This window comes from Halomarinibacterium sedimenti (genome assembly GCF_019312585.1).
Taxonomy (GTDB): domain Bacteria; phylum Bacteroidota; class Bacteroidia; order Flavobacteriales; family Flavobacteriaceae; genus Halomarinibacterium; species Halomarinibacterium sedimenti.
Genome location: NZ_JAHWDP010000003.1, coordinates 1 through 57671, shown reverse-complemented (window position 1 = coordinate 57671; position 57671 = coordinate 1). Strand labels below are relative to the sequence as shown.

General features: G+C 36.7%; 43 protein-coding genes, 3 tRNA genes and 1 pseudogene (1 of these 47 running past the window's edge). 25 read left to right on the top strand and 22 right to left on the bottom strand.

Annotation, left to right across the window (positions count from 1 at the left end; genetic code table 11):
• Nucleotides 1-340 carry the start of a DUF3822 family protein gene (locus KXJ69_RS07375; RefSeq protein WP_219052363.1) on the bottom strand. 425 nt of this gene lie to the left of the window's left edge, so only the first 340 of its 765 coding nucleotides appear in the window; its start codon is at nt 338-340; its stop codon lies beyond the left edge, outside the window.
• A 25-nt stretch (nt 341-365) separates the two neighbouring features.
• Complete coding sequence (locus tag KXJ69_RS07370; protein ID WP_255571286.1) at nt 366-1109, bottom strand: hypothetical protein; 744 nt, start codon at nt 1107-1109, stop codon at nt 366-368.
• A gap of 124 nt (nt 1110-1233) precedes the next feature.
• On the opposite strand from KXJ69_RS07370, the gene KXJ69_RS07365 reads away from it, so the two are divergent.
• The 6 genes and pseudogenes from KXJ69_RS07365 to KXJ69_RS13690 all read left to right on the top strand — a co-directional run bounded on the left by KXJ69_RS07365 (nt 1234) and on the right by KXJ69_RS13690 (nt 7190).
• Nucleotides 1234-2658 (top strand): ATP-dependent DNA helicase, encoded by a 1425-nt coding sequence (locus KXJ69_RS07365; protein WP_219052362.1) that lies wholly within the window; start codon nt 1234-1236, stop codon nt 2656-2658.
• Between the two features lies 1 nt (nt 2659).
• Nucleotides 2660-3241 (top strand): DUF4126 domain-containing protein, encoded by a 582-nt coding sequence (locus KXJ69_RS07360; protein ID WP_373422838.1) that lies wholly within the window; start codon nt 2660-2662, stop codon nt 3239-3241.
• Nucleotides 3242-3344: 103 nt separating this feature from the next.
• Complete coding sequence (kdsB, locus tag KXJ69_RS13800) at nt 3345-5174, top strand: 3-deoxy-manno-octulosonate cytidylyltransferase (RefSeq protein WP_373422837.1); 1830 nt, start codon at nt 3345-3347, stop codon at nt 5172-5174.
• 12 nt (nt 5175-5186) lie between these two features.
• Nucleotides 5187-5723, top strand: coding sequence for a 1-acyl-sn-glycerol-3-phosphate acyltransferase (locus KXJ69_RS07350; protein ID WP_219052361.1), 537 nt, complete (start codon nt 5187-5189; stop codon nt 5721-5723).
• Nucleotides 5724-5774: 51 nt separating this feature from the next.
• Nucleotides 5775-6917: pseudogene (locus KXJ69_RS07345) on the top strand (choice-of-anchor B family protein); the annotation flags it as partial.
• Nucleotides 6918-6923: 6 nt separating this feature from the next.
• Nucleotides 6924-7190, top strand: a complete 267-nt coding sequence (locus KXJ69_RS13690; RefSeq protein ID WP_308701038.1) for a T9SS type A sorting domain-containing protein — start codon at nt 6924-6926, stop codon at nt 7188-7190.
• A 47-nt stretch (nt 7191-7237) separates the two neighbouring features.
• On the opposite strand, the gene KXJ69_RS07340 is transcribed toward KXJ69_RS13690, so the two are convergent.
• The 5 genes from KXJ69_RS07340 to gcvT are packed head-to-tail and all read right to left on the bottom strand — an operon-like array spanning nt 7238 to nt 11162.
• The gene (locus KXJ69_RS07340; protein ID WP_219052360.1) at nt 7238-7954 is read right to left on the bottom strand and encodes a YebC/PmpR family DNA-binding transcriptional regulator; all 717 of its coding nucleotides are present in this window, start codon (nt 7952-7954) and stop codon (nt 7238-7240) included.
• A 51-nt stretch (nt 7955-8005) separates the two neighbouring features.
• Nucleotides 8006-8287: a 4a-hydroxytetrahydrobiopterin dehydratase gene (locus KXJ69_RS07335; RefSeq protein ID WP_219052359.1), complete on the bottom strand. Its 282-nt coding sequence runs from the start codon at nt 8285-8287 to the stop codon at nt 8006-8008.
• 2 nt (nt 8288-8289) lie between these two features.
• Entirely contained in the window at nt 8290-9150 is an 861-nt protein-coding gene (locus KXJ69_RS07330; protein WP_219052358.1) for a sugar nucleotide-binding protein, read from the bottom strand.
• Between the two features lie 2 nt (nt 9151-9152).
• A complete protein-coding gene (locus KXJ69_RS07325) occupies nt 9153-10070 on the bottom strand; it encodes a glutaminase (RefSeq protein ID WP_219052357.1) in 918 nt (305 codons plus the stop codon).
• 9 nt (nt 10071-10079) lie between these two features.
• Nucleotides 10080-11162: a glycine cleavage system aminomethyltransferase GcvT gene (gcvT, locus tag KXJ69_RS07320; RefSeq protein ID WP_219052356.1), complete on the bottom strand. Its 1083-nt coding sequence runs from the start codon at nt 11160-11162 to the stop codon at nt 10080-10082.
• A gap of 103 nt (nt 11163-11265) precedes the next feature.
• Between gcvT and KXJ69_RS07315 the strand changes: the two genes are divergently transcribed.
• Nucleotides 11266-12816, top strand: a complete 1551-nt coding sequence (locus tag KXJ69_RS07315) for an NAD(P)H-hydrate dehydratase (protein WP_219052355.1) — start codon at nt 11266-11268, stop codon at nt 12814-12816.
• A gap of 29 nt (nt 12817-12845) precedes the next feature.
• Here the strand turns inward: KXJ69_RS07315 and KXJ69_RS07310 are convergent, their stop codons facing one another.
• Nucleotides 12846-13850: a TlpA family protein disulfide reductase gene (locus KXJ69_RS07310; RefSeq protein ID WP_219052354.1), complete on the bottom strand. Its 1005-nt coding sequence runs from the start codon at nt 13848-13850 to the stop codon at nt 12846-12848.
• A gap of 104 nt (nt 13851-13954) precedes the next feature.
• Between KXJ69_RS07310 and hutH the strand changes: the two genes are divergently transcribed.
• On the top strand, nt 13955-15466 hold the full coding sequence (gene hutH, locus KXJ69_RS07305) for a histidine ammonia-lyase (RefSeq protein ID WP_219052353.1): 1512 nt from the start codon (nt 13955-13957) through the stop codon (nt 15464-15466).
• 14 nt (nt 15467-15480) lie between these two features.
• Here the strand turns inward: hutH and KXJ69_RS07300 are convergent, their stop codons facing one another.
• Nucleotides 15481-15849: a hypothetical protein gene (locus tag KXJ69_RS07300; RefSeq protein WP_219052352.1), complete on the bottom strand. Its 369-nt coding sequence runs from the start codon at nt 15847-15849 to the stop codon at nt 15481-15483.
• A 46-nt stretch (nt 15850-15895) separates the two neighbouring features.
• Nucleotides 15896-18451 (bottom strand): ATP-dependent Clp protease ATP-binding subunit, encoded by a 2556-nt coding sequence (locus tag KXJ69_RS07295; RefSeq protein ID WP_219052351.1) that lies wholly within the window; start codon nt 18449-18451, stop codon nt 15896-15898.
• A 260-nt stretch (nt 18452-18711) separates the two neighbouring features.
• Between KXJ69_RS07295 and gyrA the strand changes: the two genes are divergently transcribed.
• Nucleotides 18712-21264: a DNA gyrase subunit A gene (gene gyrA, locus KXJ69_RS07290; protein ID WP_219052350.1), complete on the top strand. Its 2553-nt coding sequence runs from the start codon at nt 18712-18714 to the stop codon at nt 21262-21264.
• A 16-nt stretch (nt 21265-21280) separates the two neighbouring features.
• Nucleotides 21281-22549, top strand: coding sequence for a tetratricopeptide repeat protein (locus KXJ69_RS07285; RefSeq protein WP_219052349.1), 1269 nt, complete (start codon nt 21281-21283; stop codon nt 22547-22549).
• 46 nt (nt 22550-22595) lie between these two features.
• On the opposite strand, the gene KXJ69_RS07280 is transcribed toward KXJ69_RS07285, so the two are convergent.
• Both KXJ69_RS07280 and KXJ69_RS07275 read right to left on the bottom strand, forming a co-directional pair.
• Nucleotides 22596-23345: a C40 family peptidase gene (locus KXJ69_RS07280; RefSeq protein WP_219052348.1), complete on the bottom strand. Its 750-nt coding sequence runs from the start codon at nt 23343-23345 to the stop codon at nt 22596-22598.
• 19 nt (nt 23346-23364) lie between these two features.
• A complete protein-coding gene (locus KXJ69_RS07275) occupies nt 23365-24543 on the bottom strand; it encodes an acetyl-CoA C-acyltransferase (protein WP_219052347.1) in 1179 nt (392 codons plus the stop codon).
• Between the two features lie 129 nt (nt 24544-24672).
• Here KXJ69_RS07275 and KXJ69_RS07270 point away from each other — a divergent pair, with 129 nt between their 5' ends.
• The 4 genes from KXJ69_RS07270 (at nt 24673) to KXJ69_RS07255 (ending at nt 27129) form a co-directional block, all read left to right on the top strand.
• Nucleotides 24673-26712: an HD family phosphohydrolase gene (locus tag KXJ69_RS07270; protein ID WP_219052346.1), complete on the top strand. Its 2040-nt coding sequence runs from the start codon at nt 24673-24675 to the stop codon at nt 26710-26712.
• Nucleotides 26713-26817: 105 nt separating this feature from the next.
• Nucleotides 26818-26901 (top strand) — tRNA-Ser (locus KXJ69_RS07265).
• 37 nt (nt 26902-26938) lie between these two features.
• Nucleotides 26939-27013, top strand: a tRNA-Pro gene (locus KXJ69_RS07260).
• Between the two features lie 42 nt (nt 27014-27055).
• A tRNA-Arg gene (locus tag KXJ69_RS07255) sits at nt 27056-27129 on the top strand.
• Nucleotides 27130-27390: 261 nt separating this feature from the next.
• On the opposite strand, the gene KXJ69_RS07250 is transcribed toward KXJ69_RS07255, so the two are convergent.
• The 6 genes from KXJ69_RS07250 to tsaD form a co-directional block, all read right to left on the bottom strand.
• Nucleotides 27391-28212 (bottom strand): hypothetical protein, encoded by an 822-nt coding sequence (locus tag KXJ69_RS07250; protein ID WP_255571284.1) that lies wholly within the window; start codon nt 28210-28212, stop codon nt 27391-27393.
• A gap of 70 nt (nt 28213-28282) precedes the next feature.
• Nucleotides 28283-29446 carry a THUMP-like domain-containing protein gene (locus KXJ69_RS07245; RefSeq protein WP_219052345.1) on the bottom strand — a complete coding sequence of 388 codons (1164 nt, stop codon included), beginning with the start codon at nt 29444-29446 and terminating at the stop codon, nt 28283-28285.
• A 10-nt stretch (nt 29447-29456) separates the two neighbouring features.
• Nucleotides 29457-30098: a DUF4159 domain-containing protein gene (locus KXJ69_RS07240; protein ID WP_219052344.1), complete on the bottom strand. Its 642-nt coding sequence runs from the start codon at nt 30096-30098 to the stop codon at nt 29457-29459.
• 333 nt (nt 30099-30431) lie between these two features.
• Entirely contained in the window at nt 30432-31142 is a 711-nt protein-coding gene (locus KXJ69_RS07235; protein ID WP_219052343.1) for a 16S rRNA (uracil(1498)-N(3))-methyltransferase, read from the bottom strand.
• Nucleotides 31142-31474, bottom strand: coding sequence for a TfoX/Sxy family protein (locus KXJ69_RS07230; RefSeq protein WP_219052342.1), 333 nt, complete (start codon nt 31472-31474; stop codon nt 31142-31144). Before KXJ69_RS07230 ends, KXJ69_RS07235 begins: the two co-directional genes overlap by 1 nt.
• Nucleotide 31475: 1 nt before the next feature.
• Nucleotides 31476-32495 carry a tRNA (adenosine(37)-N6)-threonylcarbamoyltransferase complex transferase subunit TsaD gene (tsaD, locus tag KXJ69_RS07225; RefSeq protein ID WP_219052341.1) on the bottom strand — a complete coding sequence of 340 codons (1020 nt, stop codon included), beginning with the start codon at nt 32493-32495 and terminating at the stop codon, nt 31476-31478.
• 87 nt (nt 32496-32582) lie between these two features.
• On the opposite strand from tsaD, the gene KXJ69_RS07220 reads away from it, so the two are divergent.
• Nucleotides 32583-36992: a translocation/assembly module TamB domain-containing protein gene (locus tag KXJ69_RS07220; RefSeq protein WP_308701033.1), complete on the top strand. Its 4410-nt coding sequence runs from the start codon at nt 32583-32585 to the stop codon at nt 36990-36992.
• Here the strand turns inward: KXJ69_RS07220 and KXJ69_RS07215 are convergent.
• Both KXJ69_RS07215 and KXJ69_RS07210 read right to left on the bottom strand, forming a co-directional pair.
• Nucleotides 36989-37369, bottom strand: a complete 381-nt coding sequence (locus KXJ69_RS07215; protein ID WP_219052340.1) for a RidA family protein — start codon at nt 37367-37369, stop codon at nt 36989-36991. The two genes, KXJ69_RS07220 and KXJ69_RS07215, sit on opposite strands and share 4 nt — an antisense overlap.
• A 12-nt stretch (nt 37370-37381) precedes the next feature.
• Nucleotides 37382-40039 carry a putative LPS assembly protein LptD gene (locus KXJ69_RS07210; protein WP_255571283.1) on the bottom strand — a complete coding sequence of 886 codons (2658 nt, stop codon included), beginning with the start codon at nt 40037-40039 and terminating at the stop codon, nt 37382-37384.
• A gap of 248 nt (nt 40040-40287) precedes the next feature.
• Here KXJ69_RS07210 and KXJ69_RS07205 point away from each other — a divergent pair, with 248 nt between their 5' ends.
• The 8 genes from KXJ69_RS07205 to bshA all read left to right on the top strand — a co-directional run bounded on the left by KXJ69_RS07205 (nt 40288) and on the right by bshA (nt 49572).
• Nucleotides 40288-41409, top strand: a complete 1122-nt coding sequence (locus tag KXJ69_RS07205) for an N-acetylmuramoyl-L-alanine amidase family protein (protein WP_219052338.1) — start codon at nt 40288-40290, stop codon at nt 41407-41409.
• 82 nt (nt 41410-41491) lie between these two features.
• A complete protein-coding gene (locus KXJ69_RS07200; protein WP_219052337.1) occupies nt 41492-42445 on the top strand; it encodes an MlaD family protein in 954 nt (317 codons plus the stop codon).
• Nucleotides 42445-43746 (top strand): 4Fe-4S dicluster domain-containing protein, encoded by a 1302-nt coding sequence (locus KXJ69_RS07195; protein WP_219052336.1) that lies wholly within the window; start codon nt 42445-42447, stop codon nt 43744-43746. The genes KXJ69_RS07200 and KXJ69_RS07195 overlap by 1 nt, the downstream gene beginning before the upstream one ends.
• Nucleotides 43747-43767: 21 nt before the next feature.
• Nucleotides 43768-44202 carry an LNS2 domain-containing protein gene (locus KXJ69_RS07190; RefSeq protein WP_219052335.1) on the top strand — a complete coding sequence of 145 codons (435 nt, stop codon included), beginning with the start codon at nt 43768-43770 and terminating at the stop codon, nt 44200-44202.
• A gap of 3 nt (nt 44203-44205) precedes the next feature.
• On the top strand, nt 44206-44997 hold the full coding sequence (locus KXJ69_RS07185) for a (Fe-S)-binding protein (protein ID WP_219052334.1): 792 nt from the start codon (nt 44206-44208) through the stop codon (nt 44995-44997).
• Between the two features lie 2 nt (nt 44998-44999).
• Nucleotides 45000-45485: an ABC transporter ATPase gene (locus tag KXJ69_RS07180; RefSeq protein WP_219052333.1), complete on the top strand. Its 486-nt coding sequence runs from the start codon at nt 45000-45002 to the stop codon at nt 45483-45485.
• Between the two features lie 20 nt (nt 45486-45505).
• Nucleotides 45506-48427, top strand: coding sequence for a serine hydrolase domain-containing protein (locus tag KXJ69_RS07175; protein ID WP_219052332.1), 2922 nt, complete (start codon nt 45506-45508; stop codon nt 48425-48427).
• A gap of 8 nt (nt 48428-48435) precedes the next feature.
• The gene (gene bshA / locus KXJ69_RS07170) at nt 48436-49572 is read left to right on the top strand and encodes an N-acetyl-alpha-D-glucosaminyl L-malate synthase BshA (protein WP_219052331.1); all 1137 of its coding nucleotides are present in this window, start codon (nt 48436-48438) and stop codon (nt 49570-49572) included.
• 52 nt (nt 49573-49624) lie between these two features.
• Here bshA and KXJ69_RS07165 read toward each other — a convergent pair whose 3' ends face one another.
• Nucleotides 49625-50113: a hypothetical protein gene (locus KXJ69_RS07165; RefSeq protein WP_219052330.1), complete on the bottom strand. Its 489-nt coding sequence runs from the start codon at nt 50111-50113 to the stop codon at nt 49625-49627.
• A gap of 141 nt (nt 50114-50254) precedes the next feature.
• On the opposite strand from KXJ69_RS07165, the gene KXJ69_RS07160 reads away from it, so the two are divergent.
• On the top strand, nt 50255-53206 hold the full coding sequence (locus KXJ69_RS07160) for an FAD-binding and (Fe-S)-binding domain-containing protein (RefSeq protein ID WP_219052329.1): 2952 nt from the start codon (nt 50255-50257) through the stop codon (nt 53204-53206).
• A gap of 109 nt (nt 53207-53315) precedes the next feature.
• On the opposite strand, the gene KXJ69_RS07155 is transcribed toward KXJ69_RS07160, so the two are convergent.
• Nucleotides 53316-54383 carry a sensor histidine kinase gene (locus tag KXJ69_RS07155; RefSeq protein WP_219052328.1) on the bottom strand — a complete coding sequence of 356 codons (1068 nt, stop codon included), beginning with the start codon at nt 54381-54383 and terminating at the stop codon, nt 53316-53318.
• Nucleotides 54384-54749: 366 nt separating this feature from the next.
• Here KXJ69_RS07155 and KXJ69_RS07150 point away from each other — a divergent pair.
• Nucleotides 54750-57671, top strand: a 2922-nt coding sequence (locus tag KXJ69_RS07150) for a proprotein convertase P-domain-containing protein (protein WP_255571282.1), incomplete at its 3' end; no start/stop codon positions are given.

Genomic DNA, 57671 nt, shown 5'->3' with positions numbered 1-57671 from the left:
AGGGAACATAAACCACTTGAATATCGTGACTTTCAACCAAATCATGACTAACAAAATCATTTGTAAGAATCTTAGTGTTAAATTTTAAATACTCGCTTGCTTTAGATTCGTCAAAAAGAGAGGAAGGGACTAGGGTATAAAAGTGCGAGCCAAAAATGACACTTACTTTCGAAAAAGTTTGGGAAAGTCTTTCCTCTTCTGTAAAAGCTTTTTTCAATTCCTCCAATAATTCCTCTGGTGTTCTTGCAGATTCAAAGGTTCTTTCAATAAGCAAAGCTTTCCTAGATTCTGAGGATAGAATTAAAAAAGAAAGTCCGTACAAAGTTACTTGAACGGACAATCGATTTACTTGGTTGGTATTTATATTATTTGTCTTTAACAGAATCGTATAGTTTAGGCCAGTTACCACTTGTATTTACTTCATTTAGGGAGCCAACTTTTATATAAGGGCCATTCACTCCGTCGACCGAGTTAACTTGCTTCTCTTGTGTTATCAAGTCTTTGTTAAGTCCTTCAAGAATAATATCCTTAGACACTTTTGCTTCAAAAACAGAATATACCCCGTCATTCTTTTTAAGTTTTTTCGCCGCTAATTCAAAATTCTTGTCGGTACCAGGAACTTTCATCATTGTTTTATAACGATCACTTTTTTGGTAGATAGAATCTTTAATACTTGTAAATCGAAGGGTGTCTATAATAATATCCTCAATGTAATATCCTCCTTTATATGGATCAAGTCCAAACGCTTTGTTTTTTTCAACATCTGCGTAACTTGTATCTCTTCTTGAAGTAATAGCAAATTTGGCGGTGTCTAGGAATTGCACTAAGCTATCAAAATCGCCAGTAAATTTTCCATTCAATTCTTGGTAGGCAAGCTGTCCCGCTTTAATATCCTTAAGTTTGGCAATAACCTTTTTATATCTTTCTTCCTTTTCCTGATTAAAATGTACAGGACCAATGATAGATTGGTATAGTTGATATCCCAAATAGGCACAAAGTACTAGTAACACTATTGAAATTAAAGTATTGAATTTTGGGTTCACAAATTTTGCCACTAGAATTGCAAAACCTATCATTACAACGATGCTAAGAACAATGATTAAAATCATATTGAATAGTTGAAGAGTTATTTATTATTTACAAGCTAAGCAAATCTACAATTTTTTTTTAATCGTAAAAGTATATTCCGAAAAAAACCTAAGTATCTTTACCTCTTAATTCTTCAATTTTATAATGGACGTTACACAATTTTATGGTTTACTGAAAAGCGATTTTCCGCACACCGTAACGCCCAAGCAAGATATAGCCTTGCAATTACTAGCAAAATTCAGCCTTGAGGAATCCAAAAATTCTCTTTTTTTATTAAAGGGATATGCAGGAACAGGTAAAACAACACTTACAAGTACATTGGTAAAAAACCTTTGGAAAGCTAAAAAATCACCCGTTTTATTGGCTCCTACGGGTAGAGCTGCAAAAGTTATTAGCAATTATAGCCAAAAGGAGGCTTTTACCATCCATAAAAAAATATACTATCCAAAGGCCGAAAAAGGGGGAGGAGTTTCATTTACACTACAACCGAATAAGCACAGGAACACTATTTTTATTGTAGATGAAGCTTCCATGATACCCGATATTGCAGCCGACTCCAAGCTTTTTGAAAATGGTTCGTTACTTGATGATTTAATGCAATATGTCTATAGCGGATTTAATTGTAAATTATTGCTCATTGGTGATACCGCACAGCTTCCGCCAGTAAAATTGGATATCAGTCCAGCCTTGGATAAAGAAACACTCCATAATCATTACAATAAAGAAGTTGTTGCTATTGAGCTTGATGAAGTGGTGAGACAGCAAAAAGAAAGTGGCATTTTAATAAATGCCACCAAGATGCGGGAAGCTATTGATTCTGGTTTTTTTGAATCATTTAAATTTGAAAATAAGAATTTCCCAGAAGTTATTCGACCTGTAGATGGTCAAGAAGTGATGGATGCTATAAATGATAGTTATTCGCAAAACGGAAATGAAGAAACAGTTATCATTGTTCGCTCGAACAAACGTGCTAATTTATACAATCAAAATATTAGAAATCGTATTCTCTTTCAAGAGGAAGAGCTTTCCACAGGGGATTATTTAATGGTGGTCAAGAATAATTATTTTTGGGTAAAACCACATTCTGAAGCGGGTTTTATTGCCAATGGCGATATCATTGAAGTACTTAGAATAAATGCTTTTAAAGAAATTTATGGATTCAAATTTGCTGAAGTAGAAGTGAAAATGGTCGATTATCCAAAAATGAAACCTTTTGAAACGGTTTTGCTTCTAGACACTCTTACATCAGAAACACCATCACTCTCCTATGAAGATTCAAATAAATTATACGAGGAAGTAAAAAAGGATTTTGCCGATGTAAAATCGAATTACAAAAAGTTCCTCTCCATTAAAAACAATAAATATTTTAATGCATTGCAGGTAAAGTTTTCATACGCCATCACGTGTCATAAATCGCAAGGGGGACAGTGGAATACAGTATTTGTTGAGCAACCCTATTTACCAAACGGAGTAGATAAAGAATATCTTAGATGGTTATACACAGCGGTAACTCGTGCAAAAGAGAAGCTTTACTTATTAGGCTTTAAAGATGATTTTTTTGTAGATTAGAATGATGGATTCAGTTGATATTTTATTCAGTGTATTTTTAGGAATAGGGTTAGCTGCAGCCGTTGGGTTTCGTGTTTTTCTACCACTTTTGGTACTTAGCCTAGCAGGCTATTTCGACTACATTCCTTTAAATGAAAATTGGATGTGGGCAGGAAGTTTAACCGCGGTTATTACGTTATCTGTCGCAACTCTTGTTGAAATTTTTGGTTATTATATTCCGTGGGTAGATAATGTACTTGACACTATTGCTGTGCCTCTTGCCGCTGTGGCTGGAACAGCCGTTATGATGGCTACTGTGAGTGATTTAAGTCCGCTGGTAACGTGGTCATTGGCCATCATTGCTGGAGGCGGAACAGCTGCTGCTATTAAAGGAAATACCTCTGCAATTCGTTTAACATCTTCTGCAACCACAGGAGGCTTGGCAAACCCAGTTGTCGCCACAGCAGAAACTGGAACTTCTGTGCTAATGTCTTTAGTATCAATAATTTTGGCGCCGTTAGCCTTTATGTTGGTCTTGTTTATTTTCTACTTGATGTATAAATTTTATAAAAAGCTTCGGAAAAAAAACACTCCAAGAGTTTAATCTTATTATTTTTGATGGCGAAAAAGGTGCTTTTATTTCATTTTAAATTGAAGCAACCTTTTTAACTAGAATACATCTTAACAATAATACTCTAACCTCAAGAATGAAGATAATTGCAATGATTCCAGCGCGGTATGGCGCCTCAAGATTTCCCGGAAAATTAATGCAAGACTTAGGTGGAAAACCTGTCATTGTAAGAACCTATGAAGCAGCAAAAGAGACAGAACTTTTTGATGAAGTATATGTAGTTACAGACAGCGATATTATTTTCAAAGTTATTGAAGAATCTGGTGGTAAGGCAATTATGAGTAAAAAGGAACATGATTGTGGGTCTGATAGGATTGCAGAGGCTGTTGAGAATATGGATGTGGATATTGTGGTTAACGTTCAAGGTGATGAGCCCTTTACTAGTAAGTCTGGATTGGAGCAAGTACTTTCAGTATTTAATGGAGCAGATGCGGAGAAGATTGATTTAGCGTCTTTAATGACCGAGATTAATGACTGGAAAGAGATTAGTGACCCCAATGCGGTAAAGGTAATTGTCGATAAAGATAATTTTGCGTTATACTTTTCACGATCTCCAATACCATACCCTCGAGATAAAAATGTAGCAGTTCAGTATTATAAGCATAAAGGTATTTATGCATTTAGAAAAAATGCGTTGATGGACTTCTATCGACTCCCCATGCGTAGTACCGAAGCTGCAGAAAAGATAGAATGTATTCGTTATTTAGAATATGGAAAAAATATAAAGATGGCCATTTCAAATACTCAAGGAATAGAAATTGATACTCCGGAAGATCTAGTTAGAGCAAATAAAGTATTAAAGGAAACCAAAAATGTTTCAGTTAATAATAAGTACCGAAACTTCCCAATGGTGCCTAAAGTGGTTTTTGGAAGTGGTAGTTTTGATCAATTAACATCCATCATTTCTCCAGAACGGAAAGATAAAGCTCCGTTTATATTTATTGTAGATGATGTTTTTAAAAACAATCAGGAATTCATCAATAGGATGAATCTAAGATTTAACGATAAATTGCTATTTGTCTCTACGGCACAAGAGCCAAAGACAGAGCAGGTAGATAGTATTGTTAAAAATATAAAAGCAGAGTTTACATATGCTCCGTCAGGAATTATTGGGATTGGAGGAGGAAGTATTTTAGATCTAGCAAAGGCTGTTTCATTAATGCTAACCAATAAAGGAAGTGCTGCAGATTATCAAGGATGGGATTTAATTAAAAATAAAGGAATCTATCACGTAGGAATACCTACAATTTCTGGAACAGGAGCTGAAGTTTCAAGAACTGCTATACTTACGGGTCCCGAAAAGAAACTAGGTTTAAATAGTGATTTTACACCCTACGACCAAGTAATTTTGGATCCAGAACTTACTGTTGGAGTACCCAAAAATCAGTGGTTTTATACAGGAATGGATTGTTATATCCACTGTGTAGAATCATTAAATGGTACCTTTTTAAATGAATTTAGTAAGAGTTACGGAGAGAAAGCCTACGACTTATGTATGCAAATTTTCTTAGAAGACAATCTTACAGAACAAGAATCCCGCGAAAAATTGATGATGGCCTCTTGGCATGGAGGGATGAGTATTGCTTACTCTCAAGTAGGAGTAGCTCACGCCATGAGCTATGGACTTTCCTATGTTTTAGGAACAAAACACGGAATTGGAAACTGTATTGTTTTTGATTACTTAGATGAATTTTACCCGGAAGATGTTAAGATTTTCAAGAAAATGAAAAAAATCCATAACATTGAAATTCCACAAGGTATTTGTAGCAATCTTACGGAGTCACAAATGGAAAGTATGATTGACATTGCTCTTAGCTTAGTCCCGTTATGGGAAAATGCTCTTGGGGATGATTGGGAAGCTATCGCAACTCGTGACAAACTTCGCAACTTATATCTTAAAATGTAGTAAATTGCCCATATGGGGTTACCAAGCTATATTTTTAAGAATATTCTAGGGTGGAAAATTGAGGGAAGTTTTGATCAAAACATCAAGAAAGCTGTTGTAATAGTAGTCCCTCACACTAGCTGGCACGATTTCTTTGTTGGCCTATATGCCCGAAGGGCATTAAAAACACAAATCAATTATGTAGCTAAAAAAGAACTTTTCACTTGGCCATTCTCTTACTATTTTAAATGGACAGGAGGCGCTTCCCTTGATCGCACTCCTGGACAAAACAAAGTTGAGGCAATTGCTCAAATATTTCATAAAAAAGATGAATTTCGGTTAGCGATGGCTCCGGAAGGCACCCGAAAAAAGGTAGACAAGTGGAAAACGGGCTTTTACTATATTGCCAAAGAAGCCAATGTGCCAATTATTCCAGTAGCGTTTGATTACGGAACTAAAACCGTGAAAGTAGGGAAGCAATATTACACCACTAATGATATGGAAAAAGACATGAAGGCACTTCGCAGTTTTTATGACGGTGTAGTGGGAAAGATCCCGGCATATACCTGATAACTTTCATTATGAATATTTATTTGTAGTTTTAAGGAAATTTGATTTCCCATGAAAACTTTCTTTTCAATTATTGCCTTTATTATATTTTTTAATGGTTCAGCTCAAATTCCATGTGAGAATGGATTTGCAGGTTCGTTTCCTTGCAATAATTATGATTTAATTTCCCAAGTACCATTATCGGTGATGAATTCAGTTAAAGCCAATGACTCTTGGGGTTGGACAGATCCACTTGATGGAAAGGAATATGCCATCATTTGCCTTAATGAAGCTACGGCATTCATTGATATTTCTGATCCCTTGAATCCATTATACTTAGGACAATTGCCCGGTAATAGTCCAGATCATATGACTTGGAGAGACGCTAAAACCTATGATAATTATGTTTTTATTGTAAGTGAAGATAGTAATCATGGTATGCAAGTGTTTGATCTCACACGACTTAGAAATGTTTCCAATCCTCCAGAAATTTTCAGCGCAGATGCATTGTATACAGGATTTGGTAATTCTCATAATATTGCAATAAATGAGGAAACGGGTTTTGCTTATGTGATTGGTTCATCCACCTTTCAAGGTGGAGCACATTTTATAGATATTTCAGACCCAATTAATCCAATAGGAGTAGGAGGCTATGAAAATGATGGATACACACACGATGCACAAATTGTTATATACAATGGCCCAGATTCAGATTATCAAGGACAGTAAATCATGTTTGCCAGCAACGAAACGGAAGTAGCCATAGTTGATGTGACCAATAAGTCCAATCCAGTTACTATTTCTACGATTGATTACAATAATGTTTCCTATACACATCAGGGGTGGCTAACAGAAAATCAGCGTTATTTTCTTTTGGGGGACGAAACAGACGAAATAGATTTTGGAAACAACTCTAGAACCATCATTTTTGATTTTGAAGATTTAGATAACCCTCAATTTCATTTCGAATATTTTTGGCTTACACCAGCAACAGACCATAATGGTTATATAAAAGGGGATAAATTCTATTTGGCTAATAATGCTGCTGGTTTGCGAGTGCTAGATATTTCAGATATCGCAAATGAAAATGTAGTGCTTGATGGTTTTTTTGACAGCTACCCCACAAATGATGCCGCTGGATTTAATGGTTCGTGGAATGTTTATCCTTATTTTGAAAGTGGACATATTGTAATAAGTGATAGGGCAGAGGGATTTCTTTTGGTGAAACCTTCGGAAGTACTTTCGTTAGCAGAAAATGACAAAAATACCTTTTCAATATATCCCAATCCTGTAGAAAATTATTTAACCATCAATAGCTCAAATGAAAAAATTGAAACTGTTCAAATTGTTGACTTAGCTGGAAAGATAGTATTCAACCAAAGTTTTAAAGAAAGTTCAGTCGAGGCTATTTCCACCACCTTCCTTGATAGTGGACTTTATATGGTTGTTCTGAACAATGCCCAAAGATTTAAAATTATTAAAGAATAAAAAAAGCGGCTTGAGAAAGCCGCTTTTAATTTATTTAAATTGTTTTGTTATTCCCCTTCATCCATGGTATGGTAGACGTTTTGCACGTCATCATCTTCTTCAATTTTTTCTAAAAGTTTTTCTACATCAGCAACTTGCTCTTCAGTTAGGGATTTTGTAACCTGAGGAATACGTTCAAATCCCGAAGACAGGATTTCAATAGTATTTTCTTCAAGATAATTTTGAATCGCTCCAAAACTTTCAAAAGGAGCATAGATTAATACACCGTCTTCGTCTTCAAAAATTTCTTCTACACCAAAATCAATTAACTCTAACTCGAGCTCTTCCATATCCATTCCTTCGGCTTGAATTCTAAAATTGCAAACGTGATCAAACATAAATGATACCGAACCAGAAGTGCCTAAGCTTCCGTCGCATTTATTGAAGTAGGAGCGAATGTTTGCTACGGTACGAGTATTATTATCGGTTGCAGTTTCAACTAAAATAGCAATTCCATGAGGAGCATAGCCTTCAAAAAGGACTTCTTTAAAATCACCCTGACTTTTATCTGTGGCACGCTTTATAGCACGCTCGACATTGTCTTTGGGCATATTAACTGCCTTTGCATTTTGAATCACTGCTCGTAGTCTGGAATTTGCATCTGGATCTGGACCGCCTTCTTTAACAGCCATCACGATGTCCTTTCCAATTCTAGTGAATGCTTTGGACATCGCAGACCAACGTTTCATTTTTCTTGCTTTTCTAAATTCAAAAGCTCTTCCCATAGAGTATAATTTTAACTACAAATTTAAAAAATTGGCTTTTATGACCAAGTGTTACCCTGCTAACTCATCAATTATTTTTGCTAGCTTAAAATCCTTTTCGGTTACCCCATCGGCATCGTGAGTGGAGAGGTTGATTTCTAGATAATTATAAACATTTGTCCAGTTTGGGTGATGGTTTAGTTTTTCTGCTTCAAATGCTATGCGGGTCATTAAACTAAAGGCATCTTTAAAACTATTAAACTCAAATGAGGTTTGAAGCGCATTGTTTGCATATTCCCATTCATTGAGTTCTTTTAGTTTGGTTCGTATTTGTAATTCGGTAAGTGGTTTCATGACTATTTTGCTTTTAACGTAATAATTTCATCTTTAAGGGTACTGTCTGCAATCACTTCTTCTAATGTAATCCTATAATTTTTTGGTAATAAATTTACTTTTGGTAAAATGGCTAAAAAGTGATCGTCATTTCTACTGAAAACATTCTTAAAGATAGGTTTTTTGTGACTTATTTTTTCTGAGATATCCCTAAAAAGTTCATCGTGATGCATCACATCTTCACTTGAAAGATGAAAAATTCCGTTTAAATCCTTATTTATAATGTAGTGAATTTGCTGAGCCACTTTACTTTGTGTTGTAGCACTTACAATAAGGCTTGGAAACACCTCAAAAGCAGCTTGATGTTTAATAGCTTGCTTTAACTGAATTATAATGGGTGAGGTAACTCCCAGAACAAATGGAAGTCTGGCAATTACAAATTTCTCTTTAGGTAGTTGTCGAATGAGTTTCTCAACGGAAAGCTTCAACTTACCATCCAAACTTTCAGCTAGGGGAGCATCATTTTCATACGAAGGAAAATCTCCTTTGGCATCAAAAACGTGAGCGCACGAAATGTAAATTAACCTACAATCTACATTCGTTACATAATTACATAAAAGTTCATGTGTTTTTAATACCGTTTTAGTATCGCCTTTTATTGCTGAAATAATTATGGAAGGTCGAACTTCGTTAAGAATTTCGATTATAGAATTTTCTTCAGCGATAAACTCAAAAAACACCTGGTTTTCAGAAAATAATCCCTCTTGTGAAGCGTAGGTTCCGTAGACATCGTAATAGGGAAGCAGTTCTTTATATAAAGTATTGCCTATAAAGCCACTCGCTCCTATAATAAGAATTCTATTATGTATGACGGGTTTGATCAAAATTAAAAAATGGAAAGGTTTGATTGTGTTGTAAAGGATTCTAAAGCTAACATACCAAGCTTCGAGTTTCCTTTTGGGTTTAACCCAGGAGACCAACACGTGATTATAAATGTTCCAGGGAGAAGTGCTACAATTCCACCGCCCACACCACTTTTTCCAGGTAGGCCTACTTCAAAAGCAAATTCTCCTGCCTCATCATAAAATCCGCAAGTAAGCATAATGGCATTAATTCGCTTTACTTGGCTAGAAGTTAAATAGGTTTTATTATTTAAGCACTTTCCTTTATTGGCAAATAAGTAAAAGGCATTTGATAGTTGCTTGCAGTTCATTTCTATAGAGCATTGATGAAAATAGAAATCTAATACTTCATCAACGTCATTTTCAAGATTATTAAAAGATTTTAAAAGGTTGGCTGCGGCAAAATTTGTATAGCCTGTCTTGGCTTCAGAAGCAGCTACTTCATAATTAAAATCAATAGTTTGGTCATTGGCCAAATCTCTTACAAATTGTAAAAATTCTTCTTTTGGGTTTTTTAATTCAGAAATTAAAATGTCGGCAATGACAATAGCACCGCTATTAATAAAGGGGTTTCTAGGAATTCCTTCTTCTAACTCTAATAACGATAAATAGTTGAATGGATTTCCAGAAGGCTCAACATCCATTCGTTTTAGTATTTTATTGGCTCCAAGGCAATTAAAGGCCATAGCCAAGGATAACACTTTAGAAATACTTTGTATGGAAAATTTTATATCCCAGTCACCCACGCAATAATCATTACCTTCTAGCATATTGAGGTAAATGCCAAAATGATTTTTATCGACTTTCGCTAATTCTGGAATATACGTTGGTACTTTTCCTTTTTCAGAAGTTTTTTCAGCCTTTTCTTTAATTGATTCTAAAATTTTTTGAAAATCACACATAGAATCTAATTAGCCTTTATAAAATGGCAGTTTTACAACGGTAGCTGGAACAGCATTTTTTCTAATTTGTATATGAATTTGGGTGCCTGGATCTTTAAAAATAGTAGGCACGTATCCCATTCCAATTCCTTTATTTAGTGAAGGAGACATTGTGCCACTCGTAACATTTCCAATTACTTTACCGTTTCCATCTACAATATCATAACCTTGCCGAGGAATTCCGCGCTCGTTTAACTCAAAAGCAACGAGTCTTCGCTCTGGGCCCTTTTCTTTTTCTTTCTGAAGATTTTCAGCATTGATAAAATCTTTGGTGAATTTGGTAATCCATCCTAAACCGGCTTCAATAGGTGAGGTGGTGTCGTCTATATCATTTCCATAGAGGCAGTATCCCATCTCCAATCGAAGCGTATCGCGCGCGGCTAAACCAATGGGTTTAATTCCATAGGCTGCACCCGCTTCAAAAACTTTATTCCAAACTTGTTCAACTTCGCTATTCTTACAATAAATTTCGAATCCACCACTACCTGTATAGCCAGTTGCACTTATCATTACATTTTCAATGCCAGCAAAGTCGGCAACTTTAAAATGATAAAACTTTATGGCATTTAAATCTTCACTTGTTAAGGATTGCATCGCCTCAACAGCCTTTGGACCCTGAATAGCAAGCAACGAAAAATCTTCAGATAAATTACGAAGCTCTGCACCCATAGAATTGTGTTTGCTTATCCAATTCCAATCCTTTTCAATGTTGGAGGCATTTACCACCAACACCCATTTTTCGGCATTAATTCTATAAATGATTAAATCATCAACAATACCGCCTGTATCATTTGGTAAACAGCTATACTGTGCTTGGTAATCTACCAATTTTGAGGCATCATTACTGGTAACTTTCTGAATTAGTTCAAGCGAATGGGGTCCAGAAACTAAGAATTCGCCCATGTGTGACACGTCAAAAACCCCAACACCGGTACGAACGGTTTCGTGTTCGGCGGTAACTCCTTCATAAGAAACAGGCATATTATAACCTGCAAAAGGCACCATTTTGGCTCCCAATTTTTCGTGAACGTGAGTAAGTGCAGTATTCTTCATCTCTTTAAAAATTTTGGCAAATGTAACTATTCTTCAAAAAGGGAACGTGTAAATTGTTTGATTGTTTTCAACAAGGGTAGTAACTTGCATAAAAAATGAGCGAATGAAAATATTTTCTTCAAAACAGCTTTATAATGCCGACGAGATTACTTGTGAAAAGCAAGGAATTTCCTCTGTGGATTTAATGGAGCGAGCAGCAACCCAAATATTTAATTGGCTACATCAGCGTATGCAAGGAGCTCAAGTTCCCATTCATATATTTTGTGGCATTGGAAACAACGGTGGAGATGGATTGGCATTGGGAAGATTGCTTATTGAGAGCGGTTATAACGTTAATATCTATGTCGCAAATTTTACAGACAAGCGATCGAAATGTTTTCTAATTAATTATGACAGGGTAAAAAGTGTCACAAAAAAGTGGCCGGTTTTAATGAGATCTGAAGAAGATTTCCCAGAAATCCATCCAGATGATATTATCGTGGATTGTTTGTTTGGAATAGGTTTAAATCGTGCGCCTGAAGGGTGGGTAAAAGCATTAATTCAGTATTTAAATGCTCAAAAAGCCTTTCGATTATCTGTAGATATCCCCAGTGGTATTTCGGCTAATGAACCCTTATTAGATGCAGATGCCGTAGTAAAAGCTAACCATACGCTAACCTTTCAAGCACCTAAGTTGTCGTTTTTTTTACCCGAAACTGGGGTGTTTGTACCCTATTTTGAAATACTTGATATTGGGTTGGATTCGGAACATCTTTATAATGAAAAACCATTAGCACAACTTATTTACAAACCTCAAGCGCAACAATTCTATAAACAACGAGAAAAATTTGCCCATAAGGGGGTCTACGGTCATACATTGGTTGTGGGTGGAAGCAAAGGAAAAATGGGTGCAGTATCATTTACTTCAAAAGCGGCTTTGAGAGTAGGAGCAGGTTTAGTTACTGCGTATGTTCCTAAATGTGGGAATGATATACTGCAAATTTCGGTTCCGGAAGTTATGACTGTGACCGATTCTTCGGAATTTCATATTTCAAAAGTTATTCTTGATTTTAAGCCAACTACTATTGTAGCAGGAATGGGAATGGGGCAGCATACTGAAAGTTGTAAAGCTTTAAAGGATTTGTTTACTGAAATACTCGAAACATATTTTGTTATTGATGCGGATGCGATTAACTGCATTGCAAATGATAGAACATTATTGAAAGTGCTCCCGAAACAAAGTATCCTAACACCTCACGAAGGAGAACTGAAAAGACTTTTGGGCGAATGGAAAAATGATTTCGATAAACTCGAAAAAGCCAAAGAATTTTCAAAAAAGTTTGAGGTGGTTATCGTGTTAAAAGGAGCTCACACGATTGTGGTAAATGGCGACAATCTTTATATAAATAACACTGGAAATCCTGGAATGGCAACGGCTGGTAGTGGCGATGTTTTAAGTGGAATGATTGCAGGGTTATTGTCTCAAGGCTATGACCCGTTACTTGCAGCTGTCTTTGGTGTGTATTTACATGGAAGTGCTGGAAATTTAGTTTCTCAAGAAAAAGGCTTTGAAGCATTAATTGCTAGCGACATCATAGAACATATAGGAAGTGCTTTTTTAATGTTATTTCAAAAAGAGGAAATGCCTCAAACAGAATCAGAGGAAGAGGCATAAAAAAAGCTCCATATTTGGAGCTTTTAAATCTATAATAATCCGTTAAGCATTTCTTTAAGCTTGGGATTTGAAGGTCTCGGAGCATCTGGTGTTACAATGTTTCCGCTAGGATCTATAAGTATAAATCGTGGAATACCATTTATGTAATAGTCTTTTACAAATTTGGAATTCCAATCATTGTCTGCAAATAATTGTACTCCACTTAATTCTTTTTCACTTACCATAGCAACCCATTTCTCATGGTCTTTTGCTTTGTCTATAGAGATACTTACAAAAGCAATATTTTTGTTGTGAAATTCTTTTTCAACTTCTTTTAGATATGGAATTTCAACTTTACAAGGTCCACACCAAGTAGCCCACACATCTACATATACATATTTGCCTTTTAAGTCTACTAGACTTGAAGTGCCTCCAGCGTGGTTTTCATAACCTTCAAAGGTAGGAGAGGGGGTCCCCGCGGGTAGGTTTTCTCTTAGTGCAATTAACTCGCTTAAATAACCTTTGTATGCCTTAATATTACCTTGAATGCTTTTTTTGGAACTATTCACAACCATAGTATCTAAGTTCTGTTTTGTATCTACAAATTGAGATAATTCACTTTCAATAGATGAAAGTTTCATATCTAATGTTTCTTGGTTGTAGTCGTCTACATCAATGTCGAAAAGTTTCTCTTCCAATAGGGATTTTTCAGCTAGAAAGTTATTGTTTTCGGCTCCAATTCCTTCATATTTTATGGTTTCATCAAACATTTCGGTGTCAAGTGTCATTGTAATTTCGTAACCGTTTTTCAGAAAAACACGAGTACCTTCTACACCGTCATTAAAAGAATAAAGCCCTGGTTTTAGTTTTAATGTATCACTAAAGGTACCGTCTTCATTTACTAGAATGGTTTTTGAATACTCCTTGCTTCGAATTTTAATAGTATCACTATTTTTATTCTTTATTTTTCCTGAGAAACTTACGTAATCCTTTTCTACGGGTTGATTGCAGGATATGAATAAAATTGAAACAAATGCAAAGATTGAATATTTCATAATTATTTGATTTACACTGCGAAAATAGTTTTTTGTTTAATGCAAAGGCAAATTTTATAAAAACCTTCACATTAAATTGTACTTTTGCGAAACAACCCCTTTTTATGGAAACAATCCATTATATAAGTTCAGACTTACTTACCCTTGCTACTATTAAGGATATTTTAGATACCAATAAAAAGCTTGATTTATCTGAAGAAGCTGTTTTAAATATTAAAAAATCGCACGAGTATCTTCAAAAAAAGATTAAACAAAACGACACCCCAATTTATGGAATAAATACAGGGTTTGGTTCTCTTTGTGATGTAAAAATATCTTCTGAAAACCTTTCAAAGTTACAGGAAAACCTTGTGATGTCACATGCATGCGGTACAGGAAATTTGGTGCCTAAGGAAATAGTAAAGCTTATGCTTTTACTTAAAATACAATCGTTAAGTTATGGTTATAGCGGAATACAATTGGAAACCGTAACCCGCTTAGTAGATTTTTATAATCATGACGTAGTGCCAGTAATTTATGAACAAGGAAGTCTTGGTGCGTCTGGAGACCTAGCTCCATTGGCACATCTTTCGTTGCCACTTTTAGGTAAAGGAGATGTTTATGACGGAGATAACATTATTGCGTCAGACAAAGTTCTTAAAAAGTACAATTGGGAGCCCATTGTGTTGCAAGCAAAAGAAGGATTGGCATTATTGAATGGTACTCAGTTTATGAGTGCCTATGGAGTATATTGCCTTTTGAAAGGATATAAATTATCTTATTTAACCGATTTAATCGCTTCTATCTCTATTGATGCTTTTAATTGCAACATGAGTCCCTATAATGCCTTGGTTCATATGGTGCGACCCCATCGCGGACAAGTAAAAACTGCAGAACAAATTTTAGAATTTTTAAATGGAAGCGAAATAGCAGCTTCAGAAGATAAAAAAGTACAAGATCCATATTCGTTTCGCTGTGTACCTCAAGTCCACGGGGCAAGTAAAGACACCCTGCATTTTGTACATAGGACCTTTAAAACTGAAATGAATTCGGTTACAGATAACCCAAATATTTTCATAAAAGAAGATACAATAATTTCTGGCGGAAATTTTCATGGACAACCGTTAGCATTGGCTTTAGACTATTTGGCAATCGCCTTGGCGGAATTGGGTAGTATTTCTGAAAGGAGAACCTACCAATTAATTTCAGGTCTAAGAAATTTGCCAGCTTTTTTAGTGGATAACCCAGGTCTCAATAGTGGGTTTATGATTCCACAATATACAGCAGCTAGTATTGTAAGTCAGAATAAGCAATTAGCTACTCCAGCTTCGGTGGATTCTATTGTTTCTTCTAATGGGCAAGAGGACCATGTAAGTATGGGAGCTAACGCAGCTACGAAATGTTATAAAGTATTAGAGAATTTAGAAACCATACTTTCTATAGAATTAATGAATGCTTCTCAGGCATTAGAATTTCGAAGACCAAAAAAATCTTCCTCATTTATTGAAACATTTCTAGAAAGTTATAGGAAAGAAGTTTCTTTTGTTTCTGAAGATCGATTGTTAGCTCTTGATATAAAAAAGACACAATCTTTTTTAAAAAGTTTTATTATTGAAAATGAGTTGCTTTTTGAATAATTGTAAACCGATAATTAATTTTCTATAAGCTCTTTTACCCAGCGTATCGCCTCATCCAATTCTTTAAAAGCTTTTGATGGTTTTTTAATAAAGAATTGTTCAAAATCTGAATTTTTTAATCCCTTGCTATTACCTGTAACGATTGCAAATCCAACAAGATTCTTAATTTCAGCTACATCTTTATAAACAGTGGGATCAACAGAATAAGAATGGATTCTATGAGTTATATAGCCAAAAGAATCATTAGGAAAATGCTTTACGGCAAGTTCGATGATGGTATCACTATTTTTTTTATCAATAATAACCCCTTCAGCAATTATTGCCATTACATAGAAGTCATGTATATGAACTTCTCCAAACTTTAGCTTATATAACTTTTTCAAAATTATAACTGTATTCTACTAAAGATATGAAAAAGTAAAAAAAAAGCTACGATTCCGTAGCTTTTTTCTGTTTCTTAATTTTAATGGTCAATTCATCCTTTTTCTCATCGAGATCCATGGTAATGGTATCTCCTTCTTTTAAGGTTGCATTGATAATCTCTTCGGCAAGTGCATCTTCAATGTATTTTTGTATGGCTCTTTTTAAAGGCCTTGCACCATAGTCTTTGTCAAAACCTTTATTAGCAATATAATCTTTTGCTTTATCCGTAAGATTTAAAGTGTAACCAAGATCTAGAATTCTATTGAATAATTGATTTAGTTCAATATCAATTATCTTATGAATATGTTCTCTTTCTAGCGGATTAAATACCATTACATCATCAACACGATTTAAAAATTCAGGGGCAAAGGTTTTCTTTAACGCATTTTCAATAACACTTTTTGCATTAGAATCTACCTGACTTGCTTTAGCGGCAGTGCCAAATCCAACCCCTTGACCAAAATCTTGAAGTTTTCGTGCACCAATATTAGAAGTCATGATAATGATCGTGTTTCTAAAATCAATTTTTCGACCCAAACTATCAGTAAGGTATCCATCATCAAGCACCTGTAATAACATATTGAAAACGTCAGGATGTGCTTTTTCTATCTCATCCAAAAGCACAACTGCATAAGGTTTTCTTCTAATCTTTTCGGTTAATTGTCCACCTTCTTCATACCCAACATAACCTGGAGGCGCACCAACAAGTCTAGATACCGCGAATTTTTCCATATATTCACTCATATCTATTCTCACTAGCGCATTATCGCTATCAAATAGTTCTCTGGCCAATACTTTGGCAAGTTGGGTTTTACCAACACCCGTTTGACCTAAAAATATAAAAGAACCAATTGGCTTGTTAGGATCTTTTAATCCAGCTCTGTTACGCTGAATGGCTTTTACCACTTTAGAGACAGCTTCATCTTGACCAATTACCTTTCCTTTAATACGGTCGGGTAGGGCAGCAAGCTTTGTGCTTTCCGTTTGAGCAATTCTATTTACGGGAATACCGGTCATCATGGAAACGACTTCGGCAACATTTTCTTCGTCCACTTTTTCACGGTGTAGCTTTGATTCAGTTTCCCAAGCTTCTTGAGCATTCAATAATTCTTTTTCAAGATTTTTTTCATCATCCCTTAGCTTGGCAGCCTCTTCATATTTTTGTTTTTTGACTACAGAATTTTTCTGTTCTCTAACTTCCTCAAGTTTTCCTTCAATTTCCAAAATCTTTTCTGGAACGTGGATATTTGTTATATGCACGCGAGAACCCGCTTCATCTAAAGCATCTATAGCTTTGTCCGGAAGAAAACGCTCGGTCATATATCTATTAGTTAACTTAACACAAGCAATTAAGGCATCATCTGTATAGGTTACGTTGTGATGTGATTCGTATTTGTCTTTTATATTCTGAAGAATCTCAATAGTTTCCTCTACCGAAGTAGGCTCAACTAAAACCTTTTGAAAACGTCTTTCTAAGGCACCATCTTTTTCAATATATTGTCGGTACTCATCTAGAGTCGTGGCTCCAATACATTGAATTTCCCCTCTTGCCAAAGCAGGTTTAAACATATTAGATGCATCCAGAGAACCCGTAGCTCCTCCAGCACCCACAATGGTATGAATTTCATCAATAAATAGAATGATATCATCATTTTTCTCTAGCTCGTTCATAACCGCCTTCATTCGTTCTTCAAACTGTCCACGATACTTCGTTCCTGCTACTAAACTTGCAAGATCAAGAGTTACGACACGCTTATCGTATAAAATTCTTGATACTTTTCTCTGAATGATTCTAAGCGCTAATCCTTCGGCAATAGCCGATTTACCAACACCAGGTTCACCTATAAGCAATGGGTTGTTTTTCTTTCGTCGGCTTAAAATCTGCGACACACGTTGTATTTCATTTTCTCTTCCCACGACAGGGTCAAGTTTGCCATCTTCTGCAAGTGAGGTTAAATCTCTCCCAAAATTGTCTAGAACAGGTGTTTTTGATTTCTTTGTTCCTTTGGCACCCGAAGCACTGGCAAATAAGTTTTCCTTATCACTATCTGCAGCAGAATTGTCATCATCTTCGTTTGAGAATTCTGAAGAAGTAGGTTCTATATAATCTTTATCTTCTGTAATCATAGATTTAAATTGATCTTTTACCCCATCGTAATCTACTTTCATTTTATGAAGCAATTTTGTAGTAGGGTCATTTTCATTTCTTAAAATACACAATAGCAAATGGGCTGTATTAATAGAATTACTTTGAAATAGCTTTGCTTCTAAAAAAGTAGTCTTTAAAGCACGTTCTGCTTGTCGTGTTAGGTGTAAATTTTTTTTATCATTTGCAGTATTGGCTGCATTTGGGTTTGCTGGACTAAGAATTTCTACTTTTCTGCGTAAATGATTTAAATCCACATCAAGTGCATTTAATATAGTCACCGCTTTTCCATTACCGTCTCTTAATAGTCCAAGCATTAAGTGTTCTGTGCCAATAAAATCATGACCTAAACGCAAGGCTTCTTCCTTGCTATAAGCAATCACGTCTTTTACTCTTGGCGAAAAATTATCATCCATAAACTGGGGTCCTTCGGTATAAATTTATTAAAAATAAAGTATGATAACGGCAAAATTTGTGCCTTATTGATAAAGCATAAGTAAAAGGAAACAAAATTGCGTAAATATCAAAGGCTAAAGTACGATAGTTATTAACGGTTTGCAAGCCAAAATTTGTTAATAAAAATGTGAATTTTACCCTTCAAAAGACCTTATTAAACCTACAAAATGCTGTATATTGCTCACTTAGTTTAATCCTCTAAAAATATAGTTAAATACTTATGGCTGAAGGCGAAAAATTAATCCCGATTAATATAGAAGATGAAATGAAATCGGCGTACATCGATTATTCGATGTCGGTCATTGTGTCACGTGCTCTTCCAGATGTTAGAGACGGTATGAAACCCGTTCACCGAAGAGTGCTCTTTGGCATGCATGAATTAGGAGTTAGGGCAAATACCGCACATAAAAAATCCGCAAGAATTGTAGGAGAAGTTTTGGGTAAATACCACCCGCATGGAGATACCTCGGTGTATGATGCCATGGTGCGTATGGCCCAAGAATGGAGTTTGCGTTATATGTTGGTCGATGGACAGGGGAACTTTGGATCTATTGATGGTGATAGCCCTGCGGCCATGCGTTATACCGAGGCACGAATGCAAAAGATTTCGGAAGAAATGCTTGCCGATATCGATAAAGAGACGGTAGACCACCAACTCAATTTCGATGATACGTTGCAGGAACCTACGGTTTTACCTACAAAAGTTCCTGGGTTACTAATTAATGGTGCATCAGGGATTGCAGTAGGGATGGCAACCAATATGCCTCCTCACAACCTTTCGGAAGTTATAGACGGAACTATTGCTTACATAGATGATAATGATATTGATATTGATGGGTTAATGCAACATGTGAAAGCACCAGACTTTCCAACAGGTGGTGTCATTTATGGTTACGAAGGGGTTCGAGAAGCTTTTCATACAGGTCGTGGAAGAGTTGTTTTACGTGGTAAAGCAGGATTTGAGGAAGTGGATGGGAGAGAAGCCATTATTGTTACAGAAATTCCTTATCAGGTGAATAAGGCAGATATGATTAAGAAAACTGCCGATTTAGTTAACGATAAAAAAATTGAAGGGATATCGAATATACGCGATGAGTCCGATAGAAACGGAATGCGCATTGTGTATATATTAAAGAGAGACGCAATTCCTAATATTGTTCTTAATATGCTGTATAAGTATACAGCGCTTCAGTCTAGTTTTAGTGTTAATAATATTGCTCTTGTAAACGGACGTCCACAAATGTTGAATCTAAAACAATTGATTCACTATTTTGTAGAGCATCGTCATGAAGTTGTCACAAGAAGAACTGAATATTTACTCCGTAAGGCTGAAGAAAGAGCACATATTCTTGAAGGGTTAATCATTGCTTCAGATAATATAGACGAAGTAATTAGATTGATTCGTGCTTCTGCTAATGCCGATGAAGCCAGAGAGGCATTGATAAATGCTTTTGAACTTTCAGAAATACAAGCAAAGGCAATAGTAGAAATGCGTTTACGCCAATTAACTGGCCTAGAGCAGGATAAGCTTCGTAGTGAGTATGAAGAATTAATGAAAACTATTGAAGATTATAAAGACATTCTTGCCAAAAAAGAGCGTAGAATGGAAATTATAAAAGAAGAACTTGCCGAAATAAAGGAAAAATTTGGTGATGAGCGGCGTTCAGTAATCGAATATGCTGGTGGTGATGTAAGTATTACAGATTTAATTGCAGATGAAAAAGTAGTGATAACTATTTCACACGCGGGTTATATTAAACGTACTTCTCTTACCGAATATAAAACACAAAATAGAGGAGGGGTTGGACAAAAGGCTTCAGCAACACGAAATGAAGATTTCCTAGAACATCTATTTGTGGGGACAAACCACCAATACATGTTGTTCTTTACCCAAAAAGGAAAATGTTTCTGGATGCGTGTATTTGAAATCCCTGAAGGAAGTAAAACTTCAAAAGGAAGAGCAATACAAAACCTCATCAATATTGAGCAAGACGATAAAGTAAAAGCCTTTATATGTACCCAGGATCTTAAAGATGAAGATTATATTAATAGCCATTATGTAATTATGGCGACTAAGAAAGGACAAGTAAAGAAAACACCACTTGAGCAATATTCTAGGCCTCGAACCAATGGAATTAATGCCATTACCATTCGTGAGGATGATGAACTTTTGGAAGCAAAACTAACTACCGGTGACAGCCAAGTAATGTTGGCACTGCGTTCAGGAAAAGCCATTCGTTTTGAAGAGGCTAAAACAAGACCTATGGGTAGAAATGCCTCAGGAGTTCGTGGAATTACACTAGCCCATGATAAAGATGAAGTTATTGGAATGGTTACTATTGAAAATCCTCAGGAGGAAACGGTGTTGGTAGTTTCAGAAAATGGTTATGGAAAGCGTACCTATATTGATGACCCAGAGGATGGTGAAGCAGTATATAGAATTACAAATCGCGGTGGAAAAGGTGTAAAAACTATTTCCATTACCGAAAAAACAGGTAATTTAGTAGCTATTAAAAGTGTAACAGATACCGATGATTTAATGATTATAAATAAATCTGGAATCGCAATTAGAATGGAAGTGGAAGATTTACGAGTTATGGGACGTGCTACTCAAGGGGTGCGTTTAATAAAAGTAAAAGGAGATGATTCTATCGCAGCTGTGGCCAAGGTAATGCAAGATGATGATGACGATGCCATTGAGGATGAAACCTTAGATATTGAAAATGGCACATCTATTGATACTACCGATGAACAAACCGAAAACAACGAATAAATTAAATTTCTTAATAATGAAAAAACAATTAATCTTGGCAGGGCTAATGTTGGTTTCTGCAATAACTTTTGCCCAAAAAAAGGAAATAAAAAAAGCAGATAAAGCTGTTTCTTCCTTAAAATACTCTGAAGCTCTTACTTATTTAAGTGAAGCAGAACCAATGCTTGGAGCTGCAGATAATGATTTAAAGGCGCAGTATTATACTATTTTAGGTGAGGCTACCCTAGCCATGGCTGGTACAGCTAATTTTGCTAAAATGAAGGAAGCTGGTGAAGCGTTTAAGAAGGCAAATGAACTTAATGGTAGTGGTGATATGAGCGATAGACTTACATTAGGGATGGATAATCTAAGGGTAGCTCTAGTGAATAGTGCCATTGAAGATCAAAATAAGAAAAGCTATTTAACGGCTTCCGAAAAATTACGCCAAGCGTATCTAGTGAGTCCTAAAGACACTTCTTATTTATATTATGCAGCCGGAAACTCAGTAAACGGAAGTGACTTCGATACAGCTTTAAATTACTACGAAGAATTACTGGCTAAAGGGTTTACGAATGTTCATATGGAATACTCTGCAACCGATCCTAAAACCGGAAAGCCAGTAATTTTTGGTAGTAAAGAAGAAAGAGATAATATGGTAAAATTTGCAGATTTTACGAATCCAACTGAAAGCAAGACAAGTTCTGTGGAAGGAGATATTCTTCAAAAGGTGACCTTAATTTATATGAATAAAGGAGAAAATGAAAAGGCTTTAGCGATCATGAAAAAAGCTCGAGAAGCCAATCCTAATGATACAAACTTAATGCGTTCTGAAGCGGATCTAGCTTATAAAATGGGAGACATGCAAAAGTATAATAACATAATGGCGGAGGTCATTAAAACAGATCCTAACAATCCAGAATTATATTATAACTTAGGGGTTAGCTCTGCATCCATTGGCCAATTAGATAAAGCCAGAGAGTATTATTTAAAAGCCCTTGAGCTGAAGCCAGATTATTCTTATGCTCAAATAAATATGGCAGCATTAATTCTTCAAAATGAAGGTAAGCTTGTTGAAGAAATGAATGGCTTAGGAACCTCGAGAGCAGATAATTTAAAATATGATGAGCTCAAAGAGCAGCGTAAAAAAATGTATCAAGAGGCTCTACCTTATTTAGAAGCAGCGGTAAAATCATCACCAGATAATTTGGAAGTATTTCGAACTTTAATGAATCTATACAGTCAGTTAGGGATGGATGATAAATACAAAGCAGCAAAAGCAAAGCTTGCTGAAATGGAAGGAAATTAATATCACATAACTCAATAAAAAAGGCTTCAAATTTTGAAGCCTTTTTTTATATAACCTTTTTAATGACACGAAGTTTGTGAGAATATTTTTTCTCATCAACATTATAAATACCGCTATGATCGAGCCTATCAATTCTAACTTTTCCGTGAGAATGAATAACGTAGTTATCTTTCATAATAATTCCAACGTGAATGATATCCCCTTCGTTATTATCGAAAAAGGCTAAATCGCCTGGTTCACTTTCTTCAATAAAACTAAGGGCTTCACCTTGTGTGGCCTGTTGACTCGCATCTCGAAGTAAGCTATATCCATTTATTTTATATACCATTTGGGTAAATCCACTACAATCAATTCCAAAAGGGGTTTTACCACCCCATAAATAGGGACTGTTTAAAAATAATATTGCAGTTTCTGTTAAATAGGATTTAGGTTGTTGTTCTGAAATAAATCTACCATCAAACGTATGCTCTAGAAAGGGTGCGTTATGGATACTGCTTCCAATGGGAGTAGTAAGCAATTGCTTTTCTTTGGTGGCAACAAAGTCCACTAAATCTGAAGAATATCTTGGAGAAACCTCATTTAGCGTTTCATAATCTTCTTTCGAAATGAATTGGTATTGTTTGTTATCTATCCACCCTTCATATTTATCAAAATTCAATCTAATCTTACTCCACTTTTTTTGAACCTCCAATACTTTAAAAATCTCACCATAAAGCACTTGACTAACCAATTCACTTTTGTCGGAAGATTCTAATCGTAACGGAATAATACTAAGAGGACAAATGCCAAATTTCATTCAGAAGGGCTAGAAATTTTTAAATTCTTTCAATTACCATTGCCGAAGCACCACCTCCGCCATTACATATTGCTGCTGCACCAATTTTTGCATTGTTTTGTTCTAAAACACTTAAGAGTGTAATTAGAATTCTAACACCACTACAGCCTAATGGGTGGCCTAATGAAACAGCTCCACCATTAACATTTACGTTAGAATCATTTAGTCCTAATAATTTCATATTGGCTAGGCCAACAACAGAAAAAGCTTCGTTGAACTCAAAATAATCAACATCATCAAGAGTAATTTTGGCTTTTGCCAATGCTTTTGGAAGGGCTTTAGCAGGAGCTGTAGTAAACCATTTTGGCTCTTGAGCGGCATCGGCATAACTTTTAATATATGCCAAAGGTTGTAACCCTAACTCTTTTGCCTTTTCCTCACTCATCAAAATCATAGCGCCAGCCCCATCGTTTATGGTTGAAGCATTTGCTGCGGTTACAGTGCCATCTTTTGTAAATGCAGGTCGTAGCGCGGGTATTTTTTCAATAAATACATTTTTAAATTCTTCATCCTCTGAAACGATAACAGGATCTCCTTTACGCTGTGGAACGGCTACTGGGACAACTTCATTTGCGAATTTTCCTTCTTCCCAAGCCTTTGCTGAACGTTTGTATGACTGTATTGCGAACGCATCTTGATCTTCGCGAGAAAAATGATATTCAGTAGCACATGCATCGGCGCATACACCCATTGCATTATGATCGTAGGCGTCTACCAATCCATCTTTTTGCATACCATCAATCATCGTGGTTGGGCCAAATTTGGTGGCTGTTCGCAAGTGTACATAATGGGGAATATTACTCATGCTTTCCATTCCGCCAACAACTACCACTTCGGCATCACCCAAAGAAACAGCCTGTGCTCCTTGCATGACCGCCTTCATACCAGAGGCACATACTTTGTTTATGGTAGTACAAGGAACAGAATCTGGAATTCCAGCTCCAAGGGCAGCTTGTCTCGCAGGCGCTTGTCCAACTCCTGCTTGTACCACATTACCCATATATACTTCAGAAACTAAAGAAGGGTCAAGTTTTATCTTCTCCAAAGCTCCTTTTATTGCAACACTTCCTAATTGTGCTGCAGTTAAAGAAGAAAGGCTTCCCATAAAGCTACCAATGGGGGTTCGGGCAGAGGATACGATAACAACTTTTTTGGACATAATAATTTTAATTAAATAGAATTAATGAGTTGCAAAATTACGGATTAAAAATGAAATATCCTTGTTAATAGATTAGCGCTTGGGATAAATGAAAGCTTATTCATACCTTTACTTTTCGTAATATTTTATATGAAAAACCTTGTCTTTTTCTTAACCCGAAATCAATCACTTATTTATAAGGTTTTTTTGTACCTAGTTTCTACACTTTTGGTGATTTATCTTCTGCCAAAAGGAGGGCAGTTTAAATATAATTTTCAGAAAGGAAAACCATGGCAGTATGAGAATTTATTATCTCCTTTCAATTTTACCATAAAGAAAGATAAAGAGGCACTTGAAAATGAAAAAGAAGAGATTCGTTCTTCTGTAATTCCTTATTTTGATGCCGATTCCAAAATCTCCACGGTAGCTTTAGAGGCATTTAAAAAAAATCTTGATGCTGAATATGTAGATAGCCTTTATCAAACTCCTAAAGCCCGTATAGAGCAACTAGGAAGCACTATTTTAAATGAAGTATATACTAAAGGGCTTGTTGAAAATGAGTACTCATTTTCGGAGGATAGAATAGTGTATTTGAAAGTTGGAAACGAAGTTAGTGAAGTGGTGTTTTCTCAGTTTTTCAAAAAAGATGATTTGGTTCCATTGGTAACTACAAAAGCAAAAGATAGAAAGGATGTCATTCCGTTATTACAAAGACTTATTACTACAGTAGCACAACCCAATATTTCGTACAATCCTCAACGTACAGAATCTGCTATTGAAAATGCGATCAATCAAATTAATCCAAATAAAGGAATTGTAGAAAAAGGGACTCGAATTATTGCAAAAGGAGAAGTGGTTGAAGGTGAAAAATACCTGATATTAAATTCTTTAAAGGATCAATTTCAATCGCAGGTTTGGAGTCAAAATAATTATTATTGGCTGGTTTTTGGCTACTCAATGCTCGTGTCCTTGGTGTTTATTATGCTATTCTTATTTCTTAGAAAATATCGCCGTGAAATTTATGCAAATGATACTAAGGTAAGTTTTATTTTCTTCAATATTATAGTGATGGTATTTGTCACCACTTTAGTTGTAAAGTACGATGCTGCCTATGTTTATATTATTCCATTGTGTATTTTACCTATCATTTTAAAGAGCTTTTTTGATGCAAGATTAGGACTGTTTGTGCACGTTCTCACCATAATGCTTTTAGGCTTTATTGTACCTAATAGCTTTGAGTTTATGTTTCTTCAAATCATTGCAGGTATTGTTACTATTTTAACCGTTGCAGAATTGTACAAGCGTGCCAATTTATTTATCTCTGTAGGGCAAATCACTTTTATCTACATCCTTGGTTATTTTGCATTTTTCATTATTCAAGAAGGTAACATTGCCCAAATTGAACTCGAAAATTTTGTCTATTTCATTATTTGTGGGTTGGTAACACTTTTTGCATTTCCACTTATATATATTTATGAAAAAATCTTCGGATTGGTTTCTGAAGTATCATTGCTGGAACTTAGCAATACAAATTCTGCCTTGTTAAAAGAACTTTCAAACAGAGCGCCAGGTACTTTTCACCATTCGTTGAATGTTGCAAATTTAGCCGAAGCTGCAGCCAATGAAATTGGAGCAAATTCAATGCTAGCAAGAGTAGGAGCACTGTATCACGATATTGGTAAAATGGTGAATCCATCCAATTTTACCGAAAATCAATTAAATCAGATAAACCCCCTGAATGAGTTATCTCCTAAGGAAAGTGCTAAAATAATTATAGATCACGTTATAAAAGGAATAGAAATTGCTAGAAAGAATAATCTCCCAGATAGAATTGTTGATTTTATCAGAACCCATCATGGAACAAGTCTGGTGTTTTATTTCTACAAAAAAGAAGAAGAAATTAACGGGGATGTAAAGAAGGAAGATTTTCAATATCCTGGGCCAAAGCCTTTTTCTAAAGAAACGGCTATATTAATGATGGCAGATAGTGTAGAAGCGGCGAGTAAGAGCTTGAAAGAGCCTACATCCTCAAAAATTGATTCTTTTGTAGAAAACATTGTTAATAGCCAAATGGAGAACGGACAATTTATTAACGCTAATATTACTTTTAAGGAGATTGAAATTATCAAGAAAGTTCTCAAGAAAAAACTAAAAAACAGCTATCATTTAAGAGTCGAATATCCCGAATAAAATGAGCAGAAAAAAAAATATAAAAAACGTTTCTTTTTTTTTGGGTTATTGAATAGATAAATTTACATTTGCAACCGCATTGAAAATATGTGGGTTCATTGATTTGGAGAGGTGCCAGAGTGGTAATGGAGCAGATTGCTAATCTGTCAACGGGAAACCGTTGCCAGGGTTCGAATCCCTGTCTCTCCGCAACAATAATTTGTGAAGATACAGCAATGTTATTTCACGGGGTGTAGCGTAGCCCGGTCATCGCGCCTGCTTTGGGAGCAGGAGGTCGCAGGTTCGAATCCTGCCACCCCGACAAGAACCGGACTTTTTCAAGTTCGGTTTTTTTTTAAGCTATGGTCGCGTAGCTCAGCTGGATAGAGCATCTGCCTTCTAAGCAGACGGTCACAGGTTCGAATCCTGTCGCGATCACGAATAAATATTTCAATAAGGAAAAACGCCAAGCTAGCTTGAGCGTTTTTTTGTTTGAAGTATTTTTAGCACGGAGTGCTAGGGAAAGTAAATCCTGTCACGATCACCAGTAAAATCAAAGCCTTAGAGAAATCTAAGGCTTTTTAATTTCTTCATTTACACAGAGCATTCGTTGTTTTCTAAAACTTTGAAAAAATTGAAATAGCTGTAATAATGGTAGTAGATTCTATTTTTTATTTACTATTGATTTTGAGAGTTGATTTAATGGTCAATACTAAAGGAATAAACATTACCTCCTTCAGAGTCGTTACGTTCGTCTGTTAAAATAACCGTAGTATCATTTAGGTAGCAAAGACCTTCTTTTTGTGTATTATGGTCAAATGAAAGTTTTTCAACATCTCCAGAAAAGAAATCATCTCCTTTAAAATTCGATAACTTCCATAGTTTTTCATGATTTAATAAAATTACTTCTGTTCCATCAGCAGAGATATCTGCAGAAGTAATGGCATCATCTTTTCCTTTTAAATTAAATTCTGAAACAATTGTAGCTTCTTTTTTGCCAATACTATTTGGAACTTTTATAACAGTACCTTTTTTATCATCTTTGCTAAAAATATAGAAGTATCCATTGTAAAGAAAAAAGCTTTCAAAATCCTCATTTTCCAGACTTTTGGGTACCGTGTAGTTTATTGTTTCTGCATTTATTTTGTTTTCAGAATTTGCAATATTAGTAAGCTTATAAATAGTACCTTCTTTTCTTTTATTTGAATTATTACCAAAATCACCTATATAAAGATTCCCTTGTGTATCACTTGTTAAATCTTCCCAGTCTTTATTTTTCGCATTTTCAACAGTAATGATTTTTAAAAGATGTTGCTGTGTAAGGTCAATGCCATAAACTTTAGCGGCATTCCCTTGATCTTCTATCATCCATACAGTATCATTTCCATCAAAAACCTCTGCAGCGGAAACTTCTTTTAAATCGTTTGGTAAACTTATTAACGGATTTAGATTTCCGGGAGGAATACATGATACTAAAACGAATACCCAACAAAACCAATATTTTAAAACTATTTCCTTCATATTTTTAATATATAGGAAATAGTTAGGATGAAGAAATGTACCTTAAAAGTTTAAGGAAATTTTCACTTTTTTACAGTTTCTCTGTATCTAAAGCAACTTTTTTACCATTTTGAAGTGTTGTAAAAAAAAGATATTTATTTCCGCCATCGTTTATGTTCCATTTCTTCTTAATCTGCGCTACCGATTCTTGGAAATTACGAGTACTAACATTTGCTTTTGATTTTGCAAAGTTTTTCATTTCTGATTTTTGGTACGGAATCACCGAAGTGATCTTGAAAGCTCGTCCTGGAAAATCAATGAGGGTATCACTTGTAAATAAATGACTGTGTTGCGCAAGTTTATAAACTGGGAAGGCATCACATATTTTAGAAAAACCTCCAGCCTTCATTATGGCAGCATTTGGTTCATAAAGATAGGTTAGGGGAGCTTCATAAAGTTCACTGTTTTCAGAATCATAATAAAATTGAAATTCCTCTCTTTCGGTTTTACTGAAGTTGATGGTTTTAATTAATATTACTTCTGAAATTGATTTTGAAAGAATCCAAATTAGTTCTTTCACTTCGTTATTGAGCGCGACGATGTGTATTTCGGAAACATTGTTAAGTTCTTTTAAACCCACCGAGATATCTAGCATAGGTGATGTTTTTACGAGTAAGGTTTCACAATGCTCCAATAAAAATCCTTGGTGCTCAACAAGATTGGGCTCGCAATCCTTTAAAAAAAATACTTTTCCTTTTGAAGCGTGTCTCCTCGAAGGATCTATAAAAATGACATCATATTTTGTATTTTGAATCCCTTCAAGGCCATCTTCAGCAAAAAAAGTAACATTGTTTTTATTTAACTGTTTATAATTATATGCTGCCATTTCGGATAAATCTTTGTTTTGTTCGAAATGATGAACCTTGGAAAATTTTTCAGAAAAAAAATAAGTATCAACACCAAATCCGCCAGTAATATCGGCTAGACTTTCCCCATTGACTAAAGAAGCTTTATATAGTGCTGTAATTTCTGAAGAAGTCTGCTCTATATGGAGCTTAGGAGGGTAAATTATATTATGGGAGTTATACCAAGTAGGGAGTTTATCTTTACATTTGGTGTAGCTTTCAATCTGCTGCATAAGTTCTTTAGCAGGAATTTCACTCCAAGGAGAACCTTTAAAAGCTAGTTGGGAAACGTCTCCTTTAAACTCTTTTATGAATTTCTGTACTTCTGGTCGCAATAATACTTCATTCATACCAGATTATCTAATTTTCGAAAGCGTATTGAATAATGTTGGCACCCATTTGTAGGGCTTTAAGTCTAACTTCGGCAGGATCGTTATGTACTTCTGGGTTCTCCCATCCATCACCCAAATCACTTTCATAGGTATATAACAGTACTAGTCTGCCATCTATGGTTATTCCAAAGGCCTGTGGTCGGCCATTATCATGCTCATGAATTTTTGGTAATCCTTGAGGAAATTTAAATTTCTGATTAAAAATTGGATGATCTCCTGGAAGTTCTTTTAATTCTTCGTTTGGAAAAAGTTTAGACAGTTCTTTTCGTATGTACTGATCCATACCATAGTTGTCGTCAATATGAAGAAATCCACCACTTAATAAATAATCCCGAAGGTTTTCTACTTCCTCATTGGTAAAGAACACGTTTCCATGTCCGGTCATATGGATAAGGGGATAGTTAAAGAGTTCCACATCCAAAAGGGATACCGTTTGAGGTTTTTCTTGTAGAGAGGTATTGATTTGTTGATTACAAAACTTAATTAAATTGGGAAGTGCTGTAGGATTGCTATACCAGTCTCCACCGCCACCATACTTTAAAATGGCAAGCTCTTGAGCTTGAGAAAAATTTATCGAGAAAATAAAAGAAATAAATAGTAACCATCGCATGCTTCAAAAATAATAAATTTGTGATGGCTGGAGGTAGAAAAATATTAAATATTATCAATCATTTCACCAAAAAGGGGATAGGTGAATAGTTTCCAATCTTTAGTGATTTTGTTTGACATTTCCCTTTGCATGGGAGAGAGAAACTTTAAAGTTACCTCTTGATATGGTACGCTTTGTGACGGCGTACTTTTACGGGGAATTCTCTTTATTGCATTCATAGCAACTTAAGTAGGTTAAGTATAAATTAGGTTCGATTTGGTGAGTGCAATATATAAAATATCGATTAAATAGCAAATTTTATCGATAAAAAACACTTTTATAATTTAAAAGAGACTATAAATTGCTGCAATAAACGGTGTGACAAGCAGATATAGCAGCTGTTTCGGTGCGTAAACGGCTTTCACCAAGACTAATAGGGCTAAAGTCATTTTTTTGCGCTAATGCAATTTCTGTGTAGGAAAAATCTCCTTCCGGACCAATGAGAATGATATTGTTTGATTTAGGCTGAACTAAATTTTTTAACAATTCCTTTTCCGAATCTTCGCAATGAGCAATACATTTTATTCCATTAAAATTGCTTTGAAGCTTAATAAAACCTGAAAAGGAAGTCAATTCATTAAGCTTTGGTTTGTACATTTTGAGTGATTGTTTCATCGCGCTTTCGATAATTCTTTCGAAGCGGTCCACTTTAATGACTTTTCTTTCACTATGGTCACAAAGAATAGGAGTAATTTCTGAAATACCAATTTCAGTGGCTTTTTCCAAAAACCATTCAAAACGATCATTATTTTTGGTGGGCGCAACTGCTATGTGTAAATAATAGGGTAGTGGAGCTTTTTTTACCGCTTCATTAACAACTGCAAGACATTGCTTTTGTGAAACCTCTACCAATTCTGCTGTAAATAAGATTCCAAGACCATTTGTTATATGTAAAGTATCGCCCAATTTATGCCTAAGAACTTTGAAGATATGTCGGCTTTCATCTTTATCAAAAATGATATTCTGAGAAGTTTCGGAAAGATTACCTTGGTAAAATAGATTCATTATTGTTCGCTTTTCATTTTAGCATGAGCCACACCAATTTCTATCCAATGTTGTAGCTTCTCTTCTGTATGAAATCCTTTTTCTGTAACAAAAATAAATTCCTTCATAGGCTTACCCGTAAAATTCATGGGTCCAACAAATTCAGTGCTCAATGCTTTCTCCATTTTTTCAGAAGGAACACGCACCATAAGTCTTTCTTTTGTTTCGCCTACACACATCTTACCCTTATATAGAAAACAAGTTCCACCAAACATCTTCTTTTCTACGATGTCTTTCTCCCAAGGCTTTAAAGCTACTCGAATTCTTTTCAGTATCTCTTCGGTCTTTGACATGTTATAATTTCATTCGGGCTTTAGCCACTAAATTATTTGAAGAAAATTGTTGAGTTTTATATTTTAATTCCCCTACCATAGCTATCATTGCCGCATTGTCTGTACAATATTCAAATCGAGGGATATAGGTTTTCCAACCTAGTTCTTTTTCAGCTTCTTTTAGCGCATTCCGAATCCCACTATTGGCAGAAACACCGCCACCAATAGCCACTTGCTTGATACCGGTGATCGCTACAGCATTTTTAAGTTTATCCATTAAATAGTCTACAATAGTATACTGTATGCTGGCACAAATATCTTCTAAGTTTTCAGAAACGAAATTTGGATTCTTGTTGGTTTCACGTTCTACAAAATATAACACCGCTGTTTTTAATCCGCTAAAACTGAATTCTAAATCACCCACCTTTGGTTTAGTAAAGGGATATGCAAGTGGATTTCCACTTTGTGCATATTTATCGATTAAAGGACCACCTGGATAGGGAAGACCTAATATTTTAGCTGATTTATCAAAAGCTTCACCCACAGCATCATCTATCGTTTCGCCTAAAATCTCCATCTCAAAATAATCTGTCACTTTTACAATTTGAGTATGACCACCGCTAATCGTTAAAGCAATAAATGGAAATGTGGGTGCGGTTTGCTCTTCGGCATTAATAAAATGCGCCAAAATATGAGCCTGCATATGGTTCACAGCAATTAATGGAATGTCTAACCCCATCGCTAAAGACTTTGAAAACGAGGTGCCTACAAGTAAAGAGCCCATTAATCCAGGTCCTTGGGTAAAAGCTATGGCACTTAGCTGTTTTTTATCGATATTTGCTTTGCGCAATGCCTGATGAACTACAGGGACTATATTTTGTTGATGTGCACGTGAAGCCAACTCAGGGACAACACCCCCGTATTCTTCATGTATTTTTTGTCCAGCAACAACATTAGAAAGTACCACGCCGTTATGGATAACGGCAGCTGCAGTGTCATCGCAAGAAGATTCAATGCCGAGGATGTATGTATTTTTATTCATTTATATTTTTAGGCACACTTGTTGGGTGTAAAATTAAAACATTAAAGGGTTATCAAAAAACTTCTCAAAATAATTAAACGTATCACTGTGATACTTATATTATTGCTAGTGCTCCTGGTGATCGTTTTATCTATTCCAGCGGTTCAGACTAAAATAGGGAAAAAGGTAACCGATGGACTAAACGAAACCTATGGCACAGATATTAATATTGAACGCCTCGGCCTCAATTGGAAAGGAGAAATAGACATTAGGAATGTTTTTATTAGAGACCACCATCTAGATACATTAATTTATACAGAGATTCTTCAAACTAATTTATTAAGTATTAAAAAATTAATTGATGGGAATCTCGATTTTGGTTTTTTAGAGCTTGAAAATGCTAATTTATTCGTAAAAACATACAAAGACGAAGATAATGACAACCTTTCTATTTTCGCTGAAAAATTTAACACTGGGGACACTACCGAAGTAAAGCCATTTCAGTTACTAGCCACACATTTAACCCTTATTAATTCTCACGTTAGAGTGAGCGATGAAAATGCCGAAGTGCCCGTTGCTGTTGACCTCAAAAAATTGAATTTAGATGCCTATGACTTCGATATTTATGGGCCTGTAGTAGAAGCAGATATTAATTCCCTTTCCTTTTTTGAGGGGCGTGGAATTGAGGTTAAGCATTCTTCACTTGAATTTATATACTCCGAGACAGAAATGTTCTTGGAAGATTTAGTCCTTGAGACAGGCAATTCCAAAATTATAGGGAATGGGAAATTAACTTTTGAAGAAGGCATGGCAGACTTTGTAAATAAAGTTCTGTTAGAATTCACTTTTAAGGAGACCATTATTTCTACAAATGACTTAAACAAGATTTATCCAGAGTTTGGTGAAAACCTTGATATTAATATTAATGGTGATTTTAAAGGGTTTTTGAACGACTTTAGATTTGATAATTCAGATTTACGCTATGGCAATTCTCAGTTTAAAGGAGATTTTCTATTTCAAAACCTTTTTAATGAAGAAATATATATTGTAAAAGGAAGGGACCATTTTATAACTACCAATTATTTTGATTTAAGACGGATATTGCCAAATATTATTGGGAAGGACTTACCTGTGGAATTAAAACAATTTGGAAACTTTTCTTTACGCGGGGATAGTGAAATCATCGGGGACGAAATAAAAACAAAGAGTTTGGTTACCACGGCTGTTGGTTTAGCAGATGTTAATTTGGAATTGGGTAATATTACCGATTTCAAAAATGCCTATTATAAAGGAAATGCGAAGTTAACTAACTTCAATTTGGGGAAATTAGCGGGAACTACATCCATTGGAAAGATGAATGCTAATCTCACTTTTAATGGACGAGGTTTTACTCCCGAAACGGTAAGTACTCTGGTTCAAGGGACCATAAGTAGTTTTGATTTTGAAAACTATATTTATAAAAACATCATGGTTGAAGGAAACTTAAAAAATCCAAAATTTAACGGTAAACTTTCCATAAACGACCCAAACCTTAAAATGGATTTTGATGGGTTAATTGATGTTTCAAAAGCGTTTAATCAATACGACTTTGAAGCAAACATTGAATATGCAGAACTCAACAAATTGCGATTATTTACCAGAGATAGCGTTTCAGTTTTTGCTGGAAAGATTATTATGGATATGGATGGAACTACAATAAATGATGCGGTTGGAACTATTCAATTTTCCGAAACTTTTTACCAAACACAAGATAAAGATTTTTTCTTCGATGATTTTAATATAACCTCTACGTTTCAGGATGATGAGCGTACTATTGAAGTAAACTCCCCCGATATTATTAATGGTAGAATACGTGGACGTTTTTTATTGGAAGACATTCCCTTTTTATTTAGAAATTCCATAGGAAGTATTTATACAAACTACATTCCTTTACAAGTAACTCCAGACCAGTATATTAATTATGAGTTTGAGGTGTATAATAAAATTGTGGACGTATTTGTGCCAGAGCTTCAGCTTGGTGAAAATACACGAATAAAAGGTTCGGTTTTTTCAGATGAATCCAAGTTTAAACTGGATTTTAAATCTCCTGAATTACTGCTTTATGAAAATTATTTAGGGAAGGTAAATGTGAAATTAGATAACGATAACCCACTGTTTAATGCCTACATTTCTGTAGATTCAATTTATACGGGTTCCTACAATTTTACAGATGTTAATGTTATCAATAAAACCTTAAATGATACGCTTTACATTCAATCACAATTTGCGGGAGGCAAAAACCAAGATGATCTTTTTAACCTTTCCTTGTATCATACTATAAATGCAGACGGAAATTCTGTTGTTGGGATAAAACGTTCAAAAATAAATTATAAAGGAAACGATTGGTTTTTAAATAAGGAAAACAATAACCTTAACAAAATTACTTTTGATGATAATTTTAGGGATATAAAGTTAGACTCACTAACGCTTCGCCATAACAATGAATTAATACAATTAGCAGGCTATAAAAAAGATTCGACAATTACAGATGTCAAGCTTCAATTTAAAGATGTTGACTTGGGTAAAATAGTACCCGAAGTAGATAGCCTTAATTTGAAAGGGCGTATTAATGGACGATTAGATTTTGTGCAAAGAGGTGGCTCCTTTTACCCAAATTCAGAAATTGTCATTGAGGATGTTAATTTAAACAACGTTGATTTTGGAGATTTAGAGTTAAAAATAAAAGGAAATACAGACCTAACCAGATATACTATTAATTCTAGTCTCATTAATGATAACGTAAGCTCATTCAAGGCGGTGGGGAGTCTTGATGTCGGGGAAGAGCAGTCTGTTATTGACTTAAATGTATCTCTCACAGATTTCAATTTAAAAGCCTTTAGTCCTTTTGGAGGCGAGGTTATTTCAAATCTTAGAGGATTGGCATCTGGAAATGCAAAAGTGAAAGGAAATTATAAATCCCCAGATGTAACGGGACGTATTGATTTATTTGAAACAGGATTAACGATTCCGTATTTAAATGTCGATTTTAATCTAGAAGATGATACCTCCATTTTCCTTACCAAGGATAAATTTAGAATTAGCCCAACATTCTTAACCGATACAAAATATGGTACAGTGGGTACTTTTGAAGGAAACGTTTTCCATTCAAATTTCTCTAATTGGGCTTTAGATTTTGATTTAGAAACCATACGATTGCTAGTTTTAGACACTCCAAAAGATGAAGATGCATTGTATTATGGAACTGCTTTTATTAGTGGGACTTCAAAAATAACTGGTCCGGTAGATGAATTAGTGATTGATGTAGTGGCAACTACCGAAGCAGGAACTAAATTTAAAATTCCTATTAGTGATGCAGCTAGCATTGGAGATGATTCTTTTATTCGGTTTATATCTCCCGAAGAAAAGAAAGCAAGAATTGCAGGAGAAACATACGTAACAGAAGAAATAAAGGGACTATCTCTCAATTTTGAATTGGATATAAATGAAAATGCCGAAGTAGAAGTACTCGTAGATCAAGTAAATAATTCGGCCTTACGAGGGAGAGGAGCCGGGATTTTACTTTTGGAAATAAATACTCTTGGGAAATTTAAAATGTGGGGAGATTTCTTAATTATAGACGGAAAGTACGACTTTAGATATGCTGGGTTAGTTGATAAAACCATAGATGTAGTACCTGGAGGGAATATTACTTGGGATGGTGAACCTACAAAAGCACGATTAGATCTTACTGCAAAATACAAAGTGGAAGATGTAAACCCATCCGCATTGTTGGAGAATACCACTTTAAACAGTACTGTAGATGTAGAAGTGCTTTTAAATCTTACAGGTGAAATTATGCAACCCGATTTAGATTTTCAGTTGAGCTTTCCCGGAGTTTCTTCTACAGTTAGAGACGAATTGGAGGATAAAATTAGAGATAAAGAACAGCGCCAAACCCAAGCTATATTTTTAGCCGCAACTGGTTCTTTCCAAAGTGATGCCGCCGCTGGACAAAATGCAATTGCGGGGACATTAACTGAAAGAGTAAATAAACTTGTGGCCGATATTTTTGCAGGAGAGGATTCTAAATTTAAAGTGTTACCTACAATTGCGACTAGGCAAACTTCTTTAAATGAACAATTAGAGTACCAAGTAGGTGTGCAGTTGTCTACAAAACTTTCAGAAAGAGTTTTAATTAACGGAAAAGTGGCTGTGCCAGTAGGGGGTGCTAATGAATCTTCTGTAGCAGGGGATATTGAAGTGCAATGGCTGGTAAATGATGATGGGAGCTTGCGAATAAATTTCTTTAACCGTCAAGCCGACTTGCAATTTATAGGCGAAGACCAGATTTTTGAACAAGGAGCCGGAGTTTCGTATTCGGTGGATTTCGATACTTTTAAAGAATTGATGCAACGACTCTTCAATAAAAAATTGACCCTCGAATCTGAAAATGAACTTCCCGTAATTCCAGATGATGAATCATTCCCAGAAGGATTTTCGCCATCTGCTATTAAACAAGATGAACAAGAAGTCCCTTAAAGGGAAGCTATCATTGAGATTTCAACATTTACATATTTTGGTAAATTAGCTACTTCAACCGTTTCACGTGCAGGTGCAGTGGCTTCATCGAAATAAGTAGCATAGACTTCATTTACTTTTCCAAAGTTTTTCATGTCACTTAAAAAAATAGAGGTTTTTAGTACGTGTGAAAAATCCATCCCTGCTTTTCCTAGCACAGCCTTCAAATTTTCCATCACTTGCTTCGTTTCTTTTTCGATGCTTTCCATGACCAAAGAACCTGTTCTTGGATTAATAGCAATTTGCCCAGAAGTAAATAACAAATTTCCTCTTTGTACTGCTTGGCTATATGGACCAATAGGAGTAGGGGCATTGGATGTGTTGATAATTTTTTTCATAGTTAAAAAGTATTATAAATTTCTATCTGCTTCTCTTCGCTTGTCGTATTTAATATCTTTCAAGATGCTACCTTTTATTCCAATAAAGAAATTCCAAGACGTATTTCGAGCGCCAATTGGCGTCCAGTTAAACCGCATGGTCCAACTATCCAGATCTCTTACAAAGCCCAATTGTGTAAGAGTAACGCCTTTATTTTTAAAATCGTAACCAGAAGAAACTCGTACGCTCCATTTGGGAGATAGTGTTACACTAGAGCTCATCATAAGGGATTGGGAGGATATTTCATTTTGTCGTTGACTATTTGAATATGTTAGGGTATACGCTAGGCGTAAATCCCAGGGGATATCATATTGATACCAAGCTTTTTCGGTGGTTTTATCCTTATTTTTTTTATCAACAGGGACAGGGCTTAAATCATTGAATTCAGTTGGATCGCCAAACAAATCATCGGGGCGACCCCCGTTGCGAAAAGTATCGCTATCAAAGTCTTCATCTTCCTTTTCTGCTTTTTCAAAATCTTTACTGGAGAATGAATAGTTAAAACTAATATTTCCATTAACCAATCGGAATAAACTTCCGCCATTTTCAATATTAAATGTATTTATTCGATTGTTATCGTTATCCAAGGCATACGGATCTAGTGATCCATTAAAATTAAAGTCTAATTTCTTCACAATGGGTATGCTACCAGTAACTTGTACATTGCTCCATTTAAGGGAATCTGCAGAAAAATTATATCCTGTCGAAAAGTTTAAATTGTTCAATATAATAAGTTTTTTAGGCTCAACAGCGGTAGTGTCTTTGTCCCTAATTTTAGCTTCCAAAGTATTACTAAGAGCTAGACTCATACTACTAGAATACAACTTCCCTGGTGCGCCGTAAAGAGTGTTCTCAAAACGTGAATATTCTACTACTTGATCGTTTATTTCTGGATCTGCAGATACAATGGTATATTCATCATAATATTGCTGAAATCCGGGACTAATACTATATCCTATAGAGGGGCGCATTACATGTCTAATTGCTTGTATTTTTTTATCTTTTCCAAAATTAAAAGTACCATAAATGGTAGTTCCAACACCGGTTGAAAAACCATAGGTACGATAACTATCAAAACCCGAAATAGTATCCTGAACTACTGCACCGTCACCGTCGTTTGCTGTTTCATCATAATTTCTACTAATGGTTTTTCCCACCCAAGTTTCTTGATAGTTTGTACTTAATGAAAAACTTAAATATTTTAACACTTTAAAATTAGTACTTATAGGGATGGTATGTCGTGCACCTATTTGAGCCCCTTCAAACATTTCCTTTTTGAAAAATAACGAATCGGTTGTAGAAATTCTATTTTCAGCAACAACATTGTATTGCATATTTATATTCTGAAAAGCTCCTTTCTTTACTCCATTTTTTGGAGCAAATGGAAAGATACGGGAAACACTTCCATTAAAATTTGGAAGAGACATATTGATGGCTTCCGTTTGCGTATTCTGGCTATGTGTTCCCGCAATAGTAAACTGAATCTGAGGCTCCGTTTCAAAGCTTTTGGAATAGGAAACCGAAGAACTTAATGTGTTTACTAACTGACTTGCATTGTTTGTTTGATTAATGGATTGCTGTAAATAGCGACTGCTCCCTAAATTCACCGAAGCACTAAATCGAGAACTTGGATTTACTTTTTGGTCTTGATTATGACTCCATCGAATGTTGTATAATGAACTTTGTGTAAAATCTGGAAAGCCACGTTCGCTATTAATTAAATTTTCATATCGGAAGCTTACATTCCCTCGAAACTTATAGCGAAGGGCATAGTCGCTATCGAGTCGAAAACCATAGCTGCCGTTGGTGTAATAATCGCCTAAGACAGTTAAATCTATATAATCATTAATAGCAAAATAATACCCGCCATTTTGAAGAAAAAATCCTCGATTGTTATTTTCACCAATATTGGGTAAAAGAAATCCAGAGGTTCTAGTTTCAGAAAGAGGGAAGAAGGCAAACGGCAATCCAATAGGAGTGGGCACGTCTGCTATATACATATTGGTAAGTCCCGTAACTACTTTCTTTTGAGGGACAAATTTGGCTTTTCGCGTATAAAAATAATATTCAGGGTTTTCAATATCTTCGGCCGTGGTAAACTTTACATTCCTAAGAAAATACACAGAATCATTCTCTTTTTTGGTAATTTCTGAAAGAACATTCATTTCATTCTGAAATGTCCTAGAATTATACACAATCGCTTTTTTTGTAGTAAAATTAAATCGGATAGAATCGGGTTCTACTTTATTAGACCCTTCCACAAAGATGGGTTTTTGGCTATATACTCCAGCACTGTCAATTCCTTTGGCGGTAACCTCGTTTTTATTGTAATCCAAAATGATGAGTCCAGCATCTATTCGGTAGGTTTGGTAAGTAATAAAAGCTTTATTGTACATATACACCTTACTGGATTTTTTGTCCATGTACACATAATCTTCGCCATAATAATCAACAATATCCTTTAAAATTTCATCCTTAGGTGCAATAGAATCTACTTTTACAGTATCCACAACAACTTCATTATAAGTAATCGGGTTGATAGTAAGAGTATCTTTTGGAGTAACAGAAAGCGTATCTTCCTTTGCAGGAATTACAACCGAACCTTTATCTACAGGGTCTTGCGAATACAATGATGTACTGCAAAAAAGCAGGAGAAGTAAGGTCGTGTAAAAAATGAAGTGCTTATTTTGCAATGCTTTCAGGCTATTTTTTTGTAAACAACTTTTTTAATAAGTTCCCTTCAAATCGACAAGGAACTAGCTGTCTATTTCATAAATTGGCTTAGTTTTTGAACCCCAAAATTACATATATTTTTTGGCTTGTTTTTCAAATAGTAAATTTTTAAAAATATCAATAGCAACCTACCGTTATTAAACACATGAAAACGAAACTATTATATACATTCTTACTTTTTTTAGGAATCTTTATCATTTATTCTTTTAAAGTTAACAATAATCCACCTCAAAAACCCTTTATCGTTGTTTTAGATGCTGGTCATGGAGGAAAAGACCCAGGCAATAAGGGAAATGGGTATGTAGAAAAAGACATTGTTTTGGATGTAGTGTTACAAGTGGGCGCTTTATTAGAAAAGGAACCTGGGTTTAAAGTTATTTATACAAGAAAAACAGATGTGTTTATCGAATTGTATGAGCGTGGTCCAATAGCTAATAGAGCAGATGCCGATGTATTTGTCTCGATACATTGCAACTCACATCACACACAGGCAAATGGTGCCGAAACCTTTGTGATGGGAGTGGATAAATCTGGGAAAAACCTTGAAACCGCCAAAAAAGAAAACGAAGTAATTTTTCTAGAAGACAATTACGAAGAAAAGTATGCAGGGTTTAATCCTAATTCCCCAGAATCTTTAATTGGATTATCCCTCATGCAGGAAGAATACCTTGATCAAAGTATTATGTTGGCTGGGCTTATCCAGAATAATTTTGTGAATAAACTGAATAGAAAGGATAGAAGCGTAAAGTCTGGGCCTTTTTGGGTGCTACACAGTTCTTATATGCCTAGTGTGTTAATTGAATTGGGTTTTTTAACACATAATACAGAAGGTTCTTATGTCAATTCGAAAAAAGGAAGGAAGGAAATGGCTCAGGAAATAGCTAACGGAATTATTACCTATCGTAAAAATATTGCCCTCGCCACAAACGATGCTCAAAATCCAGTGATAACCCAAGAAGAAATAACAGAGGCCATTAATACCACTGAGGAAAAAATATACGAGGGTGTTACTTTTAAAGTACAACTAGCGGCTAGTAGTAAAAAGATAGATCCCAAACCATACAATTTTAAAGGTTTGGAAGAAGTGAGTAGAAACAAAGAAGATGGACTATATAAATATTATTATGGAGAAACATCCGATTATAATAAGATTCAACTTATGAAAACCTTTGCGCAAGAGAAAGGGTATCCATCAAGTTTTATAGTAGCGTTTAAAGATGGAAAAAAGGAGAAATTATCTAAAATTTTAAAAAAGGAAGATCAATAAATCAATTTTGCCAAAGTTTAAAATTTAGCCCAAGCTTAGCATATTTATTTCTAAATTTGTCATTCATAAAAAAATCAATCATTTGAAGCTCTCAAGAGAAGTAAAAACAGGAATTTTTGCAATTGTATCCATATTACTCTTCATACTGGGATATAATTTTTTGAAGGGAACAGAATTATTTAATAAACCCAAAGTTTATTTTGTAAAGTATAAAAATGTGGGTGGGTTAGCTCCCGCAGCACCTGTTACGGTTAACGGAATGAAGGTGGGGAAAGTAAAAGATATTTACTTAGCCTCAAACAAAGGAGGCGAAGTAATTGTTGAGTTTATAATAGAAAAAGATTTTCGTTTTTCTAAAACAAGTTTGGTTAAAATATATAGTAGCAGTTTTATTGGAGGAAATAATTTAGGAATCATTCCAGACTATACTTCAAATGATTTGGCGCAACCCAACGATACATTGAAAGGACAAGTAGATGCTGGAATGGTAGACGGAATCCTTGAAAAATTTGATCCTATCGAAAAAAGTTTATTGTCTACATTAAAAAACCTAGACTCAGTTTTAACAGGTCTTGACCAAATCCTTGATGATACAACAAAAGCAAACCTTAGAGAAAGCATTGCAAAGTTAAACTCAACCATGACAGCCTTTAATGGGGCAGCTTCCAATATGAATTCTCTATTGGCAACAAACAAAGACAAGCTAAGCAATACTTTTACAAACCTTGATAAAACCACCGAAAATTTTGCTCGCTTTTCTGATTCACTAGCGCAAATTGAAACAGGGAAAATGATGAAAGACTTAGAGAATACCATTAGTAAGTTTAACGCTATTGCATCTCAAATTGAAAGCGGTGAAGGAAGTGTAGGTAAATTATTAAAGGACGAAAAATTGTATGATAATTTAGAAGGGGCTTCGAAACAACTAGAGCAACTTCTTCAAGATATGAAGTTGAACCCTAAGCGTTATGTACATTTTTCATTATTCGGAAAAAAAGGAAAAGAGTACGACCCGCCTAAAGACCCAGAAAAATAATGCAATATATTCCTAATATACTCTTTTTAGTAATCTTGATTTTTGGGATTGGATATTTCACAAAAAATATTCGAAAAATAATCCGAAACATTAAGCTAGGCCAAGCGGTTGATGCTTCAGATAACAAAGGGCAACGATGGAATAATGTTATAAGAATTGCACTTGGGCAATCTAAAATGGTCGTGCGACCCATCCCTGGATTGTTGCATTTAATTGTCTATCTAGGGTTTATCATCATCAATATTGAAGTGCTAGAAATTATCATCGATGGAATCTTTGGTACACACCGTATTTTCTCTTCTTTGGGAAGTTTCTACGGGTTTTTAATTGCTTCGTTCGAAATATTAGCAGTACTTGTATTCGTTTCGGTCATCGTGTTCTGGATTCGTCGAAATATAATTAGACTAAAGCGCTTTTGGAATCCAGAAATGAAAGGCTGGCCAAAAAATGATGGAAACTTTATTCTGTATTTTGAAATGGTATTAATGACCCTATTCCTAATTATGAATGCTACCGATGTGCATTTTCAGGAAATGAATAATGGGAACATTGTTTCAAAATATATTGCAGGATGGATGAGTGTTACTCCTGAAAGCACCCTTTATATTATTGAACGAGTCGCTTGGTGGTTACATATTGTGGGTATTTTGATTTTCTTAAACTATTTGTACTTCAGTAAACATTTACACATCATTTTAGCATTCCCTAATGTGTATTTCGGAAGTGTTACGCCAAAAGGAAAATTTACCAATCTAGAATCGGTTACAAATGAGGTGAAATTAATGATGGATCCTTCAGCAGACCCCTATGCGGCACCCCCAGAGGGAGCAGAAACACCTGCTAAGTTTGGTGCTAGTGATGTCATGGATTTAACTACTACGCAATTGCTTAATGCATATACCTGTACCGAATGTGGTCGTTGTACTAGTGAATGTCCAGCCAACCAAACTGGAAAGAAATTATCTCCGCGTAAGATTATGATGGATACTCGTGATCGTCTTGAAGAGGTAGGTAAAAACGTAGACAAGAATGTGGAGTTTCAACCAGATGGGAAACAATTGCTAGACGATTATATTTCTAGAGAAGAGTTATGGGCGTGCACCACCTGTAATGCTTGTGTGGAAGCTTGCCCAGTGAGTATTGACCCCTTGTCAATCATTATGTCCATGAGACAGTATTTAGTCATGGAACAGTCGGCAGCACCCAACGAATTGAATATTACGATGACTAATATAGAAAACAATGCAGCTCCTTGGCCATTTAATCAAATGGACAGAGCAAATTGGATAAATGAATCTTAAATAAATATTGAAAAGACGAAGATGAACAAAGACGAAGTTGAGAAATTATTACACGACAAAGTAGAAGCTGGGGAACACGTAAGTCCAGTATTGCCCATAGGAATTAAAAATTACTTAATCGATATAGACGGAACCATTTGCGATGACATCCCAAATGAAGAACCTGAGCGTATGGCAACTGCCGAAGTATATCCAGATGCCTTAGCGACATTGAATAAGTGGTATGATGAAGGTCATGTAATTTGCTTTTTCACTTCCCGCACCGAAGATCATAGGGAAGTTACAGAAACGTATCTTGCTAAGCATGGTTTCAAATACCACTCGTTGCTTATGGGGAAACCGCGTGGAGGAAACTATCATTGGATTGATAACCATTTAGTGAAAGCAACACGTTACAAAGGAAAGTTTACAGATTTGGTAGATAAGGAAGTGACCATACAAGTATTTAAAGATTAAGTCATGAGTGAAGCACTTAAAGTCCCTACAATGGCCGAATACATGGCGCAAGGCAAACAACCCGAAGTATTATTTTGGGTAGGTTGCGCTGGTAGTTTTGATGATCGTGCAAAGAAAATAACCAAAGCCTTTGCAAAATTATTAAACAACGCTGGTGTAGACTTTGCTGTGTTAGGAACGGAAGAAAGTTGCACGGGTGATCCAGCCAAGCGTGCGGGAAATGAGTTTTTGTTCCAGATGCAGGCGATGATGAACATACAAGTGCTGGATGGTTATGAAATAAAAAAAATAGTAACTACGTGTCCGCATTGTTTCAATACCCTTAAAAATGAATATCCTGACTTAGGTGGAAACTATGAAGTCATGCACCACACCCAATTCTTAAAAAGCCTAATGAATGAAGGAAGACTAAAGGTTGAAGGTGGAAAGTTTAAAGGAAAACGAATTACGTTTCACGATCCTTGTTATTTAGGCCGTGCGAATAATGAATATGAAGCGCCGCGCGAATTACTTCAAAAATTAGAGGTAGAGCTAGTAGAAATGAAGCGTTGCAAAACGCGCGGACTCTGTTGCGGAGCGGGAGGAGCACAAATGTTTAAAGAACCCGAAAAAGGAAACAAAGACATAAACGTAGAACGTACTGAAGAGGCTATTGAAACACAACCCTCCATTATTGCTGCAGGATGTCCTTTTTGTAATACGATGATAACAGATGGTGTAAAAGCCAAAGAAAAAGAAGCGTCCATTCAAGTGATGGATATAGCCGAAATGATTGCCAATGCTGCAGATTTATAATTATGCTCACAAATTTTGAAAACTTACCAGACGACTCTCGTATTTGGATATACCAAGCTAATAGAAAGCTATCCGATGAAGAAGTCGATTTTATACATCAACAAACTGCTACTTTTTTAGAGGCTTGGACAGCTCACGGAGCCGATTTAGAAGCTGGATTTGAAATTAAATACAATCGCTTTATCGTCATTGGTCTTAATCAAGAAAATGCTTCTGCATCGGGATGTAGTATTGATGCTTCCGTTCACTTTATTCAGTCTCTTCAAAAGCAGTTAGGAGTAGATTTGCTTGATAAAATGAATGTTACATTTTATCATGGAGAGTATATAGCGTACAAGCCATTATTAGATTTTAAACAAATGGCTAAGAATCGTTCCGTTTCAAAAAACACCATCGTTTTCAATAATTTAGTAAATACAAAAGCAGAATATTTAGAGCATTGGGAAGTTCCTGCGAAAGATAGTTGGCATAGTCGTTTTTTAGCATAGTTTTTGTTATCTACATTTTTATGAATCGTCATTTTATAACCTCATTCTTGGTATTGTTTTCAACCATCATCTTTGCGCAGCAAAGCCAACCCCTTTTGGTTGAAAAAAATAAAGAAAAGCAGCAAAAATGGGTAGATAGCGTATATGCTAGTATGTCTCTTCAAGAGAAGGTTGGACAGCTGTTTATGGTAGATGTATTTTCAAGCGACCCTAAAGAAAAAACAGATAAGGTTAAAGCGCTCATTTCTGAAAATAAAATAGGGGGGATTATTTTCTCTAAGGGAGGTCCTATTCGTCAAGCAAGGCTAAATAATGAATTTCAAGAACTTGCCACAACCCCTTTATTAATTGGAATGGATGCAGAGTGGGGACTTGCTATGAGGTTGGATTCTACGTTTGCCTATCCTTGGAATATGACACTAGGAGCTATTAAGGACAATAATATTGTTAGACAGGTAGGAAAGCGTATAGGAGACCACTGTAAACGATTGGGAGTACATTTTAACTTTGCACCTGTTGTAGATATCAATACCAACCCTAACAATCCCATTATTGGAAACCGCTCTTTTGGGGAAGACAGAGAAAACGTTACCCAAAAGGCATTGGCCTTTATGGAAGGAATGCAAAGTGCTGGGGTGATGGCAAATGCCAAGCACTTTCCGGGTCATGGGGATACCGATACCGACTCCCACAAATCCCTGCCAACACTACCTTTTACCAAGGCAAGAATGGATTCGTTAGAGCTTTATCCTTATAAATTTCTTATCGACAAAGGACTAAGCAGTGTAATGATTGCCCATTTAAATATCCCTGAATTAATTTCAGAAAGTGGCTATCCATCATCCATTTCAAAGGATATTGTTACCGATTTACTTACCAAGGAACTAGGTTTCAATGGACTTATTTTTACCGATGCCCTTAATATGGAAGGCGCTGCAAACTTCAAAGAGCCTGGTGAAATTGATTTGGCAGCTTTTTTAGCAGGAAACGATGTGTTGTTAATTTCGGAAGATGTACCAAAATCCCAACTGCTTTTAATGAAAGCCTATGCCGAAGGAACCATTACTGAAGAACGCTTACAGCATTCAGTAAAGAAAATATTAATGGCAAAATACAAAGCAGGCCTACATAAATATAAGCCCATTGCGATAGAGAACCTTATAGAAGATTTACATACGCCAGAGGATGATATGTTATATGAGAAAGCTATGGAAAGTGCTATTACGGTAATTAAAAACAAGAAGAATATTTTGCCTATTAATAAACTTCAAAAAACAAAAATCGCCTACGTGAACTTTGGCGATGATTCTGGTGACACCTTCCTAAAATATTTAAATAAATACACTAAGGTAGATTGGGTAAAAGCTAATAGTTTAGATAGTTACATTGATAAGCTAGATAAGTATGATTACGTTATCATGGGATTTCATAAATCCAATGATCACCCCTGGAAACCCTACAAGATAGATGAGAAAGAACTGGTTTGGATGTATGAAATCGCAAGAACCAATAAAGTAATCCTAGATATATTTACGCGTCCTTATGCTTTATTAGATATTAAAACCACCGCCAATTTTGAAGGTATTATCATTTCTTATCAAAACAGTGAAGTAGCACAGCAATTATCTGCGCAGCTTATTTTTGGTGCTAGAGAAGGAAAAGGAATACTACCTGTATCATTAGGGGAAGACTTTCCCGTTAACACCTCTGTAAAAACGCAATCGCTTCAAAGACTACAATACGGGACACCTGAAAGTGTAGGATTAAATAGTGAAAAGCTTAAGAAAATTGATACTTTGGCGCAACATGGTTATTGGTCTGGAATGTACCCAGGAGCACAAGTTTTAGTAGCTAGAAAGGGTAAGATTGTCTATAGCAAAAACTTTGGGTATCACACACAAGAAAAGCTATACAAGGTGGATGATGATGATGTTTATGATCTCGCTTCTATGACTAAAATTTTAGCAACACTTCCACTAGTAATGGAGCTGTATGATCGAAATCTTATTACCATGGACACCAAGCTGTCCGAAATGCTTCCAGAGTATAAAAACTCAAATAAAAAAAACATTACACTCAAGTATATGCTCTCGCATTACGCTCGCTTACAAGCTTGGATTCCTTTTTATACTAAAACACTTGATACTGTATCAGGTGGGCCATCCTTGGAGTATTATTCTAGAACAGAAGACGGAGATTTTACGGTAAAAGTGGCTAACGATATGTATATGCGGAAAGACTACACAGATAGTATCTTTGCCAGAATTAAAAATAGCGACCTTAGAAGTAGAAAGGGCTATAAATACAGCGATTTACCGTATTATATTCTAAAGAAATACCTGGAAGAATTCTTTGGAGGTCAACTGGAAGATTTGGTACAGAGAGACTTCTATGAACAATTAGGGGCCAATTATACCACGTATCTACCTTCCGAAAAATTCTCATTAGGAGATATTGTTCCCACCGAAGAAGATAATATATTTAGAATGCAAAAAGTACACGGCTATGTACACGACCAAGGAGCCGCTATGCTTGGTGGAGTAAGTGGCCACGCAGGACTTTTTGGAAATGCTAATGACGTCGCAAAGATTATGCAAATGTACCTTTGGAAAGGGTTTTACGGGGGAAAGCGCTACATTAAACCCGAAACTATCGACGCCTTTAACACCTGTTATTTTTGTGAAAATAATGTAAGGAGAGGCGTAGGATTCGACAAACCCCAACTAGGAGAGAGTGGTCCTACCTGTGGCTGTGTTTCGTTAACCAGTTTTGGACATAGTGGGTTTACAGGAACCTTTACTTGGGCAGACCCAGAACAAGAAATTGTGTATGTGTTTCTGTCGAATAGGACGTATCCCTCTGCAGATAATAGAATGTTAATTAGCAGTGACTTGCGTAGCCGAATTCAAGAGGCAATATACCAAGCCATTGACGACAAATAGATACTAATATGAAAATAGGAATGGTTTGTTATCCTACCTTTGGAGGTAGTGGTGTAGTAGCGACGGAGCTAGGTATTGCTTTAGCAGATAAAGGGTACGAAGTTCATTTTATTACTTACAAACAACCCGTAAAGCTGGAATTACTATCACATCATATTCACTTTCACGAAGTGGTGGTTCCACAATATCCATTATTCCAATACCAACCCTACGAATTAGCCCTATCTAGTAAATTAGTCAATGTAGTTCGCGAACACAAATTAGACCTTTTGCATGTACATTATGCCATTCCACACGCGTATGCAGGCTATATGGCAAAAAAGATGTTAGAAGAAGTTGGCATTAAAATTCCAATGGTTACTACCCTTCACGGTACCGATATCACGCTAGTAGGAAACCATCCCTTCTATAAACCAGCTGTAACGTTCAGTATTAATAAAAGTGATGCTGTGACTTCCGTTTCTGAAAGCTTAAAGAACGATACCTTACGACTTTTCGATGTACAAAGAGAGATTGATGTAGTACCCAACTTCATCGATTTGGAAAAGCATACCAATACATTTACAGACTGCCAACGCGGAATGATGGCACAAGAGAATGAGCGAATCATTACCCATGTTAGTAATCTTCGGCCCGTAAAACGCATTATGGACGTGATAGCAGTATTTTACAAAATACAACAGTCCATTCCTTCAAAATTGATTATGGTAGGGGAAGGTCCTGAAAAGGAAGGGGCTGAAGCACTTTGCCACAAATTAGGGATTGCAGACAAAGTACTCTTCCTAGGAAACAGTGACGAGGTAAATAAGATTCTCTGCTTCACCGACTTATTTTTATTGCCTTCTGAAAAGGAAAGCTTCGGGTTATCCGCTCTAGAAGCTATGGCAAGTGGTGTTCCTGTGGTGTCCACTAATACAGGTGGGTTGCCAGAGGTAAACGAACATGGAATAAGCGGTTATTTAAATGAAATAGGGGACGTAGAAGGTATGGCAGCACACGCTTTAGCCATTCTTAAAGATGAAGACACCCTAAAACAATTCAAAAAGCGAGCTAAGGAATCGGCTACTAAGTTTCAAACCGATAACATTGTTCCCTTGTATGAAGCCGTTTACGAAAAGGCATTGTCTGTGGCTTCCGTATCATAAACAAAAAAACCCCGCTCAAAAGCAGGGTTTAGTAGTATAATTCCGGGGGCAATTAAAACTGATAACGTAATCCTAATGCGATATCTAAATCTAAATCATCATTAAATTGACCAAAACCAAATTCAGGTCTAAAGTCTAAAGAGATAAGCAACGGAATATCAAAATTGTATTCTATACCAATATCTCCTGCGCCATACAAATAGGTTTCAGTGTCGTCGTCAAAATCTCCAAAATCATCATCGAAGTTTACCTGTGCCACACCACCCCCAACACCTGCATACCAGTTAAAACCTCCGTCTATATTCCAAACCCATTGGTATAGACCTGTGATTCGATAAGCATCAAAATTACTGTTTGAACGCCACCCTAAATCAATCTCTAATCGATTGTTATCACCCACAGCTCGCTGGTAACTCACTTCGGTTCCAAAACCGTCACTGTCGCCTAAACGTAGTCCAATAGCATTTTTGGATATGGTTTGTGATTGTGCCGTAAAAGTAATAGCTATCATAGCTATTACAGCAAAAATGATTTTCTTCATAATATAGATTGTTTAATAGTTTAGACAAATGTACAACGACAAGTATTTACTTTTAGTTAATGTTGTACTAAGATAAAAACGGTTTTATCCAATCTTTTGTTAAAGATGTTAAAAGTGTTTTTTACTTTTACCAGTAAGGATATGAATGACCTATTAGCTGCTTTTGCAAAAGAATTTGAAGGAGATCTGTTTTATGATACCCTCTATAAACAATTATATGCTACCGATGCTTCGGTGTATCGAAAGCTGCCTTTGGCAGTAGCCTTTCCGAAGAACAAAGAAGGCATCCAGCAACTCATTAAGTTTGCTTCAGAAAACAAAACGTCTCTTATTCCTAGAACCGCAGGTACTTCGCTGGCCGGACAATGTGTAGGCGAGGGGATTGTGGTGGATGTTTCCAAATACTTTACCCAAATCCTTTCGGTAGATACCCAAAAGAAAACCGTTACCGTGCAACCGGGCGTCATTCGGGATGAATTGAATACCTATCTAGAGCCCTACGGACTCTTCTTCGGGCCTAACACTTCCACCAGCAATCGGTGTATGATAGGCGGTATGGTGGGTAACAATAGTAGTGGAACTACCTCCATTCAGTACGGGGTTACTAGAGATAAAGTACTGTCGTTAGAAACGGTCTTATCTAATGGGGAAGTGGTGACCTTTTCTGAAATCACTTCGGAAACCCTACAAAACAAACTGAAACTCCCCACACTAGAAGGGCAACTATACAAGGAGTTGTACAGTAAACTTTCAGAAGAAAACATTCAACAAGAAATTCGGAAAGAGTTTCCTAAGCCAAGCATTCACCGTCGCAATACAGGTTATGCCGTCGATACCTTGTTAGACAGTGAAGCATTTTCTACAGAGAGTAATCAACCGTTCAATTTGTGTAAACTCCTTTGCGGAAGCGAGGGTACACTAACCTTTACTACAGAAATCACCGTACAACTTGACGACCTTCCGCCAGCGCATACGGCTATGATAGCCACCCAATACAACACCCTAGATGCCTGTATGAATGATGTAGTGGTAGCTATGAGGCACAACCTCTATACCTGTGAGTTGATGGACGATGTCATCTTAGATTGTACCAAGAACAACAAAACCTATCTCCCGTACCGATTCTTTATCCAAGGGACACCTAAGGCGGTGTTACTCCTAGAATTGCGTGATACCACCCCAGAAGGACTTGAAACACAAATACAAGCCCTACAACAAAACCTTACCCAAAGTGGCTTAAGCGATACCCAAACCGTGTTACGCGGCGAGGAAATCACCTTGGCGCTGGAACTTCGCAAGGCAGGACTCGGGTTGTTAGGCAATATGGTAGGAGACCGAAAGGCGGTGGCGTGTATAGAAGATACCGCCGTTGCCCTAGAAGACTTACCCGCCTATATCAAGGAGTTTAGCGCCTTAATGAAGAAATTTGGGCAGGAGGCGGTGTATTATGCCCATGCTGGCGCAGGTGAGTTACACCTTCGCCCTATATTAAATCTAAAGAAAAAAGAAGATGTTGCTCTGTTTAGGGAAATCACCACTGCCGTGGCATCACTGGTAAAGCATTACCAAGGTTCCTTTTCAGGAGAGCATGGGGATGGGATTGTACGTGCCGAATTCCTAAAAGGACAGATAGGCGAAGCCAACTTTGCCTTACTACAGCAAATTAAACACACCTTTGACCCCCAGAACATCTTTAACCCTGGCAAGATTACCGATGCCTGGCCAATGGACGAAAGCCTGCGTACTTCCTATGCTTTAAGTCACACTGAGCCTGTCGAAGTGCCTAGTAAAAAGCAAGTCGAGAAAAAAACCTTCCTTAACTTCTCCGACTCCGGCGGACTCCTACGTCTTGCCGAAAAGTGCAATGGGAGCGGCGACTGCCGTAAAACCGAACACAGCCATGGGATGTTGTGCCCTAGCTACCACGCCACCCGAAACGAAAAGGACACCACCCGCGGACGCGCCAACGTCTTACGTGAATTACTAAGTCAGGAGCCGAGTGCTTTTGATTATACTGCTCCCGCCGTTCAGGAGGCCTTCGATTTGTGTGTGGGCTGTAAGGCCTGTGCTACGGAGTGCCCAAGTAATGTGGATATGGCAACCGCTAAGATGGAGGTATTATTTCAGCAGCACCTACGCAAAAAGCCTTCGCGTGCCACCAAGCTCTTAGGAAAAAGTAGCTTGTACACTCAACAGGCATCCAAATATCCTAGACTCGCTAACTTCCTTTTTAGGAACCCCATAAGCAGCAGCATTATAAAGAAATACAGCGGTATTGCCCCGCAACGATCGCTGCCATTACTTTCAATCAAAACTTTCGATAAAGGATTTGAACATAAGCAGTATCAAGGAGTTAAACAAAATAGAAGTGTAGTACTGTTTGTAGATGAGTTTAGTAACTACCTAGAGGCAGACCTTGCTAAAGACGCCTTCCAATTACTATCAGGATTGGGCTACGATGTAGGGTTAATCACCAGTTTGGATAGTGCCAGAGCACTATTAAGCAAGGGCTTTTTAAAGGAAGCCAAACAAACCATCGATGCCAATATTGCCCATCTACAGCACCAAGTCTCAAATGACACCCCATTAGTAGGGATAGAACCCTCGGCTATTTTAGGCTTTCGGGATGAGTATGTGCGGCTTGCCAGTGATGTGGAGGCTGCCACCCATATTGCCAAGCATACCTTGTTGATAGAGGAGTTCCTTGCTGCCGAAGCCCAAGCGGGTAGAATAGGACCGCAACACTTTACGCAAGATCCCTTAACCCTTAAAGTACACGTACACTGCCACCAAAAGGCCTTAAGCACCCAAAAGGTCACCTTCGATATCTTAAACCTACCGCTCAACTATAAACCCACCTTGATCCCCTCGGGTTGTTGCGGAATGGCAGGGAGCTTTGGCTATGAACAGGAACACTATGCGGTGAGTATGCAAATAGGGGAACTTAAGCTATTGCCTGCGGTTCGGAAGGCTGGAGAAGACGTGGTGATTGTCGCCAATGGTACCAGTTGCCGCCATCAGATTAAGGATGGGACTGGGCGGGAGGCAGTGCATCCTGTGACGGTACTTCGGAAGGCGTTGGTGGTGGAGTAATGAGATTCTGGAGCCAAGAGTCAAGATGGTAGGACTTAAGACTGTAAGACGTAGGACGTAAGACTTAAGACAGAGGACGGGAAGAAGCATGACAATCCCGGACACCCCTTTAATCCCCCTTCGGAAAACAATAGTAAAACGTAGCGCCATGTCCCAGTTCACTGGTTACGCCAATGGTGCCTTGGTGTGCGGTGATTACTTTTTTGGCAATGGCAAGCCCTAGGCCAGTGGTGACTTCCCCGGCGGTAGGCTGGCTGCTAGCGGTTTGGAAATAACGAAACAACCGTTGTTGCTCTGCTGGCGATATGCCTGGGCCTTCATCTATCACTTGGGTAGTGATGGTGTTTGGGTCTTCAAAAACACGTACGGTCACTGAGGTATGGTTGGGTGCATACTTTACGGCATTGGAAAGAAGGTTTTCTAGTACTTCGGCAATATAATTGGGGTCGAAGGTAGCCCTAAGCGAAGGCTTTTGTGTTTCCAATACAATGTTGATGTGTTTCCTTTTGGCTAGAAGGTTATGCACCGTAATTTTTTCTGAAATAAAAGCGACATAATCCAACGATTTCTTTTCCAGCGTAATATGCCCCGATTCTATTTTTGAAACATCTAGTAGGTTTTTAATAAGAGATAGCATATTGTTGCTTAACTGGTTTACAAGCTCCAGCATTTGTTTAGTAGGAGGTGTAATTTGGTATTCGGGATCTTGCAGCAGCATATTGGTGATTGTGTTTATACCATTAATGGGATTACGCAAGTCATGTGCCGCCATACCAAGGAATTTGTTTTTTTCGGTATTAACTAGGTTTAATTGTTTGTTTTTTTCGTGAGAAGCTAGTTGGCGCATTTTATAGAAATAAAGTAAAAGCCCAAACGAACTAAAGATGGTAAAGCGCACAAAGGCATTCCAAATGGGGTAAAAGGCAGATGTATACACTTTGGTTTGACTATCTACAAGAAACCAACCAATTCCTGCTAGTATTGAAAATAGTACAATACTAGTTTTGCCCGATTTGTGATAAAGGGCAAAAAGTGATAGGGGTATAAGGTAAAATATTGAAAAGGATAGTTCTGCTCCAGTAAGATAATCGAGGCCTGTAATGCCTATGATGGCAACGGTGGTAATAATGATGGCGCTGGGTAAAGAGGTAACAATTTTAGGGAGCCTTAAAAACATATGCGGGGAGTGTTTTATTATGAAGCTAAATTAGTGTAAAAAGAAATGGAATATAGATAGGTTTATAATAATTTAACCTAAGGAGGTAGTTTGTTCGGGACAAGTTTATTTTAGAAATAGATAGTTGGAAGGGGAGTGCTCATAAGCAATTAATTTATAAAAATATAAACCTACCTAGTCGCTAGATTATTTTTTCAAAAAAACAAGCAAATAGAGGAGAAGAAAAACCCATTTTCACACCCTCTAAACTACTGAAATATGAGCATTTACGAGCCTTTTAATCACACTAAAAATTGTTATTTGCTTTTTAACTACGGATTGTTTTTTCAGCTACATTTGATTGAAATTTTAAACCTAATTAACTCTATGAAAAAAACTACTTTTTTGTTTTTTGTGTTACTTGTTACAAGCTTTTTTTGGCAAGTGAATGCACAAAAGGATCGCTATGCTACGGCACGTGGTATAGATGCATCTTCATATCAAGATCCTGGACAAAACCGGGCATTGAATGCTGTTATTTATAACACAACCCATCTCAGCACCACAGGAGCAGAAATTACCACTACAACGGGAGGCCCTAACCATTCTATGGGAGATGCTATTTTATTAGCAGGCACCGAAAGGCAACTTACTAGCATTACTGTAGACCTCTTTAACCTTGCTTCGGCGGCACCTTACAACTTAACCGTTCGTGTATATACAGCCTGCCCTACCAGTGGGGCGACAGGTCCATGTGGTTCTGGTCCGGGTATCTTAGTTCCCGGTTCTACCTTTACGCAAGCCATTACACCAGGTACACTAGGGTTTTTATATCAACGTACACTTACCTTTCCAGCGCCTGTAAACGTATCTACTGAAGTGGATAACACCATTACCGTAATGCTTACTGCAAGCCGTAATGATGTGTTTTGGGTACTGGGGGAGACTCCTGTGGTAGGCGCTATGCCAGTGGGAGAAACCGGTAACGGATTTGTAACACGTTGTGGAAGTGCTACCTCTAATAATGGTTGTACGCGTAACTTTGGATTGCCCAATAACTTTGCCATGACCATTCGTGCCTCAGGACCTCCACCAAACGACCTATGTGCCAATGCAATTGTGGTAGATAATGGAACCTACAATGGCTATACTACTTTTGGTTCTATAGATGCACCAGGAGCCTTTTGTGGTACTGCGGCACAAACAGCACCAGATGTGTGGTATATGTTCGATGATATTTCCAACTCAGGAATGAATGTAACAGCTACTACCTGTTCGCCCAATACCAACTACGATACTAAAATATCGGTTTATCGTGGGGTATGTGGTGCCCTAGTGTGTGTAGGGGGTAATGATGATGACTTTTCGTGTCCGTCGGGTGGGTTACAGAGTACTGTAAACTTTACTACCGATGGGTCTTCCAATTACTATATTATGGTACATGGGTTTAGTACCAGCAATGGGGTATTCGATTTAAACATAAGTGGAATCATCATTGGATCTGCACCTTTAATAGCATGTCCATCAGACATTACTATTAACAACGATCCAGGACAATGTGGTGCGGTGATGAATTTCTCTGGTACGGCTATCGATGCTGAAGATGGAGATATCTCCGCCAATATTATTGCCACACCTCCTAGCGGAAGCTTTTTCCCTGTGGGCACTACCACAGTAACTATGGAAGTAACCGATAGCGATGGTAATACAGTATCTTGTGATTTTGATATTACAGTAGTAGACAACGAAGCTCCAGTAGTAGCGTGTCAAGATGTTACCGTAGCATTGGACGCCAATGGAGATTACAACCTTACCATTGCTGAAGTACTATTGAGTGCAAACGATAACTGCGGTGTTGCATCTATAGCATTTGAAGATCCAAATGCGGCTGATGTAACCGAGTGTGGACCCAATGGGCTTCCTATTCCAGCCACTGGAACAGGACCAGGAGCTATGAATCCTTCTCCAGCGGTGGTAACTACCGTAGGAACTGTAGGTGTTGACTATGCTATCGATAGAGTAGATTTAGACCTAACCCACACTTTTGATGCCGACCTAGATATTACCTTAACCTCTCCCAACGGTCTTGTATTAGACCTGTCGAGTGATAATGGTGGTGCTGGTGATAACTATACCAACACAGTATTTATGGATGGTTTCCCAAGTATAACTACAGGAACTGCGCCATTTACAGGAACCTTCCAGCCAGAAGGAGGCCCAATGAATGCATTTTTTGCAGGAGAACCTGTTAACGGAAACTGGACCCTAAATATCTTTGATGATGCAGGAGGAGACAGTGGAGTGCTTAATAACTACTGTATTACATTTGCTTCGCTAGCACCTGCTACGGTACCAAGCATCGATTTAACATGTGCCAATGTTGGGGCTAATACCTTTACAGTAGTGGTGACCGATGTGAATGGAAACACTTCCACTTGTGAAACAGAAGTAACAGTTCAAGATATCATTGCGCCTGTATTGCAGTGTATTGGAGAACCTGCACCTGTAACCGATTCGGCAAGTGCGAGTCCAGGATTACCTTTTGGAGCCGCTCCAACTGTGGTAACTAGTACCATAGATGTTACCGATGACTTTATCATTACCGATTTAAATGTAGATGTAAACATATCTCACACTTGGGTGGGTGATGTTATTGTAACCCTAGAGTCACCTTCGGGAACTATGGTAACCATCATAGATAGACCAGGGGATATTACCGCTCCTCCAGATGGATGTGCTGGTGATAATATTGTAGCAACGCTTGACGATGAAGCTGCCACTCCTGTAGAAGATGAGTGTGCTGCTGGAACACCAACCATTAATGGTAGTTTCATTCCTAACAACCCACTTTCTGCCTTTGACGGTGAGAGTACCTTAGGAACTTGGACGATGACGGTAGAAGATGCGTTCCCAGCCTTTGATGATGGTGTGTTTAACAGTTGGGCAATCCACTACACACACAACGTAACCGCTGCTCCGTATGATGCTATCCTTGACGGAACAACAGGTACCGTAACAGTAAACGCATCCGATTTACTATTAAGCGTAGATGAAGCGTGCGGATATACCGTATCCTTTGGAGCTGGAGGTTCACCTATCAACGAATGTGGTGATGGATTACCAGCTGCTATTGACGAGAACCTACCACCAACAGAATCTACTGCAACCGTAGCAGAGTCTGGCGTATTAGGGACTGATTATGCAATCGATACTGTGACGTTAGATATTACCCATACCTTCGATGGAGATTTAGATATTGAATTGATCTCTCCAGCAGGAACTGTGTTAATGCTATCCGACCAAAACGGT

Bases quoted from the DNA above. Each gene is read 5' to 3' on its own strand.
- KXJ69_RS07180 (WP_219052333.1), top strand. From the start codon at position 45,000: ATGCTCACAAATTTTGAAAACTTACCAGACGACTCTCGTATTTGGATA.
- KXJ69_RS07230 (WP_219052342.1), bottom strand. From the start codon at position 31,474: ATGTCAAAGACCGAAGAGATACTGAAAAGAATTCGAGTAGCTTTAAAG.
- KXJ69_RS07310 (WP_219052354.1), bottom strand. From the start codon at position 13,850: ATGAAATATTCAATCTTTGCATTTGTTTCAATTTTATTCATATCCTGC.
- KXJ69_RS07185 (WP_219052334.1), top strand. From the start codon at position 44,206: ATGAGTGAAGCACTTAAAGTCCCTACAATGGCCGAATACATGGCGCAA.
- KXJ69_RS07275 (WP_219052347.1), bottom strand. From the start codon at position 24,543: ATGTCCAAAAAAGTTGTTATCGTATCCTCTGCCCGAACCCCCATTGGT.
- KXJ69_RS07195 (WP_219052336.1), top strand. From the start codon at position 42,445: ATGCAATATATTCCTAATATACTCTTTTTAGTAATCTTGATTTTTGGG.
- KXJ69_RS07285 (WP_219052349.1), top strand. From the start codon at position 21,281: ATGAAAAAACAATTAATCTTGGCAGGGCTAATGTTGGTTTCTGCAATA.
- KXJ69_RS07360 (WP_373422838.1), top strand. From the start codon at position 2,660: ATGATGGATTCAGTTGATATTTTATTCAGTGTATTTTTAGGAATAGGG.
- KXJ69_RS07370 (WP_255571286.1), bottom strand. From the start codon at position 1,109: ATGATTTTAATCATTGTTCTTAGCATCGTTGTAATGATAGGTTTTGCA.
- kdsB (WP_373422837.1), top strand. From the start codon at position 3,345: ATGAAGATAATTGCAATGATTCCAGCGCGGTATGGCGCCTCAAGATTT.
- bshA (WP_219052331.1), top strand. From the start codon at position 48,436: ATGAAAATAGGAATGGTTTGTTATCCTACCTTTGGAGGTAGTGGTGTA.
- KXJ69_RS07240 (WP_219052344.1), bottom strand. From the start codon at position 30,098: ATGCGATGGTTACTATTTATTTCTTTTATTTTCTCGATAAATTTTTCT.
- KXJ69_RS07155 (WP_219052328.1), bottom strand. From the start codon at position 54,383: ATGTTTTTAAGGCTCCCTAAAATTGTTACCTCTTTACCCAGCGCCATC.
- KXJ69_RS07365 (WP_219052362.1), top strand. From the start codon at position 1,234: ATGGACGTTACACAATTTTATGGTTTACTGAAAAGCGATTTTCCGCAC.
- KXJ69_RS07295 (WP_219052351.1), bottom strand. From the start codon at position 18,451: ATGGATGATAATTTTTCGCCAAGAGTAAAAGACGTGATTGCTTATAGC.
- KXJ69_RS07335 (WP_219052359.1), bottom strand. From the start codon at position 8,287: ATGAAACCACTTACCGAATTACAAATACGAACCAAACTAAAAGAACTC.
- KXJ69_RS07280 (WP_219052348.1), bottom strand. From the start codon at position 23,345: ATGAAATTTGGCATTTGTCCTCTTAGTATTATTCCGTTACGATTAGAA.
- KXJ69_RS07165 (WP_219052330.1), bottom strand. From the start codon at position 50,113: ATGAAGAAAATCATTTTTGCTGTAATAGCTATGATAGCTATTACTTTT.
- KXJ69_RS07245 (WP_219052345.1), bottom strand. From the start codon at position 29,446: ATGAATGAAGTATTATTGCGACCAGAAGTACAGAAATTCATAAAAGAG.
- KXJ69_RS07205 (WP_219052338.1), top strand. From the start codon at position 40,288: ATGAAAACGAAACTATTATATACATTCTTACTTTTTTTAGGAATCTTT.
- KXJ69_RS07325 (WP_219052357.1), bottom strand. From the start codon at position 10,070: ATGTGTGATTTTCAAAAAATTTTAGAATCAATTAAAGAAAAGGCTGAA.
- KXJ69_RS07190 (WP_219052335.1), top strand. From the start codon at position 43,768: ATGAACAAAGACGAAGTTGAGAAATTATTACACGACAAAGTAGAAGCT.
- KXJ69_RS07340 (WP_219052360.1), bottom strand. From the start codon at position 7,954: ATGGGAAGAGCTTTTGAATTTAGAAAAGCAAGAAAAATGAAACGTTGG.
- KXJ69_RS07215 (WP_219052340.1), bottom strand. From the start codon at position 37,369: ATGAAAAAAATTATCAACACATCCAATGCCCCTACTCCTATTGGTCCA.
- KXJ69_RS07175 (WP_219052332.1), top strand. From the start codon at position 45,506: ATGAATCGTCATTTTATAACCTCATTCTTGGTATTGTTTTCAACCATC.
- gcvT (WP_219052356.1), bottom strand. From the start codon at position 11,162: ATGAAGAATACTGCACTTACTCACGTTCACGAAAAATTGGGAGCCAAA.
- tsaD (WP_219052341.1), bottom strand. From the start codon at position 32,495: ATGAATAAAAATACATACATCCTCGGCATTGAATCTTCTTGCGATGAC.
- KXJ69_RS07160 (WP_219052329.1), top strand. From the start codon at position 50,255: ATGAATGACCTATTAGCTGCTTTTGCAAAAGAATTTGAAGGAGATCTG.
- KXJ69_RS07350 (WP_219052361.1), top strand. From the start codon at position 5,187: ATGGGGTTACCAAGCTATATTTTTAAGAATATTCTAGGGTGGAAAATT.
- KXJ69_RS07235 (WP_219052343.1), bottom strand. From the start codon at position 31,142: ATGAATCTATTTTACCAAGGTAATCTTTCCGAAACTTCTCAGAATATC.
- hutH (WP_219052353.1), top strand. From the start codon at position 13,955: ATGGAAACAATCCATTATATAAGTTCAGACTTACTTACCCTTGCTACT.
- gyrA (WP_219052350.1), top strand. From the start codon at position 18,712: ATGGCTGAAGGCGAAAAATTAATCCCGATTAATATAGAAGATGAAATG.
- KXJ69_RS07270 (WP_219052346.1), top strand. From the start codon at position 24,673: ATGAAAAACCTTGTCTTTTTCTTAACCCGAAATCAATCACTTATTTAT.
- KXJ69_RS07315 (WP_219052355.1), top strand. From the start codon at position 11,266: ATGAAAATATTTTCTTCAAAACAGCTTTATAATGCCGACGAGATTACT.
- KXJ69_RS07250 (WP_255571284.1), bottom strand. From the start codon at position 28,212: ATGAAGGAAATAGTTTTAAAATATTGGTTTTGTTGGGTATTCGTTTTA.